The 57,233-nt window shown below is 41.4% G+C and carries 56 protein-coding genes (1 of these 56 cut by a window edge); 25 read left to right on the forward strand and 31 right to left on the reverse strand.

The window, feature by feature from the left end:
• The 9 genes from H6G08_RS07805 to H6G08_RS07845 all read right to left on the reverse strand — a co-directional run.
• A protein-coding gene (locus tag H6G08_RS07805; RefSeq protein ID WP_190540206.1) for a TrbI/VirB10 family protein crosses the window boundary here: on the reverse strand, positions 1-1,493 show its 5' portion. 337 nt of this gene lie to the left of the window's left edge; the window shows 1,493 of its 1,830 coding nt (coding positions 1-1,493); it begins with the start codon at positions 1,491-1,493; its stop codon lies off the left edge, out of view.
• A gap of 24 nt (positions 1,494-1,517) precedes the next feature.
• On the reverse strand, positions 1,518-2,294 hold the full coding sequence (locus H6G08_RS07810; protein ID WP_190540208.1) for a hypothetical protein: 777 nt from the start codon (positions 2,292-2,294) through the stop codon (positions 1,518-1,520).
• 13 nt (positions 2,295-2,307) lie between these two features.
• Entirely contained in the window at positions 2,308-3,459 is a 1,152-nt protein-coding gene (locus H6G08_RS07815; RefSeq protein ID WP_010993862.1) for a hypothetical protein, read from the reverse strand.
• A 70-nt stretch (positions 3,460-3,529) separates the two neighbouring features.
• On the reverse strand, positions 3,530-4,261 hold the full coding sequence (locus H6G08_RS07820; protein WP_190540210.1) for a hypothetical protein: 732 nt from the start codon (positions 4,259-4,261) through the stop codon (positions 3,530-3,532).
• A 112-nt stretch (positions 4,262-4,373) separates the two neighbouring features.
• Positions 4,374-7,202, reverse strand: coding sequence for a putative type IV secretion/conjugal transfer ATPase (locus tag H6G08_RS07825; RefSeq protein WP_190540212.1), 2,829 nt, complete (start codon positions 7,200-7,202; stop codon positions 4,374-4,376).
• A gap of 42 nt (positions 7,203-7,244) precedes the next feature.
• Complete coding sequence (locus H6G08_RS07830; RefSeq protein ID WP_190540313.1) at positions 7,245-7,580, reverse strand: hypothetical protein; 336 nt, start codon at positions 7,578-7,580, stop codon at positions 7,245-7,247.
• A 93-nt stretch (positions 7,581-7,673) separates the two neighbouring features.
• Complete coding sequence (locus tag H6G08_RS07835; protein WP_190540215.1) at positions 7,674-8,273, reverse strand: hypothetical protein; 600 nt, start codon at positions 8,271-8,273, stop codon at positions 7,674-7,676.
• A gap of 371 nt (positions 8,274-8,644) precedes the next feature.
• Positions 8,645-9,211 (reverse strand): DUF192 domain-containing protein, encoded by a 567-nt coding sequence (locus tag H6G08_RS07840; protein WP_190540217.1) that lies wholly within the window; start codon positions 9,209-9,211, stop codon positions 8,645-8,647.
• Between the two features lie 124 nt (positions 9,212-9,335).
• The gene (locus H6G08_RS07845; protein ID WP_190540219.1) at positions 9,336-10,973 is read right to left on the reverse strand and encodes an ATP-binding protein; all 1,638 of its coding nucleotides are present in this window, start codon (positions 10,971-10,973) and stop codon (positions 9,336-9,338) included.
• 199 nt (positions 10,974-11,172) lie between these two features.
• Here H6G08_RS07845 and H6G08_RS07850 point away from each other — a divergent pair, with 199 nt between their 5' ends.
• Positions 11,173-11,751 (forward strand): hypothetical protein, encoded by a 579-nt coding sequence (locus H6G08_RS07850; protein ID WP_190540221.1) that lies wholly within the window; start codon positions 11,173-11,175, stop codon positions 11,749-11,751.
• Positions 11,752-11,934: 183 nt separating this feature from the next.
• On the opposite strand, the gene H6G08_RS07855 is transcribed toward H6G08_RS07850, so the two are convergent.
• The gene (locus H6G08_RS07855; protein ID WP_190540223.1) at positions 11,935-12,528 is read right to left on the reverse strand and encodes a TetR/AcrR family transcriptional regulator; all 594 of its coding nucleotides are present in this window, start codon (positions 12,526-12,528) and stop codon (positions 11,935-11,937) included.
• Positions 12,529-12,600: 72 nt separating this feature from the next.
• Between H6G08_RS07855 and H6G08_RS07860 the strand changes: the two genes are divergently transcribed.
• Positions 12,601-14,082 carry an amidase gene (locus H6G08_RS07860; protein ID WP_190540226.1) on the forward strand — a complete coding sequence of 494 codons (1,482 nt, stop codon included), beginning with the start codon at positions 12,601-12,603 and terminating at the stop codon, positions 14,080-14,082.
• Between the two features lie 211 nt (positions 14,083-14,293).
• Here H6G08_RS07860 and H6G08_RS07865 read toward each other — a convergent pair whose 3' ends face one another.
• A complete protein-coding gene (locus H6G08_RS07865; RefSeq protein ID WP_190540228.1) occupies positions 14,294-14,854 on the reverse strand; it encodes a carboxymuconolactone decarboxylase family protein in 561 nt (186 codons plus the stop codon).
• A gap of 99 nt (positions 14,855-14,953) precedes the next feature.
• Between H6G08_RS07865 and H6G08_RS07870 the strand changes: the two genes are divergently transcribed.
• Entirely contained in the window at positions 14,954-15,526 is a 573-nt protein-coding gene (locus H6G08_RS07870) for a TetR/AcrR family transcriptional regulator (protein ID WP_190540230.1), read from the forward strand.
• Positions 15,527-15,665: 139 nt separating this feature from the next.
• Here H6G08_RS07870 and H6G08_RS07875 read toward each other — a convergent pair whose 3' ends face one another.
• Positions 15,666-16,388 carry a LuxR C-terminal-related transcriptional regulator gene (locus H6G08_RS07875; RefSeq protein ID WP_190540232.1) on the reverse strand — a complete coding sequence of 241 codons (723 nt, stop codon included), beginning with the start codon at positions 16,386-16,388 and terminating at the stop codon, positions 15,666-15,668.
• 88 nt (positions 16,389-16,476) lie between these two features.
• Here H6G08_RS07875 and H6G08_RS07880 point away from each other — a divergent pair, with 88 nt between their 5' ends.
• Positions 16,477-17,157 carry a DJ-1/PfpI family protein gene (locus tag H6G08_RS07880; protein ID WP_190540234.1) on the forward strand — a complete coding sequence of 227 codons (681 nt, stop codon included), beginning with the start codon at positions 16,477-16,479 and terminating at the stop codon, positions 17,155-17,157.
• An 80-nt stretch (positions 17,158-17,237) separates the two neighbouring features.
• Here H6G08_RS07880 and H6G08_RS07885 read toward each other — a convergent pair whose 3' ends face one another.
• The 10 genes from H6G08_RS07885 to H6G08_RS07930 form a co-directional block, all read right to left on the reverse strand.
• Positions 17,238-17,498 carry an A1S_2505 family phage non-structural protein gene (locus H6G08_RS07885; RefSeq protein ID WP_190540236.1) on the reverse strand — a complete coding sequence of 87 codons (261 nt, stop codon included), beginning with the start codon at positions 17,496-17,498 and terminating at the stop codon, positions 17,238-17,240.
• The gene (locus H6G08_RS07890; RefSeq protein ID WP_190540238.1) at positions 17,488-17,709 is read right to left on the reverse strand and encodes a hypothetical protein; all 222 of its coding nucleotides are present in this window, start codon (positions 17,707-17,709) and stop codon (positions 17,488-17,490) included. The genes H6G08_RS07885 and H6G08_RS07890 overlap by 11 nt, the downstream gene beginning before the upstream one ends.
• 48 nt (positions 17,710-17,757) lie before the next feature.
• Positions 17,758-18,126: a hypothetical protein gene (locus H6G08_RS07895; protein ID WP_190540239.1), complete on the reverse strand. Its 369-nt coding sequence runs from the start codon at positions 18,124-18,126 to the stop codon at positions 17,758-17,760.
• Positions 18,127-18,309: 183 nt separating this feature from the next.
• A complete protein-coding gene (locus H6G08_RS07900; RefSeq protein ID WP_190540241.1) occupies positions 18,310-18,759 on the reverse strand; it encodes a hypothetical protein in 450 nt (149 codons plus the stop codon).
• 424 nt (positions 18,760-19,183) lie between these two features.
• Positions 19,184-19,786 (reverse strand): siphovirus Gp157 family protein, encoded by a 603-nt coding sequence (locus H6G08_RS07905; RefSeq protein ID WP_190540243.1) that lies wholly within the window; start codon positions 19,784-19,786, stop codon positions 19,184-19,186.
• A 398-nt stretch (positions 19,787-20,184) separates the two neighbouring features.
• On the reverse strand, positions 20,185-20,484 hold the full coding sequence (locus H6G08_RS07910) for an HNH endonuclease (RefSeq protein WP_190540245.1): 300 nt from the start codon (positions 20,482-20,484) through the stop codon (positions 20,185-20,187).
• 321 nt (positions 20,485-20,805) lie between these two features.
• Entirely contained in the window at positions 20,806-21,345 is a 540-nt protein-coding gene (locus tag H6G08_RS07915) for a TrbG/VirB9 family P-type conjugative transfer protein (protein WP_190540247.1), read from the reverse strand.
• An 11-nt stretch (positions 21,346-21,356) separates the two neighbouring features.
• Positions 21,357-21,905 (reverse strand): GNAT family protein, encoded by a 549-nt coding sequence (locus H6G08_RS07920; protein ID WP_096585098.1) that lies wholly within the window; start codon positions 21,903-21,905, stop codon positions 21,357-21,359.
• A 27-nt stretch (positions 21,906-21,932) separates the two neighbouring features.
• Entirely contained in the window at positions 21,933-22,454 is a 522-nt protein-coding gene (locus tag H6G08_RS07925; RefSeq protein ID WP_190540249.1) for a hypothetical protein, read from the reverse strand.
• 45 nt (positions 22,455-22,499) lie between these two features.
• Positions 22,500-22,676, reverse strand: coding sequence for a hypothetical protein (locus H6G08_RS07930; protein WP_190540251.1), 177 nt, complete (start codon positions 22,674-22,676; stop codon positions 22,500-22,502).
• 283 nt (positions 22,677-22,959) lie between these two features.
• Here H6G08_RS07930 and H6G08_RS07935 point away from each other — a divergent pair, with 283 nt between their 5' ends.
• The 4 genes from H6G08_RS07935 to H6G08_RS07950 all read left to right on the forward strand — a co-directional run bounded on the left by H6G08_RS07935 (position 22,960) and on the right by H6G08_RS07950 (position 29,625).
• A complete protein-coding gene (locus H6G08_RS07935; protein WP_277877804.1) occupies positions 22,960-23,166 on the forward strand; it encodes an HNH endonuclease in 207 nt (68 codons plus the stop codon).
• 113 nt (positions 23,167-23,279) lie between these two features.
• Positions 23,280-23,975: a hypothetical protein gene (locus H6G08_RS07940; protein WP_190540253.1), complete on the forward strand. Its 696-nt coding sequence runs from the start codon at positions 23,280-23,282 to the stop codon at positions 23,973-23,975.
• Complete coding sequence (locus H6G08_RS07945) at positions 23,972-24,730, forward strand: DUF1822 family protein (protein ID WP_190540255.1); 759 nt, start codon at positions 23,972-23,974, stop codon at positions 24,728-24,730. Before H6G08_RS07940 ends, H6G08_RS07945 begins: the two co-directional genes overlap by 4 nt.
• A gap of 50 nt (positions 24,731-24,780) precedes the next feature.
• Positions 24,781-29,625 (forward strand): CHAT domain-containing protein, encoded by a 4,845-nt coding sequence (locus H6G08_RS07950; RefSeq protein ID WP_190540257.1) that lies wholly within the window; start codon positions 24,781-24,783, stop codon positions 29,623-29,625.
• Positions 29,626-29,685: 60 nt separating this feature from the next.
• On the opposite strand, the gene H6G08_RS07955 is transcribed toward H6G08_RS07950, so the two are convergent.
• On the reverse strand, positions 29,686-30,156 hold the full coding sequence (locus H6G08_RS07955) for a hypothetical protein (RefSeq protein ID WP_096585079.1): 471 nt from the start codon (positions 30,154-30,156) through the stop codon (positions 29,686-29,688).
• 225 nt (positions 30,157-30,381) lie between these two features.
• Complete coding sequence (locus tag H6G08_RS07960) at positions 30,382-31,464, reverse strand: tyrosine-type recombinase/integrase (RefSeq protein ID WP_190540261.1); 1,083 nt, start codon at positions 31,462-31,464, stop codon at positions 30,382-30,384.
• A 279-nt stretch (positions 31,465-31,743) separates the two neighbouring features.
• Here H6G08_RS07960 and H6G08_RS07965 point away from each other — a divergent pair, with 279 nt between their 5' ends.
• Positions 31,744-32,238, forward strand: coding sequence for a hypothetical protein (locus H6G08_RS07965; protein ID WP_190540263.1), 495 nt, complete (start codon positions 31,744-31,746; stop codon positions 32,236-32,238).
• Positions 32,239-32,613: 375 nt separating this feature from the next.
• Here the strand turns inward: H6G08_RS07965 and cysC are convergent, their stop codons facing one another.
• The gene (cysC, locus tag H6G08_RS07970) at positions 32,614-33,144 is read right to left on the reverse strand and encodes an adenylyl-sulfate kinase (protein ID WP_190540315.1); all 531 of its coding nucleotides are present in this window, start codon (positions 33,142-33,144) and stop codon (positions 32,614-32,616) included.
• A 376-nt stretch (positions 33,145-33,520) separates the two neighbouring features.
• Between cysC and dmpG the strand changes: the two genes are divergently transcribed.
• Genes dmpG through H6G08_RS07990 form a run of 4 tightly spaced genes read left to right on the forward strand, consistent with a single transcriptional unit; the run spans position 33,521 to position 38,332 of the window.
• The gene (dmpG, locus tag H6G08_RS07975) at positions 33,521-34,561 is read left to right on the forward strand and encodes a 4-hydroxy-2-oxovalerate aldolase (RefSeq protein WP_190540265.1); all 1,041 of its coding nucleotides are present in this window, start codon (positions 33,521-33,523) and stop codon (positions 34,559-34,561) included.
• Entirely contained in the window at positions 34,539-36,581 is a 2,043-nt protein-coding gene (gene argS / locus H6G08_RS07980) for an arginine--tRNA ligase domain-containing protein (RefSeq protein WP_190540268.1), read from the forward strand. Before dmpG ends, argS begins: the two co-directional genes overlap by 23 nt.
• Positions 36,582-36,590: 9 nt before the next feature.
• The gene (locus H6G08_RS07985) at positions 36,591-37,355 is read left to right on the forward strand and encodes an SDR family NAD(P)-dependent oxidoreductase (protein WP_190540270.1); all 765 of its coding nucleotides are present in this window, start codon (positions 36,591-36,593) and stop codon (positions 37,353-37,355) included.
• 5 nt (positions 37,356-37,360) lie between these two features.
• Positions 37,361-38,332, forward strand: a complete 972-nt coding sequence (locus tag H6G08_RS07990; RefSeq protein WP_242046098.1) for an ornithine cyclodeaminase family protein — start codon at positions 37,361-37,363, stop codon at positions 38,330-38,332.
• Positions 38,333-38,377: 45 nt separating this feature from the next.
• Here the strand turns inward: H6G08_RS07990 and H6G08_RS07995 are convergent, their stop codons facing one another.
• From H6G08_RS07995 to H6G08_RS08010, 4 genes are all read right to left on the reverse strand, one after another.
• Positions 38,378-38,746, reverse strand: coding sequence for a hypothetical protein (locus H6G08_RS07995; RefSeq protein WP_190540274.1), 369 nt, complete (start codon positions 38,744-38,746; stop codon positions 38,378-38,380).
• Between the two features lie 166 nt (positions 38,747-38,912).
• Entirely contained in the window at positions 38,913-39,797 is an 885-nt protein-coding gene (locus H6G08_RS08000; RefSeq protein ID WP_190540276.1) for an acetaldehyde dehydrogenase (acetylating), read from the reverse strand.
• A 12-nt stretch (positions 39,798-39,809) separates the two neighbouring features.
• Entirely contained in the window at positions 39,810-41,819 is a 2,010-nt protein-coding gene (locus H6G08_RS08005; RefSeq protein ID WP_190540277.1) for a carbamoyltransferase family protein, read from the reverse strand.
• 322 nt (positions 41,820-42,141) lie between these two features.
• Positions 42,142-42,543: a hypothetical protein gene (locus tag H6G08_RS08010; RefSeq protein WP_190540278.1), complete on the reverse strand. Its 402-nt coding sequence runs from the start codon at positions 42,541-42,543 to the stop codon at positions 42,142-42,144.
• Positions 42,544-43,101: 558 nt separating this feature from the next.
• Here H6G08_RS08010 and H6G08_RS08015 point away from each other — a divergent pair.
• The 7 genes from H6G08_RS08015 to H6G08_RS08045 all read left to right on the forward strand — a co-directional run bounded on the left by H6G08_RS08015 (position 43,102) and on the right by H6G08_RS08045 (position 49,765).
• Complete coding sequence (locus H6G08_RS08015; protein ID WP_190540280.1) at positions 43,102-43,872, forward strand: phytanoyl-CoA dioxygenase family protein; 771 nt, start codon at positions 43,102-43,104, stop codon at positions 43,870-43,872.
• Between the two features lie 42 nt (positions 43,873-43,914).
• A complete protein-coding gene (locus H6G08_RS08020) occupies positions 43,915-44,958 on the forward strand; it encodes a hypothetical protein (RefSeq protein ID WP_206758294.1) in 1,044 nt (347 codons plus the stop codon).
• A 5-nt stretch (positions 44,959-44,963) separates the two neighbouring features.
• Positions 44,964-46,178 carry a glycosyltransferase family 4 protein gene (locus tag H6G08_RS08025; RefSeq protein WP_190540284.1) on the forward strand — a complete coding sequence of 405 codons (1,215 nt, stop codon included), beginning with the start codon at positions 44,964-44,966 and terminating at the stop codon, positions 46,176-46,178.
• Positions 46,179-46,244: 66 nt separating this feature from the next.
• Positions 46,245-47,162 carry a cupin-like domain-containing protein gene (locus H6G08_RS38505; protein ID WP_190540286.1) on the forward strand — a complete coding sequence of 306 codons (918 nt, stop codon included), beginning with the start codon at positions 46,245-46,247 and terminating at the stop codon, positions 47,160-47,162.
• Positions 47,140-48,375 (forward strand): 8-amino-7-oxononanoate synthase family protein, encoded by a 1,236-nt coding sequence (locus H6G08_RS08035; protein ID WP_190540288.1) that lies wholly within the window; start codon positions 47,140-47,142, stop codon positions 48,373-48,375. The genes H6G08_RS38505 and H6G08_RS08035 overlap by 23 nt, the downstream gene beginning before the upstream one ends.
• Positions 48,372-49,256 (forward strand): HpcH/HpaI aldolase/citrate lyase family protein, encoded by an 885-nt coding sequence (locus H6G08_RS08040; RefSeq protein ID WP_199322425.1) that lies wholly within the window; start codon positions 48,372-48,374, stop codon positions 49,254-49,256. Before H6G08_RS08035 ends, H6G08_RS08040 begins: the two co-directional genes overlap by 4 nt.
• Entirely contained in the window at positions 49,253-49,765 is a 513-nt protein-coding gene (locus H6G08_RS08045; protein ID WP_190540290.1) for a MaoC family dehydratase, read from the forward strand. The genes H6G08_RS08040 and H6G08_RS08045 overlap by 4 nt, the downstream gene beginning before the upstream one ends.
• A 234-nt stretch (positions 49,766-49,999) precedes the next feature.
• Here the strand turns inward: H6G08_RS08045 and H6G08_RS08050 are convergent, their stop codons facing one another.
• Positions 50,000-50,590 (reverse strand): hypothetical protein, encoded by a 591-nt coding sequence (locus tag H6G08_RS08050; protein WP_190540292.1) that lies wholly within the window; start codon positions 50,588-50,590, stop codon positions 50,000-50,002.
• A 305-nt stretch (positions 50,591-50,895) separates the two neighbouring features.
• Here H6G08_RS08050 and H6G08_RS08055 point away from each other — a divergent pair, with 305 nt between their 5' ends.
• From H6G08_RS08055 to H6G08_RS08075, 5 genes are all read left to right on the forward strand, one after another.
• Positions 50,896-51,837, forward strand: a complete 942-nt coding sequence (locus H6G08_RS08055) for a hypothetical protein (protein ID WP_190540293.1) — start codon at positions 50,896-50,898, stop codon at positions 51,835-51,837.
• Positions 51,838-51,857: 20 nt separating this feature from the next.
• A complete protein-coding gene (locus H6G08_RS08060; protein ID WP_190540295.1) occupies positions 51,858-52,658 on the forward strand; it encodes a hypothetical protein in 801 nt (266 codons plus the stop codon).
• Positions 52,659-52,672: 14 nt separating this feature from the next.
• Positions 52,673-53,524 carry a hypothetical protein gene (locus H6G08_RS08065; protein WP_190540297.1) on the forward strand — a complete coding sequence of 284 codons (852 nt, stop codon included), beginning with the start codon at positions 52,673-52,675 and terminating at the stop codon, positions 53,522-53,524.
• A 399-nt stretch (positions 53,525-53,923) separates the two neighbouring features.
• Positions 53,924-54,898: a hypothetical protein gene (locus tag H6G08_RS08070; RefSeq protein ID WP_190540299.1), complete on the forward strand. Its 975-nt coding sequence runs from the start codon at positions 53,924-53,926 to the stop codon at positions 54,896-54,898.
• On the forward strand, positions 54,888-56,876 hold the full coding sequence (locus tag H6G08_RS08075) for a RecQ family ATP-dependent DNA helicase (protein WP_190540301.1): 1,989 nt from the start codon (positions 54,888-54,890) through the stop codon (positions 56,874-56,876). The genes H6G08_RS08070 and H6G08_RS08075 overlap by 11 nt, the downstream gene beginning before the upstream one ends.
• Before the next feature lie 107 nt (positions 56,877-56,983).
• Here the strand turns inward: H6G08_RS08075 and H6G08_RS08080 are convergent.
• A partial coding sequence (locus tag H6G08_RS08080; RefSeq protein ID WP_190540303.1) for a Zn-binding domain-containing protein occupies positions 56,984-57,233 on the reverse strand: 250 nt, incomplete at its 5' end.

Raw genomic sequence — 57,233 nt, forward strand, 5'->3', positions numbered from 1 at the left:
AGGGGCGAACCCGCCTCTCCCAAAACTGATATTGTTCCAGGTGATAGAGGATATTCTGTGCCGTCTTTGAGAATGGCCGTGACTTCGGCACGCACGCCTGATGTGCTATCAACCGAAATCATAGCGATAGTTACCTGCGTTCCTGCGGGAATGGCTATTTCACCAGTATTGCTATAAAGCGGCTCGTCCAACCGGGCGACAAACCGTAATGTATTTGTCTGCTCCTGGGAACGAGCGTTATTACTGGTTTGGGGCATAACGAGCGGAGTTACCAGGGTTGCACTTGCAAACGAACCGACAACTAAATACTGCGGTTGTGTTTCTTGGAGTATCTGCGCTTCTTCTGGCAGGTAGTTATTTGCAACTTGTTCGATTTGCTGACGAGAGTTGTTTTCTTTATTACTAGCAAAACTGGATTCTACGGTCTTTTCTTTGTCAAGTTCTAAGCTAATTTGTGGCTCTTTCACCGAGAAACTATAAATAACTGGCACGGCTTGATTGTTATCTTTGTCATCAGTATTGCTATATTCAGGAGTACTATCATTTGTGGTTACCGGTTGCCAACGCGGGCGCAGTTCTTCAACTTGATTAGGAGTATTGGTAACTGTTTCCGTATTCTCGCTGCGTCGGCTACGGCGACGACGGGAGCGATCGCTATTTTGTTCTGCTGGGCGTAATGTTTCTTCAGTTTTACCTGTAACTTCTTGTACTGTTGTGTTTGTAGGTTCACTGACAGTGGTACTGGCTAGCATATACTCAACTCGACCAACCGAACCCAGGTTACGCAGGCGTTCGAGTTCGGCTATTGGATCTTTGGCGACACTCTGGTTGGTGGCAACTAATTGTTTGGCAAATTTTGGTAGAGGAGTGCTAGGACGCAGAGGTGGTATTGGCTGTGAAGCCACTACTCTACGTGTTGGTCTAACAGGTTCGGGTGTTTCTTCCCGGTATACACGTCTTCTGGAAGTAGGGGTAGTTCCTTGAGCAACTACCCTTCGTTGTCGAATAGAACGGGTTTTCTCTTGGTTTTTGGCTTGTTCTTCTTCAGTAGCTTCTTTTTTCTCCTCTTTGTCTCCCGTGTTAGCTTGACCATTTAGGGCATCAAGTTCTTCCTGTTGCTTGGCGAGAGCAAGCTTGGCATAAACATCGCCTTCTTTTTTCTCAGATGCGGCAACCGTGGGAGTTGGAGTAGCAGTTAATTCTGGTTTTTTGGCATTTTTACCACTCCCATTCATCATGCCGTTGAGGACAACAAATATAACTAGAAACCCAGCACCAAATGCACCACCAATAATTCCTAATCTTGACCAGGGAGATGTAACAAAGTCGTGTTTAGTTTGGATTAACGCGGGGTCTTCTACTTCAGTTTCATCTTCTTCAACCACCTCAAATTGTGAATTTTCAACTTCATCTTCTTCTGACCTATCGATTGGTAAAAGACTATTTACGGAAGATATATGTTTATTGGAAGCCTCATTCTCTAGCTGTAACATAGTTCTATGCTTGATTAATGATTTTTATTTCTTGCCGAGAGTATAATCAACAATTTGAGTAATTTCTAAACCTGGTTGTCGTACTAAATAAATTTTTTTATCGAGTTCAGTTGGCTTATTTGGTAACTTGGGAGTATCGACAGCTTCGACAGTAATTGTTTTGTTAAAGGCGATTCCTTTGCCTTGGTTTTCGTTCCTATTAAAGCTGACGAGCGTAGCGATATAATCGACTTCCCACTGTCCATCCTTGATTTTTCTGGGTTCAGAGATATGGCGGGTGACAAGTGAAACTTGAACTTCACCGTTAAATACACCACTTGGAACGATTTCTGCTAATTTCTTGAGAAAATTTGCCCGAAAATCTTGATTTTCAGATAGTGCAAATGCAGCTTCCCAGGCTCTAGTCGGAATTTTTTTCCTACTATTTTTTGTTGTTTGAATATCTATTCCCCTATCAGGTTTAGTGACGTTTTCGCCATTCTCTGTTGCTTCGATTATTCCGTTCCAGCCGAACATTTTAATCATGCTATCTGAGATAAAGCGTTTGATAGTTTCGGCTTCGCGTTCATTAGGAGCAGCAAATTTACCAGGTGAAATAGACCCATCTTGGAGTTGAACAATCGTCATGCCTTTGACATGATGATTTGTGCTAGCACTCATGCCAATATTTATTATTTGCAATAGGGTAGATAAGATAGTTCCTCCTGCTGTTACGGCGATCGCCATTGCAATAGGTGTGGAGGTAGATTGACCATAACTGAGGAGCCGAGCCGGTTGAGATTTAGACTTAGGTTTAAGCATAATTATTTGTTAATTACTTTTTAACTTTGATTTTGGAACTAACAAATTTGGTGGCATTGACAGCAACCGTAGCAGTTGTACTTGCTCCACCTGTAGCGATTCCTGCTGCAATTTCAGAGCCAAATGCTACTGTTTTACCTAATCCTGTCCAAACAGCTATTCCACCACCTGCGGCTAATGCAGATGCCAGGATAGGAGAAACTAACCCAACAAAAAGCAGAAATATCATCGGTTGATTTTGTTCGGAATTAGCGATAAGTTGTCCGCACAAACCAATAATCATGTTGAAACAAAGTTTCGCCATTCCAACGGTGAAATAACCAGTTAGCCAAGCGAAAATAGGTTTTGCGCCAAAGGGGAGTAGCGAACCGCCTATTGCCAACGGGCCAAGTAGGGCAGTTAAAAGCATCGTGAATTCGATACCCCACTGGTAAGCGTTATTGAGGGCGAGGAGGATGACTGCGACAAATCCGGTAATCATCGAACCGATTGTACTGGTGATAGTATTACCAATCTTTTCGGCGATTTGACCAGGGGAGAGATTTTCGAGCGCGTCTTTAGCATCAGATAAAGCCTGAAGTGGATTAAATTCCCAACTACCGCTATCGGGGGCTTCTCCTTTAAATAGATCGGGCGCAGAGGTTTTAAGTTCTGCTTCTGCTTGTTGCAAGCAGGTGATTGAATCTTGCGTGTTACCAGGGATGGAACGGCATCTTTCCATTGCCGCTCCTACTTGCTGCTGGAGGGCAATATTGCCGACTGCGCGGTTGAATGCTACTTCTAGGTTGGCTCCGGCAGCAGTAAATTCCAGGATGTCATTATTAACAGTATTAATGTATCCCCGGATGGCGAGTGTTCCACTTCTGAGTAAAGTGCCATTGTTAGCTAGTAGTCCGATAACCAGAATGGGCCATATCCAACTGGAGAGAGCTTTCATATCTTCTTGATTTATCCAGTTTTTGCCTAACTCAACCATAAACAGGGTGAGTGTAGCGATCGCAAAAAACTGACCAACTTTGCACATCGAGCCGTACAAGTTACCGTTGAGGGTTTCTTGCCAAAGTTCATTGAAACCTTCTGCTACTAGTTGCGCTCCAGCTGACGCATTTTCTAAAATGTCTTGCCCGAAGAATGGGTCGGTTGCAATTACAAGATGTTCTAACATGGTCTGTATTATGTACCTGATAGAGAGTTGGTCATCTCTGCAATTGAGATGACCAACTAATTAGGGTGAATTATTCACCTGCGGTAGTTTTGAGACTGCTAAACCCACTGATTTCGACATACTGGGCACTGATACCGTCCATCATCAGGTTTTGACGGCGGCGATCGCTTGCCCCTTGTTCGGCAAGTTGAGATAGCATCAGGTTAGTTTGCTGGGCATCGTGCCGTGTTTGCAGTCCGTCAATGCGAGATTGACCTAACATTGAGACAATTTGCGAGTTTTGGGCAGCAATGACCTTGAGGATGTTTTGTGAAGCATCCATTGGTTGTGCAGATTCTGCGAGTTCTTTGGCATCAGCTACAGTTTGTTCAGTTGCTTCTATCTCATTTTTGGTACGTTCCTGACCGACTTCCCCTAAGACGCTGGCGATTGTGGCGCGGGTGGTTTCTCTCTCCAGTTCGTTAGCTGCACTGACCGCAGCTTCAACTGTGTTGCTTTCATTCCAGTTACCCTTGCTCTTGAGTTGCTCTTTGAGTTTTTCGGCTGAGTTGACTGGATCTGGCATATCCATACTGCCAGTCTGAATAGCAGTTTTAGCTTCGCCTTTCATCCCACCCCATTTATTAGTTCCTGAAGTGAGTTCCTTTTTGGTTTCCTCAAAATAGTTATTGAATTTCCCTAAAACCTTGAAGAAATCGTCAATTGAAAAGGCATAACTAGGTGCTGTACCGAGCAAAGTAACCAGACCAATTATTGACCCGATTATTACTCCTTTCTTAGTAAACTTGAATTTTGGTTTCATACTTTTGGTGGATAAAATAATCAATGTGGCAATTAAATTTAAGCCACTTGTTTATGAGTTATTGATTCTTATTTTTATAAATCCAGACTATTCTTAGGTTTTCTTCTATAATTTATGCTGACTTTAATTGCTGATTGTTATTGTTATCCAGTAATTGTTGTGCTTCTTGACTTAACTCATCTCCCCGAAGCATTTGTATGTAGCTTTCTGTAAATCTCACCATACCCAGCATTGGATTATCCGCATATTTATTGAGAAATAGAGTGCGTAATTCTTGCTCATTCGGGTTATTTGCTACTGCTGCAAGTAAGCAATAAGCAGGATAATACCTACAGAAAGTAAGTTTGCCATTATCGTCAAGTAACCACTGTGAATAAATACTTTCACGTTTTGGAAAGAATGCTTCGGTACTATTGCGTGAGATAATTTCATAAGGATATTTAAATCTATTCACAAATGGGTCAACTGCCGATGTTTGAATCCGACCGATCAGGCGGGTTGTGATGTTAGCGAATATCTTGGCAGCAGACTTACTTTGGAAAATACTTTCTGGTTCTTGGGCAGATAAAATTACACGTATACCTGCTTTTGCACCGTTAGCGCAAAGTCTACCAATTAGCTCGGCTATGCTCTCAAAATTGAATAAAATTGGTGCTTCATCTAAGAAAAATATTGATACTTTAGATGATAAAGCTCTACGTAAGGCTGCGGAATAGGCACTAAGGGCAAGGACTGCGGCATCGGCTTCACTCCCAAGCGATCGCAGTGCGAATACAAGCAATCGAGCATCAGTTCTAAAGCTAGATGGATTGGCGATTGATTGCCCAACTCGTGAATTTAACCAGAACTTTAATCGCAATCTGATTTGGTCAAGGGCATCGAGAATTTCTTTACTATTATTGGTGATGGAATCGAGCTTGATAAATCCAGGCGAACAATAATTATAGAAATCTTTAAGTGTGGGAATATCTGCCCATTCAGGTGTTCCCAGTCCATTTTCTAATGCTAGTTTATATCGAAGTTTGATATCTTCATCGTTGTAAAAAGTTTCAATTGTGATTGTAATGATACTTTCAATATTTGATACCGTTGTCGGACTTACCCCTACAGGATTTGTCCCTAACACCATTATCATTAATGTGGATTTCAAGAATTCCTTGAAATCGGTCATTCTCTCTTTAATAACTTCAGGTTCATATCCCCTTAAATCAGGTAATTCAAATAGATTGTTTGATTCTTTACTAATATCGAAATACGCCCCTTCCTCTCCCATAAATTTGGTGTAGTCAGTAAACGTGCTAGTACCATCGGGTTTGGGATAATCAAGTGCAATTACAGGAATATTTTGAGCTAAGGCAGGTGTTAATAGACCTGCTACTAAGACAGATTTACCCGCACGAGTAGTACCAAAAATGGCAAGATTTTTGTGCTGCTTGTACAAGTCAAGATGTACTGGAGTTCCTCCCTCTTCAGCAATTAGCTCAAACCCAGATTTATCTCCTGTAGCTGTTCTGACTATCGGCATGAGTCCGGGAACTTCTGATGAGAAATAAGGCAGGCGACGGTTAAAGGGTCTTGTAAGTAGGTTTTCCCAAACAACAGGTACACATTGTAACCATGTTTTCCAGGCATACTCGATTTCTCGATCAACTACAGCAGGGCGTAAGAAGCAGCTAGAAAGGTATTGACAAGCTTCATCAAGTTTTTGACGACTGTGACTATGGACACAAAAAACAACAGCAGTATGAATTGGGAGACTGCCTCTGAGGATAGTTTCTTGTGCCTTAACTGCTTCCTCAATGTTCATATTGGCTTTTACGTCAATTGACCCCTTCTCTGAAGACATGGCACTGGAGGTAATTGACTGTTTGGTAATCCGTTGCAGAGCAGTTTTGGCAAGTCCCTGGTTGGCTTTAGATAGCTGGCAGATAATCTCGGTGTCGGAGATTTTTTCTTTAGATATTACCTCCCAGAGATATCGAAGCTGGGCATATTCGTCTACCCAGCCTTGGGGCTTTTCGCTAAACTGAAGAACACCGATATATTTGTCTTGCAGTCTTACCCAGCTGCGATCAAGAAACGGGACAGATTTTTCATTCTCCAGCATCAGGTGGCGAATGTGGAAATCGCTAGTTTGAACTTCTCGAAGTCCCTCTTCATCTAATATGAGGGGATTGGGAATTTTAGGCGCATCGCTACGGTTAAATTGACTCCAAAGAATTGACCATATTTCCTCACTCGTGATTGCTCGTACTGAAAGCCCCATCGAGTTTGTCAAAAGTTGTTCCCACCGTTGAAATCCAGAGGTAAAACTATCCCGTAAAATTGTTTCGATTCTTTCTTGCCGAACACCGTGAATTTGTCCAGTAAATTGGAACCAGGCATTTTGCAATTGTTTGATAGTTTTTTCAATTGCATCATTTGAGCGACTGTCTTCAGAAGCTAGGACACTATAGGTACACCAGAAACGTAAAAACTTATTTTTACGAGTTCCCGCTTTAGTGAGTTCTCTTGTTCGCAGACGTTCCGATCGCACTAATAAAGTTAGTTGCTCTAGGTCGCATTGATCCTCTATCTTTTTTAGTTCCTGCTGCCGGAGAAAATCATCAGTGAACGAACCAAGATGAATTGTTAAGGTTTCGCGTTCGGGAAGTTCTTTGAGTCCGCCCTCAATATTTTCAAAAATCGGGAGAATCTGTTCTTCTGGTAAAGATGAGTGAATTCCCTGTACGTCGAAGCAGAACTTAATTTGAATATCTTCTTTTTTCTGGAGGATGAGTGCGCCGATATCTCTACGACCAGCAAGCGAGATACTTGCAATCCCGGCTAAATGAGTAATATCCTCGAACGGTGTCAGATTTTTGACAACACCTAATTGTTCGATATCGAGGGATTTTTTACCAATTTTGTCCTTTGTTTTCGTGAAGACGGTCGAACTCATAGCCTGTAGTTTCGTTCGGTGATATTTTTTACTTGAGTAGCTTTATCTGTGTTTTTTCAGCTGGTGCTTTTTCTGGGATTGAGGTTGTAGAGGATTAACGAGAGAAACAAAAGGTTTATAGCCACGGGTGATGCGCGGCGTGCCGACAAACTTACCCAAAAAAGCTTTGTTGGAACTTACCGTCCACCAGGTTGCCCATCCCCAAGCAGTTACAATTCCAGTTGCCAGCCAGGAAGCTTGCATAAAACCCTTGACTACCATGTAGGAGATGAGAGCGATCGCACTCCAAGGAACAATTTGGTCGGCGGGGAATGGCCCAAGGCGTGGTTGTTCTCCTAATACGCGGTTGACAGTACGAAATTCCCGTTCTCTGGCCATTATTACGAAAGACAAAAGTCAGTTTTTGAAATCTTGATGAGTGGCACTTGTGGAAGTGTGCCACTCGTGGTGGCTTTTTTGACGAGTGAAGTATCAGCCTGTTACCAGTCCTGCAAGCAAGTCTCCGACTACAACTGTGAGGGCAACGATAATTGGTGTACGGGCGATCGTTTGCCAATCTTCGTCGTTTCTGGCTGCTTGAACAACCCTAATAAGACCAATACCCAGGTAAATTAGGAACAAACCGCGCAGTACCGCAAATACGTACCTAATAATATCTTCATTGACACCAGTAAAGTATTCTGTGAAGAAGTCCTCTGCGTTTTGCATGAACTGGGCATTTGCGGGTGCAGTGGCGATATCCAACATAAATACTACACCTACCAAGCAGAACAGAACAGTATAAATATTGATGCCATACTTGCGCTGCCATTTTTCAAAGTTGGAAAGTAGCAAGTTTGCTTCCTTGGGTAGTAACGCTACGATGCCAGTTCCAAACGCGAGTGATGCCATCACCATGTGGTGGAGTGAGATATCTGCAATCATCAAACCAGTACCAACTGCCATTAGTCCGGCGATGCTAGCGTTCTCTTTCCAGTTGCGCTTTTTGCGACGGGTGGAAGCGGGGTATCCGTATTCTTCGTGGGAAGGAACGCGATCGCTACCAAAATCAGATTCGTAGTCTGTTCTCATAAAAAGATTATTTCAGAAATTAGTGGATGAAACTTTGTAGAGTAACTAAGGTCGAAACACTGCTTTTTACCAAAGTTTTGATTGGAGTAAATATCTGCTCCAACTTCTCACTTGTGGAATTATTTTATGGGATTAATAACCGTAAAATCATCTAAAAATTTTCTATTTTTAGACACTATGTTTTTCAGTAAATCATTCAGTAAAAACTCAGACAAATTTGCTTGACAACTTCCAATAATTAAATCAGTGATTGATTTCATAATGTTTGACCCCCGATATAAGCTATATCGGGGGTCAAAGATTGATATATGAGGTAGCGTAATTACGGTTGTTTACCGCTAGGTTGCTGTGATTGATCAACTCTCTGTCAACTAATTCTGCGTTTTATTTGTATTGAAATCGAGTTGTATTTTCTTACCTACTTTGAGATTGAGGGTTTTAGTACTGTTAGCAGGTAATTCAATAACCTGGTTAACAGGATAGACTGAATCGTACTTAGGACAGGTTTTGGTTTTGCAAGGGGGAGCTGCTTCTACGATTGATTTGATAACTCCATCTTGGAGGAATATCATATCTAAAGGAATATACGTATCCTTCATCCAAAGTTTAACTTTTTCAGGTTTGTTGAGGACAAATAACATTCCGTGATTTTCAGGAATCGAATTACGAAATTTGAGTCCGTGGGCATATTCCTTTCTATCGTCTGCTAATTCGAGTTGAACTGTTTGATTGTTACTGGTAAAGGTTGCGCCAATAGGTAAATACTGGGGCTGGCGAGTCCAAAAGTATAGCGGTAGGGGTGAGAGGGCAGCAGTAAAACCAGCAATCGGCCCAACAAATTTGATAAATTTGATGAATTTGTAAAATAGGCTTTTTTCTGGATTTTGTGCTTGTTTAGTTTGAATGTTGGTTTGAGCAGTTTGTCTTGTGACTTCCATAGTTTTAGATAAATAAAGTAATAGAGTGGTTAAAAATGGCAAGCATTATGAACAGTTGAAATGTTTTGGTTACATTTGCTTTCGTCCAAACATGATGAAACTTTGAATTGATTTATGAAGTGTGCTAGCTAAAAATATCAATGTTGCCAACAGCAAATTTGCTTTCGTCTAGGGGACTACTAGGTAAAGCTTGTTGGTCAGCTTTGTTACGCATCGATTCGACTCTATCGGCTTCGCGGATGGCAAGCGGGTTAATCTGCCGGCGTTCTTCTAGTAATGCCTCGATTGTTAGTTCGAGTGTGGGGAGTTGGCTTTCTGAGTAAGTATCTTCTGTTATGGTTTCGCAGAATATCGTACTAGCGGCGCGTTCTACAATTGTTTGGATTTCTGCACCTACACAGCGATTAGTGGCTTTAAGAATTCTCCGCCACTGTTCTTCACTCCAGGGGTCGCCGCCATTGCGAAAGCGTTCGTCAAACCGGGCAGCGTGCAGTTTGAAGATACTATATCTTTCCCCATTATTGGGCAAGTCTACTTTAAATAAATAGTCAAACCGTCCAGCACGGGTGAGTTCGGGTGGCAGCCATTCCATGCGGTTAACTGACGCAATGACCAGTACATCTGACGTGCGTTCTTGCATCCACGTCAACAGCTGACCAGCCAGTCGTTTGGCGAGGTCATCATCCCCGGCGAAGCCTTTATCAAAGTCGTCGAAATACAAAATTACTTGATTGAGCCTATCTGCCAGTCGCAACAAGCGTTTGAGTTTCATTTCTGCTTGGTTGCCAAAACTTCTAAAGTTGCCCCAATCGACCATGATGAGGGGAATACCCATGTTCTGGGAACAGGCTTTTGCTGAGTGTGATTTTCCCGTCCCCGGTGGCCCCACAAGCATAATCCCCTTGGGTACGCGCAGATTGTATTGTTTGGCACGCGGAGTAAGCAATCGCTTGAACTTTTTGAATGACTGCTGCATGAGTTCTAACCCCCCAAGTTGTACTTTTGGTGGAGGTAAGAATTCGATGTCATACAAGCGGTTGAGCAGTTGAATTTTTTTTGCTAGTAGAAGCTTTGCTATCTCACTGGAATTTCCTAAGTCATGATTTTTCCTAATATCGGTTAGGCAAGAAATAATATCAGAAATATACAGACCACCACTAGCTTTAGCAATTTCTAAATAGTCTTGTTCAGTATAAATTAAAGGAAATAAATTACTGCTAATTAAACTAGCAATAATTTCTTTTGTATCTGGTAATTCTTGACTCCAAAGGGGGATTTCTGCTGCTATTTCGCTTGCTAACTCGGCATTGGCTCCTAGTAATATGGTATTCTTATCACTATTGTTTGTATGAAATTTTAGATTAATTAGCGATGACTTAATCCATTCTGATAGAAGAACAAATTCAGTATCTTTAGTTATGCTTTCTTGTAAACAAGGAAAAATATTCTCAACTATTAATACTCCAGTGCCAGAATAAACCCTCCAAAAATTGAGTACTTGAAAATAGTCTTCTGTATTTTGTTTGATAGAAGGTTTATAGTCATTACACTCTTGAAAAATAAGATTATTTTCGGTGCTGACGACCAATTCTTTAATACTGTCCTCGCTTAAATTCCATATATAGACTTTTTTACCTACTTGCTGACAGGAAGTAGTAATACGAATGAGGAAGCGGTGGCGTTCTTGGAGGGGGGATTCACAGGCGATGATTGGATAATTGTCCGCAAGCAGGTCTTCTAGATACTCAAAGCTAGACTTCATCTTAATTGCTTGTAGCGTAATCAGAAGCAATCTTATCTAGAAGGGATGCTGTACGATAACTGATAATTTTCTAATTTCTAAATCCAAAAAATTAGAAAAAAGTTGGTTTCTTTTCAGTATTTTGTTGATTGTGTAATGGTGTTGTGAATTTAGATAATTGCCAAGAGTTCTGATTTTCCAAGTTTTTCGATTTTCAGTTATGGCCAAAACACCGGAATATCCAATCGTTGTTATTCCAGAGTTAGTTAAAGACAAAAAACAGTTTACCCCTTTAGTTTTTCCGTCTGGGCAGGGAGATGCACCAATTGGGGCAAGTGAGGGGCTGTTTGAAAATGTTCTCAAACATTATTTTGGTGAAATTGTTTCTCCTCAGCAGGTGATGTTTCCACCAGGGCATCAACTACCATTTACGGCTGATTTTCTGTTGATTGAACCAAATACTGGCTTACACATAGACTTGGAGGTTGATGAACCTATCTCATTTGCGACTGGGAAGCCCACTCACTGTATCGGCGATGATGACTATAGAAACAAGTGTTTTGTCGATGCAAACTGGCTGGTTATCCGCTTTGCAGAAGAACAAGTCTCATCTCAGCCAGAACGCTGCGCTCGATTTATCGCTGGTGCGATCGCCCAACTAACAGATAATAATACTTATCGCCAGAAGCTACTTCATGTAGAGAAAGTTACTCCTATGCGTCAGTGGTCTGCGCGTCAAGCTTCCAGATTAAAGAAAAGTGATTACCGCCAAGGCTATCTTGGCCAGAGAAGAAACTAAAGATATAAAAAAATATTCAATAGACAATTTGCTGAAAGCGATTAGCGTTCATCAGTTTTGAAATTTATCGGTTAGGGTTTTGTTTTAAGATTTTTGGTGGGCCGATCGCAAAGATCATCAAGTTGAGTTGTTAAGCTAAGCAGCAAAAACAATTTAATATCAGTTCAACTTGGTAGTTATATATCATGAATCAACTTTTTGAATATGTTGGATTGCAACTACTAATGCGTCTATCATCACCTCATAGCTAGCATCAGTAGAACGTTCTAATGTCATTAATCCAGCCTGTTCGATGGCGATAAAACCAGTAATTGCTGCGTTAACCATTCGCATTGCATCAATTAATTTTGTTTCGCTGAGATTGTAGGATTGCAGCACACGTTTAAGGAAGCGGAAGACTTCCTGAATCAGTGGGGAAGTTTCTGGATCTTGGAGATTGAGTTGAAATTGGGTCATAACTCGATAGCGGTTGGGGTAAGAGCGCGCAAAGTCACGCGTTGCACGTCCTCCTGCCCGTAGTAATGCTTGGGGATCTTCCAGTCCGTTGGTTTGTTGACGAGACCATTCAATATATTGCTGCCAAATGGTGAGTGCAACTGCCCGTCGCAAAGCTAAATTGCCATCTAGATGCTTGTAAATCGCAGGAGGCTTAATACCCAATTCCCTTGCAACCCGATTCACACCTAAAGCAGCTTCCCCTTCTTGATCGAGACAGGCGATCGCAGCATTAATTACATCCTGCTGCGTCAAGGACTTTTCTTTGACTGGACGACCCATAAAGAATTTAGTTAATGCAATTAACTAAAAGTGAATATAATTAACTTTATCAAGAACTACCTGTCTACGCCTATGAGTAGCCTGACGTTTGCTCCTGCCCATCAGCTTGCGCGAATGATTCGTGAGCGTGAAGTTTCTGCCGTTGAAGTTCTCAATGCTTACTTGGCTCAAATCGCCAAACACAACTCGAAGTTGAATGCCATTTGCACGCTGGATGAGGAAAATGCTTATCTTAGGGCTAGGCTGGCTGATGAGGCTTTAGCTCAAGGCGAAAATTGGGGTGCTTTACATGGCGTTCCCATCACGATTAAAGACATTTTTGAAACCGCAGGGTTGCTCACCACCGCAGGCTACATTCCTCTCAAAGACTACGTACCTCAACAAGATGCCACTGTCGTTGCCAGACTTCGGACAGCAGGAGCAGTCATCCTGGGAAAAACAAACATGGCGGAACTGGCTGGCGATTACCAAAGTACAAATTCCCTGTTTCCACGAGTCAATAATCCTTGGAATCTTGACTACACTGCTGGCGGGAGTTCTGGGGGGAGTGCTGCGGCTGTTGCAGCAGGGCTATCGTCATTGGATTTAGGCAACGATATTGCGGGTTCAGTGCGTCAGCCTGCTCACTTCTGTGGCGTGTACGGTTTAAAGCCTACGGATCGCCGCATTTCTACAGCAGGGCAAATTCCAGAAGTGCCTGGAATGCCAGTGTGTCTTCGGCAAATGATGACAGTGGGTTGTTTTGCGCGCTCGCTCGAAGATATCCGGCTGTGCTTCTCATTAATTGCAGGCTCTGATATTCGCCGTCCTGATGTGCCGCCAATTCCTCTTGATAACCCTTCTGGTAGGTCTTTGCAGAATCTCAAAATTGCTTGGCTCGATGAATGGGTAGAGGTTCCTGTTGCGTCTGAAATTCGAGTGGCGATGAGTGCGATCGCACAAATCCTGACTCATGCAGGTGTCCAAATTGAACGCTGGTTTCCTCAAAATTTTGACCTATCAAAAATACTGAACCTCTACGGGCGGATGGCTGCATACATCAACATTTACGCTCAACCCGTAGATCGATATAACTTGCGTCGCAGTTGGCAGCAGATTTTTCGCACCGCTACCCAAGGGGAAAAAGAACTCCGCAAATTGGGGGATTTTAGCCGCCTTCTACCAGACCTGTTGAACCCGCGTCTGAAAGGATATTTTGAGGTGCTTACCGAGCGCGATCGCTTCACTGCCCAAATGGATGAGGCACTCCAAGCGTGGGATGCGTGGCTCACTCCTGTTGCTGCCACCCCTGCCTTTACACATCGTCCCGCTTGGAGTGCTATTGAGATTGATGGCCGAACCTATCCTCATGCCGTGGCAAATGGAGCTTACACTATGCCATTTAATCTGAGTGGACATCCTGCGGTAGTGATTCCGATTGGACAGACTCAAAATGGTCTACCGATGGGAATGCAAGTTGTTGGCAAACGGTGGCGTGAGATGGAGTTATTAGCGATCGCTCAGGAACTTGATAAAGTAATCAATGCTTTCCGAAGCCCGTCTGAAATTATTTAACTAAAAAGCGCAATCACATCTACGCACCAAATGTACACGGCATTGGCTGCTGAAACCCTTGTCAATCAAGCTTTTGAGCAAGTAACTTCAAAATTAAAAAAAGATTTTGTTGAGCAGCTGCCAATCATCTCAAACTCAGGACTCAGGACTCAGGACTCAGGACTCAGGACTAGAGAAATTTGACAGTCCGCACTCTCAAAATCTGCTCTGATTAAGAAACTGGCGCAGGTTTTGACCAAACGTAAGGTTGAAAAGCCTTATCTAAAGGAGTTTTAGCAATGTGGTTAGTGTAGTTGTGAATAATTTTTACAGCAATTCCTAAAATGACTTCCAAAACCTGCTGCTTCGTGTAACCTGCTGCTAGGAACTCTTCAATTTCTGGCTCACTCACCCAACCTCGCGTCTCAATCATCTGCTTAGTAAACAGCCGCAACGCCTGTAACTTCTGATCTGCTAAAGGTTGCCCGTGACGCAGAGCCTCAATGTCTTCCTGAGTCATCCCGATCATTTTTGCTAAACCTGAATGAGCTGCCATGCAGTAGCGACAGTCATGTTCGTAATTAGCAGTCAGATAGATGACCTGTTGTTCGATAGGCGTAAAACTAGTTGTTTCAAATAAATCCCACAATGCCATGCCTCCGTTCAAGGTGGCGGGAGATTCCGCAAGAATCCCCTCTAGATTTGGAATCAAACCAAAAGTCTCTTTGGCATGGAGCAGAGCTTCCTTCGAGGCTTCTTTTGCAGTTTCAATGGTATAAATCGTAAAATCCATTACTTTACTCCTCTTAATCACCTCCCAAGTAGACAACATTGTCTACTGAGAACAGGTGCTAGTATATCTCTATGGAGACAAAGTTGTCTACCTAAATTTATGACTACTGAATCAAGTGCTGCACGTCAACAAATTTTAGAAACTGCTTCTCTCCTGTTTTATCAGAAGGGAATTCAACACGTAGGAATAAATGAAGTCATTGCCGCGTCTGGTGTAGCAAAAAGAACTCTTTACCGATGGTTTTCTTCCAAAGACCAACTAATTGAAGAAGTGATGAAATATCGTGCCGCTCAATGGTTACGTTGGTTTGAAAATGCAGTTGCAGATCAAGGAAACACTCCTAAAGAGCGTTTACTGGCAACCTTTGATGTTCTCCAGGGTTGGTACGCTTTGCCTGACTTTCGCGGTTGTCCATTTATCAATGCGGTCTTAGAAATTGCTGATGCTTCTCATCCAGCTCATCAAGTTTCAGTTCAGTTGAGAGAATCTATCCGCACTTATATCATGCAGATAGCATCCCAAGCAGGTGTGCGCGACCCGGAATCGTTTTCACAGCAGTATTTGCTTTTAATTGGGGGAGCTAGTTTAATGGCAACGATTGAGGGCAATCCCATTGGAGCGCAATATGCCAGAAATGCTTTGTCTGTATTGATTGATGCTAGTGGTACTTAGACACAAAATCTAGAAAAATACTCTCACACTCAATATTTTTCCTAAATCGCTCATGCAAGTAGGAAATTTCTCAAGGATGCGATTGCCCTTCCAGGTGCGCGGAAGCGCAAGTGCTCTATTTTAGTCTAAAGTCCAGTTGTTAATTGCACACCCTACTTAATTGCAACCGTGCAACCATTTCCGCTCTTGCAGATACATCCAGCTTCCGAAAAATACGTTTTAAAGTCTGCTTAACAGTATTTTGACTAATCCATAACTCGGCTGCAATTTCTGCATTTGTCAGACCTTTGGCTACCAAAGCAGCTATTTGCAATTCTCGTGCTGTTAAAGAAATTTCATGTTTGGGCAGAAATAACTCGTGTTGCGAGCGTAAAAGTGCTAATTTTGCAGAAATATGGGCGCAGATGGCACTCAATTGCAACAAGTCTTGCGTATTATAAGCTGGATTTCCACTGGTGCGGGCAAATTGAACTGTACCAACTAACTTTCCGTCTCCTACAATCGGTCCAGTCATAATATGTTCGTGGTCATATATTTTGCCACAACCAATTTGATACAGTTCACTTTGCTTCCAAGTGGCTTCGGTGAAAATAATTTGTTCGTGGGCGGGTGCATGATGGCAAACAACATACTCCATCACTTTATCTAAAGCTGCACCAAGCGTAGAGTAGTAATCAATAAAACTATCTGGTAAGCCTTTGAGATAAATACTGCTTTTTTGTCCAGCCCAGCTATGTATATAAATACCCCAATGTTGACTACCAAACAACTCTCCTGCTGCATCCATATAATATCCACATAGTTGGTTCACTGATGAAGCATTTGTGACTTTTTGAATCAACGTTGGTAAAGTATGAAACATGAGCAAAAATGTACTCAACTGGGTAATTGGCAGCTAACATATTCAATTCTAGGATAACTGTAATCATTACAGCGACTGGAATTGAAGTATGGAAACGATGCCTCAACATACAATTGGTTTAGTCATTTATCCTGATATGACCCAACTAGACATTACTGGGCCACATCAAGTGTTTACATCCATACCCAATACTCAAGTTTTGCTATTGTGGAAAACCCTCGAACCAGTTGTTAGTAACGGCGGACTAACGATTTTACCGACTACTACCTTTGATGAATGTCCGCAACTCGATGTATTGTGTGTTCCTGGCGGTGTTTTTGGGGCTGTAGAAATGATGCAGGATGCCCAAATGTTAGCTTTTTTACAAAAGCAAGCACAGTCCGCTAAGTATGTGACTGCTGTGTGTACTGGTTCTTTAATCTTGGCAGCTGCGGGATTACTCAAAGGATACCGTGCAGCTTGTCATTGGGCGTTTCGAGAGCAGCTGACATTAATGGGTGTAGAAGTAAGTAACGAAAGAGTAGTAGTAGATAGTAACCGGATCACAGGTGGTGGCGTAACAGCAGGAATTGATTTTGCTTTAACTATTGCGGCTATGTTGTGTGGAGAATATACAGCCAAATTTATTGAATTGATGTTAGAGTATAATCCAGCACCTCCTTTTGGCGTTGGTTCACCAGAAAAAGCCCCTTCTAGTTTGGTACAAGCTGTGTTAAAGGTTGCCAAACCTTTGATTGAAGCATCACATACAGCTAGCCATGTGACTTGAATGAAAAAATGGGCTTTTAGCTCACGTTATGGGGTAGCCACTGAGATACCCGAATGAGATGAGATACCTGCGGCGTATTGCTAAAGCGAAAGCTCCGCTAACGCGCAGTGTCTCGAAGAGAAGAGAGCGAAGCTATCGCTAAACCTGGGCGTAGCCATCGCCCAGGATTGTCCTTGTCGTCCTTGAGGATTACCGTATTCTGCATTGCAGTACTGTCGCGCAAATAAAGCACTTCCAGCACCATGTCTTCCTTCTGTGTTGCTGCCAAATACAAAAATCTGATTTTCTGCTAGTTTGGTAATTCTGTCAGGAATAATTTTGTAGGGATGATTATTTGACATTTGGTTCTTTTACCCAAAAGAAAAGATTGGGATATCTGTGATTAAATTTTTTTACTTCTGATTGAGCAGCAGTTAGGTTATCCCATAATTCCATCTCTCCATAATCACCTTTCATCATTGCTTCTTGTCTAGAATTTGGATGATTGAAAATTAGGGGTGATGCGTCTTTACTAGAATTTTTTCTTCGCCAACAAATACAATACTTGTCCATTTTATATAAACTGATAATAAAAGTAATTACTATCAGTTTATATTTTTATTATGCTGACTGTTTCATTTGGCTTAGAGCTATTAACATTTCTTCTCGATTCAGATGTCGTTTCTTGCCTGTTTTAGGTACTTGGATAGCGTAACTCCATTTTATTCCAGCTTGTGAGCATCTTTTTCTTAACTGTTGAACAGTGATATGTTTGTTTGTAGATACTTGATTTTTGTTGGATATCTGAAGTTTGGATTTATCAGTTAAGTTTTCAATTTTACTTACAGTGGGTTTTATCGATGTAGTGCAATTGCAGTGCTTTTCAAAAGCGATAGATATCTCTAGCAAGAATTGGAAAATGAAGAGAGTAGAAAATCCGTAAATAAGAATGTAGAGAAGCCCTGTTAGCATATACTGTGCAAATTCCATTGTTTTAACTCCTGTTGATATAATTAGTAACTGGTTCTTGAATGAAGCGGTATACCAGCTTTCTATTTATATCAAAGCGTTAGCTTGTGTAAATTTACTCTAAAGTAAAGACTCAATAATAAATTAATGATGTAACAGTGATGAAATATCTTGAGCTTGGTTTACTTAAATAAAGATGTCGCTCTACATATATCTAACAACTGTTCTAATATTATCAACTAACTGTAGTATCATTCCCAAAATAGCTTTCCATCCAAGTATCATTCCCCAAAATCCGCTAACAAATAGACCAAGTACTGATTTCAGGAAGATAACTCCCCTGTAATTTATCTCGACATTTGATTCGACTTTGGCATAGATAACACCATCCTCAATTTTATTTTTCAAATTTTTCATTTTTTGTTCTTCTTCTCTAATCCTTCTTTCTTCTTGCACTTTCCAGCCCCAAGGAACAAATCCCAAAATAATCGAAATTGGAAGGTAGAATGGCCAGTTATATATGTAGCCAAGAGAAGCATATATGATGAAAAAGGTTAGCCCCAAACCAGTACGCCAAATTAAACACCAAATAATAAACAAACTGTTGATAATAGCGTTACGGATAACTATACTTCGATTTTGATGATATGACATTTGAAGGTTGCTCCCGATAGCTAATATTTAATTTTTATTTATGGTGATTGCATACCTTAAGATTAAACTTAAGGCTAGTTTGAATTATCATCTTGATAGTTGGAAATTAGAAAATACATAATAAATTGCAATTACTTATTGAACCACACCAAATAAGGTTAAATCTACCAACCTATCGTAACAATGTTTGTACTTAGCCCGGTATAGTTACTGTTGCTAAAATTAACATTTACTGTTTTACCGATTATATCTTCACTGACTTTAAATCTAAGCAAAGTTTTGATGATTTTTTTAATAAGTTTAAAATGGTATAGTTTTTAAAAAAATAAAAATGATTAAGATTTGACTCTTAACCATTTGATGATATATTTGTAAAATGATGGGATATACCTATGTTTGATTTACATGGTTGAGGCGTATGCCATTAGTTGTGGTTTTTCTTGTTGCGCCCCTTAGTAGCTGATTGCACCTTAAACCGTACCTGTTTCCCAATAGTTATCTCAGCAACATCGCTAATATCTTTACCAGATTTATAGGCTTCAAGAATCGCCTTATTATTAGCTTGGTACTTAATAACTCTAAATTCATCAGGAAATTCTTGATCATCTACCTCTACTAGTAAGTTAGCGACTTTGGGTGGGTTATCCCTGATTTCAATTACTCTTTCTTTACCAATATTTTTGTCACTGATTAATCCAATCTCGTGCAGATGGATCAGGGTACGCTTGATTTGTTCAAGTTGAGTTTTACGACGTGAGATTACCTGGTCGTGGAGTTCGGCTACTCGCACTTTTCTTTCTTCCCAGGTTTCAAGGTCAAGATTTAACTGGTCAACTACCCAGGCGATCGCATCAATTTTGGTTTCGATACCATCTTGAACACCCATAAGTTCTTGTACGAGTTGTTTTACTTTACCTTCTTCGCCTAACTCGCTTGCTTCCTCTATCTGTGACCAGAGTTTAGCAGCATCTAAGCTTAACTCTTTGAGCGTGAGTTGATTGATTTCGCGTTCAATTGCTTGAGTCATGATTTACTTTTTGATATGAAAAGCCAGTAGCAGTTACCTAGTTACCTGCTACTGCTTGTTGACTAGGAAGAGTTGATGCTTGAAGGGAGATTGAATCTAGTACCCGTACCGCAAGTGATAGTAATCTGACTTTTCTTGTGCTAATCCCGCTTCGTAGTCATAGTAATCCGCCTCGCTTAGTAAGGTGCTTATTTGTTGAATTTGCTGGGCAGAGGTTACTAATTTTTTGTTAGCTTTTAGATTAGAATTAGTAGTAGTTTTCATGTCTATACAACTTCAATTTTTCAATGAAGTTATTGCGTCAGCAAATGTTGTGATCTTGACTTAGAAAGATAATATTTCTCTTTTACCTTTCTTATAACTATCTACTATTGATTTTTCTTTAACTACTGGCTTTTTTACCACAAAGATAGTTGTCCTGGTGATATGTTTCCCCGTCGTCGCGTATGGAACAGCAGATGACAAGCTGTGCATAAAGCCGCGAGATTCTCGACTCGATTATCTTCTGGCAGATAATTCCAGTGGTGAACCACTAAAGTTTTAATACTGCGTTCTCTACGATTTAACCCATCTCTATTATCAGTTGGGCGTAAGCATTGTATACCACAGCGCGTGCATTTCCAGTCGGATTTTGATTTGACCTCAAGTGCGATAGTATCCCAGTTTGAAGAATAGCGACTGCGGGTTTTGCTAGTCATTAATCAGTCCTTTTGGGTTACACAAAAATAATTTTGATTATATCGTTAATGTTTATCATAAAATACTTAATTTTTTATATTCAGTTTGGTTTTTAAATTTATTTACGTATTTAAGGAACTCTTGACTTTTAAAAAAGGATAGATATGCACTGATTATTGTAATTAAATAACGCAGTTTACGCCAAAAAATAAAATATAAGTCTTTGATATCGATATGGATTTCTAGCGGAGCAAGCTAATTATTGACGCAGAGGATCTACTACTCTTGCGGTTGCTCCTTTGATGAATTTGATGCAATATTGTTGTTTTTATATTGAGTATTTAAGCAGAAAGTTTTTCGGAAAAATTCACCTGCGACATAACTTGTGCGCGTATTGAATTAGCAGCCGTCTCTGCAATTTCTGCTCTATCAGAATCAGTAAGCAGTACTGCAAGTAGCGATTTGAGAGCTTCGCGGTTAGATATAAACTCTTCACCGTATAAATCATCTTGCAGCAGGGTGGCTTCTAAGTAAGGTAATAGCTCAGGCGCAGGAGATAACAACCGTTCTTTAATGCGTCTCCTTGCAGTCTCTGTTGCCGAAGAAGTACCTACACCTAAATCCCATGTTTCAATTATTAGCCTGATTTCACGGTTAAGTGATACACGCAGCGTTGATAGGCGACCAAATAAAGGAAGGTTAAGCATTAAAGGTGGTAGTGCATTACCCCAATCCAAACCAGCACCAATAGTGCAATTGGCTTCATCTTCGATACGAACAGCTTCATCGAGCCATCCTTCCCCAAAAAGTAAATCTATAGCTTCTTGGGTTGTTACTGGCTCATTCACCTGAGAATTATTATTTTGCTGTTGATGATTCATAAATTGTTACTTTATCTCCGTCTCAATGCCCCATACTCAAAGTAAACCAAATTATCGTATTCTTCTTCAGGCCCGCAGTTAAACATATTTTGTTTTTCGTAAAATCCTACAGACCTTGGTAAAGAATGCAACCCAACTCTACCTTCATACCCTAGCTCAACACTTCTAATTCTTGCAAAATTTAAAAGTGCTTGACCAACACCTTTGAATTGAGGCGGACGCTGAATTTCAATTCGGTTAGTGGGGGCAGTTGCAATACCATCAACATAAACTAGTCTCTTACCAATATTCAACCGTGAACCGTGCATTTGTGTTTCTATTATCATTAAACCTTGAGTCGTGTTTCCGCACTCAACTGCATAACCTTCAAGATTTTCTTGATTGGCAATATATCTTAATTTAAATATCCAGTCCCAGTATTTATCTTCTTGAGTAAATAACCTTAAATTTTCGACCCAATCATTGACATAATCATCAATATGTTTTTGTCCTAAATCTATTAGATAGGCTTCAACAGGTGTATTATCAACACCCCTTTTTAACTCGATTTTTCGCTGCACCTAAAGCTCCTAATTGTCAACTGATTGTTAAAGCTTGTGACTGCTATTTGACTGGTAGATAAAAGAGTAAATGTGAATGCGTATATCAATAGCTTTATGCCAACCAGCAAGCACAGCATCATCTGAAATGTCTCCAAGAACTACCAAACTATCTTCTTTATCCACATAGTAAGGTAAAGGTTCAGCCTCTAACCAACCATAAGCGATCGCTTGGGAGTTTTGCTCGTCAAAAACTGAAACTTTTAAGCACTGCTCGTACCTGAAGTAGTAATAGGGTAAATAGCAAGCTGGATATTCTCTTAAAGATTCGCGATTAACTGTGTATGATTGCCAACGTAGTCGCTCACCCTTAATTTCTTTTGGATTAGCTTCTAGCCAATCATAAAGTTTTTTAGCTTGCCGCAATGCGTGGTCTTTGCCTTCAAAAACAACGCTGGGAAGAAAAATATCGCCGTCAAAATGTACCGCAACTTCAAATAAATCTTCATCCTCATCTTCGGCTTCTGCTTCTGTTACCTCAATGATTCCAGCCTTATATAGTTCGCTCATTTCCTAGCATTGCTTCGTCAGATATACCCCTACATTATTAAAATTTTAGCTTTCAGTTACAAAATAATCAGAACGCTCTGTTGCTTCTAATACCTTATCTGGAAGGAAATTTTGTTTGTGTACACGAGCTAGTGCTGTGGTGTTAGCGCGGTTCGGCAGTCCGGTTTTGGAGGTTTTCTCCTGGAGGAACTGCCGTGCATGGTTTCCTACTCCAGTCCCCACAATGGAGCTTCCCCCGGCAAGCGATTGGCTCGACTTGAGGCGACTGGCGTGCGGTTTATAACCACACTTTTAAGGTTAATTTGGCACTAATAAGCTACCGTTGCATCCAAACAAGAACTGCTATAGTTTCTGCTTTTTACAACGCCCTTAAAAATTTTGCGTCATTTTTTAATACTGCCCTGTTAAGCAAGTGAACACCCTCAAACCTTGAAACTCAGGCAGCTGAATTATGGCTAATATGTCTCCAGCCTCTAAGCGTCGCAAGAGACACCAACTACTACAAATGTATGGAAACCATTGTTGCTGGTGTGGTAAGCAAATGACCAAATCGGAAAGAACCATTGAACACTTGCTTCCCAAGAGCCTGGGTGGATCTAATAGTCTCTCGAATTTGCGTTTGGCTTGTTTCAGTTGCAATAATTCCCGTGGTAACAGTCTGTTACCTCCACGGTTAAGAAATGTTTTTGATCTGGCAAATAAAACTTCCTAAGAACAAGCATCCAGTTGAATTTTATGAAAAGATGCCCCCGAAAATTATTAGATATCGCTATCTAGCCAAATGCCATAATAGCGATCGCAAAAACCGCCTGTTAAAAAAGTGGCATGGATGACCTAGAGCAACAGTTGATCGGTTTAATTACGCAGATACGTCAACACGTACCTAAGAGCCTACAATGGCGATTAGCCATGAATCGATTACTACTTGAAATCCAGCAATTTCCAGGATTACGCAAATCCTCTCATCCTGATTATCCAGAAGCCCTAAATCGTACATTCGAGTGGGTTAGCAATAATATTTCTGAATTTGAGCCTTATTCTGACTCGGTTGCAGAAAGTTTGGTGAGATGGGTTAACGGTTACCTTCGCTGGCGAATTCAAGATTTATACTCTCCTGATAAAAATGCTCCACTCAGCTTAGATGTGAACATTGCTTCAGACTTTGGAGAAATAACTCTGTTAGATAAATTACCCAATTCTACTTTGAGTGGTTTGGATGCTCTAATTGAAAATTCTCAGAGAGAAAGTAAGCAACGAATTGGTCTAGAATTAAAGCTTTATATTGAGCAAGATCCCGAAGAAAAGCTCAAAAATAGTTATCTTCGTTCTTCTGTTGAGTGTAATTGCCAATTTCTCAGCCAAAGATTAGTACTCAAAGAACCACCTGACAAAGTTACAGATATAGCGCGAGACTTGAGCATTCCTAGAACAACTGTCAATTCGCATTGGAACAGAAATTGCAAACCGATGTTGCAAAAAATTGCTGAAGATTTGGGATATAAACAGGAGCAATCGTTATGAGTAGCACAACTTCCCCTTTATTAATGGTTCCGCTAGATTTAGAAATTCATTCTAGAGCCAGACATTTAGCGGCTCAACAAAGCACAGTAGAAAAAGGTAAGCGAGTTTATTTGAATGCGTTAGCAGTTTACGCAGTTCATAGCTATTTAAAATGGTTGCAAATACCAACCAATTTTCAGGAATCAGATTGTTGGAATTCAGTAAAAGCAGTTTTATCGAATGCAGCCGATTTGGTAATTCCAAATGTGGGGATAGTAGAATGCTGTCCAGTTTTACCCCAAGAAACTGTCATATTATTACCAAGCACTAACGAAAATCGGATTGGCTATGTAGCTATACAGTTTCAGGAAAGCCTAGATTCAGTGCAACTATTGGGATTTGCACCTGCCTTTGATGAAGTAAATCTGCCAGCACAGCTAGAAGTGTCACAACTCCAACCTATTGACGCTCTCCTACAGCAAATCACCCGTCTTGAAGAAGCGATCGCTTTTCTACAAACTGATGACTCAGTGGCAGTACAAGTACGTTCTGTTTTAGACAATAAACCTTTATCAGAGATTGTGGCAAAATTTGAGCTTCTTTACCGAACTGGCGATGAATTTGAGTGGCGGTACGCCGGAGGAGAAATATTAGCTGGAGATACTCTTGCTGTTGGTGCTACCCGTGAAACAATTCAGCAAGATGATAGCGAATTACAAGATTTAGCCGAAATGCTATTGGAGAAGTTAGCCCAAATTTGGGGAAATGTTGCGTAGTTTTTGGGGCAGGGAATGATGTATATAATCACCCAAAACATTTAATTGTCATGGCGAAAGGCTTCGGTTCTCAGAAATCACCAGATTTTACTCAACGCCAAAAAGCTTATTTCAGATTGATTAAACAGCTACTCAACTGTCCTCATGGCAGAGAAATGAAGATTTTCAGGAAACATGCACACTTGGTTGATGCTGGGTTCGTAGAAACTTTGGAAATGGTAGCTCAAATCCGGTTTAATCAAGGAGATATTCGTTCTGCTTACTTTTTGAGAAATTTAGCTCATTGGCTAGTTGAAGAACTGGAATTATATAGAGATGAGCCTTCAGCAACAGCCAATTTTATCAGACCTCCAGCTTTTTTGGGTGAAATCTTGTCGGCGATTGCACAAAATAAAAGCAACCCACAAGCCGTTTACAGCCTACTTCAAGCTAACTTAGATCAACTCAATGATAATTTTTATGAACAGTTTTGTAGTTGGATAAACTTAACGTTTATTAGTAGCGAGTCAAAAAAAGAACAATTATCACTAGGATTACTCCTGATAGATTTCTGTACGTTGCTTTGGCAGTTTCCCTTGGGGAAGAGGGCAATTAACCTAGAAATTGTAATTACAGGTTTAGAAGCAGTTGCCAAGATTTTTATTCCTGATGTTGTCCCAGAAATTTGGGCTAATATTCAATTAAATTTAGCACCAGCCTACCGTAATCGAATACGAGGAAATCGCGCCGATAATCAAGAAAAGGCAATTGCTGCTTGTAATAATGCACTACTTATCTACACCCGTGACAGTTTTCTCCAACAATGGGCAACACTACAAAATAATCTCGGCCTTGTCTATACAGACAGAATTACAGGAGACAAAGCTGAAAATATAGAAAAGTCAATTGCCTGCTATGAAACTGCTTTAAAAGTTGTTAACCGCGCTCAATTTTCTGAACTTTGGGGTAGCCTTCAAAATAATTTGGGGAATGCCTACCTTGTTAGAATTCAAGGCGACGAAGCACAGAATTTAGAAAAGGCGATCGCTTGCTATCAAGTAGCACTACAAGTACGTACCCGTTCCACATCACCCTATTATTGGGCTAGTAGTCAATTTACTCTTGGCACTGCCTATACTCGAAGGATTCTAGGCAATAAACAACAGAATTTAGAAAGGGCAATTTCAGCATATATTAATGCTTTAGAAGTTTACACAATTTCTGATTATCCTGAACGATGGGCAAGAGCAAAAAGCAATCTGGGAAATGCCTATTATGAAGCCAGTCAAATTACTGAGGCACTTGACTGTCTCCGCGCTGCTTTGCAAGTGTTCACTCCTACCGATTACCCCAGAGATTGCATACAAACCGGATTAATTTTAGGTAAAACAGCCTTGGCTGCTGGCATGAAAACAGAAGCTTTTGCAGGTTATGTCGTTGCCATTGAAGCTGTTGATCAAAGCCGAATTTGGGCAGGTATTTCTCATCAACAAGAGATTCCAGAAGAGATACTTGCCTATACAAATATGGTGGTATTTTGCATTACTAATGGGCAACGAGATAAAGCCAGGGAGTATGCCGAACGTTCTGGTTATCAACACCTTTTAAATCTTTTAGATAGTAATGAAATTCAACAAATTTCCTTAAATTCGCAATTTCTTGAGCAGGTATTACAAGCAACGAGCGAAAGCAATGGTGACTCACAAGCTGTATATCAAATACTAGAAAATAACCTGAATCAATTAGACGAACAATTTGTTCATTACTTGCAAAGGCTTGAGGATGTTTGCAAAGAGATGACATCAGGGCAAGCCATTCAACTTGCTGCAACTACTTTAAGTTTTAGCAATTTAATTCGGGAGTTTCCCCAAGGCGATACAGCAATTAACTTAAGAATTGCTGCTACAGGTTATGAGGTAGCGGCTAGTGTTTTTACTAAGAAAGATTTTCCTGAACAATGGGAACAGATTGAAGATGCGAGCCGCGAACTATTTCAGATTCAGCTATTTGAAGCAGTTTTCAAGAACCTAGACAATCCTAAAGCTGTTGTATATCCATTACTGGAAGCAAATAAACACAAACTTGATGAACGCTTTGCGACTGTATTGCGTTTGAAGACAGAAGCTATGCTGTCTGAAGCACCGCCAGAATATGCACAAGACCTTGCTGCAAGCCTTGTAGGTTTGAGCCTTCTGATTAAAGAATTTCGACAGGGTAGTGAGGCGAATAATTTAGAGATTGCCATTACAGGGTATGAACTTGCCTCTAAAGTATTGACTTACGAAGATTCACCAGAAGTATGGTGTCTGTGTCAAAGTATGCTGGGCAATGCTTACCACCGTCGAATAAAGGGTGAGCAAGCAGAAAACCTGGAACAATCACTGTCTTACTTACACAATGCTTTGCAAGTGTGTAACTGTGAACAGTTTCCTGAACTCTGGGCAACAATTCAAAATAGTTTGGTCATTACTTATGGTTATAGAATTCGTGGCGATCAAGTAGAGAATGCAGAACTAGCAATTCAGGCTGGTGAAGCTGCGATGCAGGTTTTCACATACGATCAAGATCCTGAACAATGGGCGCAAATACAAAACAATCTAGGTCTTGTTTACCGCGATCGCCTTGCAGGTGACAAGGCTGAGAATTTAGAAAAAGCGATCGCTTGTTATCAAAATGCTCTTTCCATTCGTACTCGTGAAGACTTCCCGGAACTTTGGGCGCAAACTCAATTCAACATTGGCTCTGCTTATCGTCAGAGACTCAGAGGTGATGCAGCAGAAAATGTGGAAATGGCGATCGCGGCCAATCAAAGAGCTTTACAAGTCTACACAAAAACAGCCTTTCCCCAAGATTGGGCGCAAGTACATATAAATTTGGCTAATGCCTATCTTCACCGAATTTATGGAGATAGAAGCCAGAACTTAAAAAAGGCGATCGCTGCTCATCAAGGAGCTTTACAAGTCTTAACCAAAGAAGAATTTCCGCGACAGTGGGCTATGGCTCAGATGAATTTAGGAAATGTCTTCTTAGAACAAGAGCTTCTAGAAGAAGCGATTAGCTGTTATCGTTCAGCTTTAAAGATATTCACTCCCACAGCTTTTCCCCCAGATTGCCTAAAAGCAGGACAAATGCTGGGAAACACTGCTTTTAACATTGGTGATTGGGCTGAAGCGATTAGGGGCTATAGTGTGGCAATTGAAGCTGTAGAAACCAGTCGCACTTGGGCAAGTTCAGAATCACGCCGTCAAGAAATCTTAGCTGATTCTCTCCATGTTTATGAAAATATGGTGCAAGCTTGTATTAATAATAAACAACTGAATAAAGCTATTGAATATGTCGAACGTTCTCGCTCAAAACGACTCGTAGATTTAATAGTCAGTAATGACCTTTATTCAGATGGTGAAATTCCTGATGAAATTCAACAGTATTTACAAGATTTTGAAGCTATACAGCGGCAAATTGATAATGAACTAAGACAGCATAATAATAGCAGTAACTTTGATGGTAGTAAGCTCGGTAAAAGCCCACAGAACCGTGCTGCTATCGAAGCTCATAACAAAATAATTGCAGATTTGGAAGCTGACAAACAGCAAATTTGGGAACAAATGCGCCGTCTAGATCCTGTCCTGGCTGGTCAAATTCAAGTAAGCCCTATGAATTTATCATCCATACAGCAGTTAATTGACCTACCCACCACAGCTATTCTGAGCTTTTTTACTACCTCGCATGACACTCATATCTTTATCATCCGGCAGAGTCAAATTACTTTGCACACTTGTACTGACTTGGGATTTGAAACTTTACAAGAATCGATTTTAACTCACTGGTTAGGGCAATATCTTAATAATCAAGATACTTGGAAAGAGCAATTTAGTTTTTTAATAGCAGAACTAGCTGAAGTCTTAAAGTTAAATGATTTAATTGCACAACATCTGAAAAATATTGATGAATTGATTCTTGTTCCTCATCTGGCATTACATCAAATTCCTTTTGCTGCTTTACCAACTGGAGAAAATCAATATTTGGGAGATAAATTTCTCATTCGTTATGTTCCTAACTGCCAAATTTTAGAATTTTGTCACAACCGCCCCACAGTAAGTAGTCTTATGAATTACGGTATTGTTGAAGATGCTACTGAAGATTTACCCTACGCTAGTTGGGAAGGAGAACAACTAGCAAATTTATATAATATTCCCAATAATCAACGTTTAAAAGGTAGTCAAGAAGCTAGTGTCAGCAACTATCGTCAACTGATACAAAAAGTCCAAATAATTCATTCTAGTCATCATGCGCGCTCGCGGCTCGATAATCCTCTAGAATCCGCATTATTTTTAGGAGATGGCTGTATTACATTAAGTCAGTTATTAACTCCCAGTTGGCGCAATCCCCAGTTAGAAGATGTATTTCTATCTTGCTGTGAAACTGGTTTAAGTGTGACTGAAATAACTGACGATATTCTCACTTTTTCAACAGCTTTCCTTTGTGCTGGTGCTAAAAGTGTTATCAGTACACTCTGGGCAGTAAATGACTTGGCAACAGCACTCTTTTCAGTATTTTACTATCAATCCCGACATCAGGGAAACAAGCGACTGCAATCAATCAGACAAGCTCAATTTGAACTGCGTATCCTTACAGGTGAAACTCTTACCACAATTTACAAACCTAAGTTAAGTTCTTTTTTGACACAGAAAGGCAAGGAAACCGACACGCTGCGTAAAAAAATTCAAAAAGAACGGGATAGTCATCCCCATAGTTCCCTATTATATGAACAATGCAATGAAGAATACAAAAAATACGACAAAATCGGAAAATTGATTTATCAAGCAAAAAAAGATTTAGAACTTTTTTGTCGAGAATCTAAACCTTTCTCTCACCCTTATTATTGGGCAGCTTTCACCTGTTCCGGGTTAAATTGATAACTGCAATCTCTGAAGTATTCAGTCTAAATTCAGAAATTATTAAAATTAATAAAAATTCTAACTTGCCGGATGATATAATCCCGTATCCTGATTAAATTCCCATCCTAACCCTGCTCTATCCTTGCCTTTGCACCATCCCACAAAAAGCGGTGGTGGCAGATTAATTCGCTGCTCGCGTATAGTTTCTACACTTACACCAAGTCTTGAAGCTAAACCTTCTTCCGTTAGCGGTTGGATTCGAGGAGTTTGCCCTTGATAATATGAATTATTGTTGTACGATTTCTTCTGCCGTTTCGGTTGGTTGTTGAGATAATTTTGAATTTTAATAATCGCCTCAGCAAATTGTTTCATTTGGGCTGTTATCTCTTCAGTTTTTTGTTCTAAAGAGTCCAGGCGTTTATCTTCATTACCAGCAATTGCATCAAGGTCATCTAGAGAACCATCTAGGTATAGCTCAATAAAACGGGTGAGCGTTGCTGTTGCCGTCGTGCCTTTCGAGTTGCAACGGGCGATAAACTGCTCCCACATTTTTTGATCACAGTTGAAAGATGCCAGCTTCTTTGTTCTCCCTGTATTGCTCATATCTAGGTAATGTCTAGGTAATATCTAGGTAAACTAGTCCGCGGACAGGAACAACTGAGCGTGTTTCCATCTTGATAACTACCTTGACACTATCATGATGAGCGTATGAGTGCGATGGCCTAACCGCCCGGCGGAGGCGATACCTTCTGGAGGGAGACGCTTTTTTATTTTTTACCGATGTTTGCTTTTTCTACGCAGTGCGTGAGAAGTCCCAACACGCCCGACATGGTGAATGTACTTTGCAGTTGTCGCCGGGGAAGCGTGGCCCAAATCTGCTTGCAAGTCAAAATCAGAAGCTCCATTTTTTTTAGCCAGCGTTGCGTGGGTGTGGCGCAGAAAGTGGGCGCTGAACTTAATTCCCGCACAAGTAGAAATTTCCTCCATCATCAGTCGCAACCCGCGATCGCTTAAAGGTTTACCCCTATCCCGCCGACTGGGACTAGGAAACACCGGCCGATCATTGCTGGCATCCCCACGATAATCCAGTAACACCTCACTCGTCTCCGGATCGAGACTAATAGTTCTAGTTTTATTTCGTTTCCCCGTCACAGTTAACAACAGACAATCTCCATCCTCCCGAAACTGCCGCCAAAATAACCCCGGCGTAATTACGCGCTTACCATAATCAGAAGTTTGCCGGGCAATTTCTCCCGCCCTCACCCCACTGTAAAAGATGAGAGTAAACAGCAGCCAATGCATCTTATTAGTATTGTGTTGCAAGTCTACTTCAATCGCCGCTTTTTCCAACTTAGCAATCTCGCGTTCCGAGAGAATCCGCTCTGCGAGCTTATCATCCCACTGGATGCTTAAGTCCTTGCCCAAGTCGATAGCAAAATAACCAATAGAAGCTCTAGTACCCCACTCCCACAAACTTTTAATCGCCGCCGTGTATTTAGCCGCAGTATTTTTACTAATTCCATAAGTATTTTTCTTTCCCCGTACTGGCTTTTCATCCTTGAGCCAAGCCAGATAAGCGTGTAGATGGAATAACGTTACCATCCTTAAATCAGATATCCCAAACCGCGACTGCATATAATCGACAAGCTCATAACCAATTTGCCGATATGCCCGTCGCGTTTGGTCGCTTTTGATAGTGACAGAATGTACCCATAGCTCAATTAGCTGTTGTGTCGAATTAATTTTCTGGCGGTTGGGAAAATAATAATCCACAAGCGCGACACGAGCTTCATCAAGCGGTAGAGTCACCACCTCCACAGCAAGTGATTCCACGCTTAGTACGGGTAAATTTTCCATAATCTAAATCCCCAACCCCCACTGATAATTATGATGCCGAGAACTGTAATTCCCGGTATCTTTATGATAATTCTTTCCCAGACACCACAAAATTACTCATTGAAAATAATCTATATCGTATATACGCGGATATCCCTTATGCGATGATGGAAGTGAGAAGAGTAAAGGAAGTAGAGGTAGATGGGGAGGTAGGGGGAGTAAGTAAATATTAGAACTCGAAGCAAATGGTTAAAGAACTGGTTAAAAATCACTTCTCCACAACAAAAGCGCGAGGGACTGGTGGAATATTCGCAGATAAATATAAAACTTCTGTCTGAAGAAGACCGGGAGTTGGTGAAGCAGGCCAAGCAGCGTGCTGAGGAGTTGCGCCTCACTTTTAAGGAGTTTGTGCTCTCTTGTATTAGAAATGCACTTGTAGAAGAGAGTCCGGATGATGCAGATAGTGCAACTGCTGCTGAAATTGAAGCTTTGAAAGCTCAAATCGCCGCCCTGGAAGAGAAGGTGAATATTCCTTCTGCGACCAAAACGGAAGTACATACCCTCCAGGAGCGGTTAAATCAATTGCGGGTGGGGATTTCAAATGAAATTAAGAAGGATAGGGAGCAACTTGCTTCTTTAACGCTGGCGATCTCCCGACTTGAAAGCCAAATTGAACAGTTGATACCTTCCTTAAATCTTCAGGTGGATGGCGAAGGTAATGCCGACAGTGATAGCGACTGGCTTTTTGGGGAAGGCTCAGGCAGTTTGGGAGGAGAAGATGTTGAGGGTTTTTGAAATTCGCTATAAAACAATTGTCTTGACCCAAAATAAGCCCCAATAAATTGAGATGCGCTAGTTTTAGTTGTGGATTTTCCCGTGATTGTTTCTTCCCACTCAGCCACAGATTCCAGAAACACTTTAGTTTATATCGTTGGCAGCGGTTTCATCAGGTACGAGAGAGCAACTGTGAATGCCTTGTGATGAAGACTGTCTGACCGCCGTATTCGGGAAAACTGAACGTACGCTGGGATGGGAAGGGATCGAACCCTACTGAAATTATATACTTTTTTATTTATTTACGTTTGGTGGGTTGAGTCGATGGTGGGTTTTATCCAGTCATCGACTAGGGTAGCCCCGAACCCGGATAACTTTGTCATCAAAATATTTTGGCTATGGGAGATATCCCAAATCTGCCAGCTTGGCTAAAACCTTATTCGCACTTTCAACGATGCTTTCAGAATCAGTTTTGCATTCGACTTCAGGATTAAGGGGTGGTTCATAGGGATCATCTATACCTGTGAAGTTCTTGATTTCACCTGCACGTGCCTTTTTATATAAGCCCTTGACATCTCGTTGTTCACAAACGTTAAGCGGTGCATGAACATAAACTTCAATAAAGTTGCCTATCAGCTGCCGCACCTCTTGGCGAATGGCATAATATGGTGAGATAGCACAAACTATGACAATAACATCATTTTTAGTTAGTAGGTGAGCGACAAAGCCAATTCGGCGAATATTCTCATCTCTATCTTCTTTACTGAAGCCTAACTCCTTGCACAAGTTTTTACGCACTATATCGCCATCAAGCACTTGTACTTTATATCCTGAGCATCGCAATTGTTGTTCTAGAGAACGACTGATAGTGGTTTTACCTGCACCACTTAAACCAGTTAACCATACTGTTACACCGCGCTGTGGCAACTTCACTTAACTATCCGCAAATTTTTATAACCATCTATTTTAAGATGCAAGCACATAGAAAATCTACTATGACAAACACCTAATACTGTTTCACTTTAAGGTTAATACATTTGGGCAACTGGGATTATTACTATACTTGGTAGTTGATCTAGTTATAGTTAAAAAACTTCCTGAAATGCCAACTTCGAGTCGTGGGCTTCGTTTATAACCATAAACCGAAAGCATAAATGTATGTGATAAAGTATATTACAGTGGATGCTGGAAAAGCTTAATTTTGCGTTGATGTAGCTTGGTCATTGTAATTGCCCCAATCACCAAAAATGAGACAGTTGCTCTTAGCGACCAAAATTTCCCCACTCCTATACAAAGGCAAACCATGACTAAAACCCACCAGATTACTATCCATGATTCGACCCTGCGAGATGGACAGCACGCTGTTCACCATCAACTAACCCTAGAGCAGATGCGTCTCTATGCTGAAGCTGCTAATGCCGCGGGTGTACCCGTCATAGAGGTTGGGCATGGTAATGGTTTGGGTGCATCATCGCTACAGGTCGGACTAGCGGTTAGCAGCGATCTAGATATGATGAAAACTGTACGGCAGGCACTTAACCAGAGCCGCATGGCGGTATTTATGTTACCTGGATGGGGGACAACTCGTGACTTGGATCAAGCCATTGCAGAGGGAGCGGATGTGATCCGAATCGGCGCACATTGCACGGAGTATAGTGTTACTGAGCGATATCTAGAACACGCTCGAAAAGCTGGTGTAGAGGCACAAGGAATCCTTCTGATGAGCCACATGGCTTCACCTAAACAACTGGCAGATGCCTGTGTAAATATGCAGAATTATGGGGCACAAGCCGTCGGCATTTTTGACTCTTCTGGGCACTATCTTCCCGATGATGTAACAAAACGCATTGCCGCGATCCGAGAAGCAGTTGACGTTTCTATAATATACCACAGCCACAACAACCTTTGCATGGCTGTTGCTAATTCTATTGCTGCGTCTAAAGCAGGTGCAAATATTCTTGATGCCTGCGCCCGTGGCTTTGGTGCAGGTGCAGGCAATACTCAAATTGAGGTGTTAGTTCCTGTACTTCATCGGCTTGGCTTTGAAACAGGAATTGAGCTTTATGGATTGCTTGATGCTGCTGATATTGCAGAGTGCGAGCTAATGCCTACCCCATCGACTGTTACTTCGACAAGTATCGTCAGCGGGTTGGCAGGTGTATTCTCCGGATTTAAGTCAAAGGTCACGGCAGTTGCAACTGAGATGGGTATCGACCCACGTGATATATTTTTTGAGCTAGGGCGACTTCAAGTGATCGCAGGTCAAGAAGATTTGATTATTGATGTAGCACTAGCATTATCTAAACGCCAGAAAAATGCAGATGAACAAACTTGCCAAAATTAATGCAGTTCGTCGTCGGGAGGTTGAAGCTTTCCGGGATGAGCAAATTGCGATCCACAAGAAAAAATCGCTGCCCAATTTCGGAGATTACCCGTTAGTAAAGCTGAGAAAGCGGATTGCAGATGCTTTGTCAAAAAGGTGGGGACAGGGACACTTGGAACCTCAGTTTGAGCTGATTGAGCGAGAAAAGTTTGGTGGCGACGTTGCGCTGAAGCTTGAGCAGCTTCTGAAAAATGGTGGTCCTAAACGCTTCATTAAGGAGTATCAACCCTGGATTGTGGAAGTGCTGAAGGGAGAGGAATTCTCCGACTCCATAGCACAAGTTCAAACAAAGGGGATGTACATTAATCTCACGCTTTCGGATCACTGGTTCTTAAAGTCTGCTCAGACCATTTTTGACATGGGCAGCAGTTTTGGACTGAGCGATATCCAGGCAAACCGCACTATTATCGTCGATTATTCATCGCCGAATGTGGCAAAAGTTCTGCATGCAGGACATATTCGGTCAACAATTATTGGACATGTGCTGTCCAATTTGCACGAAGCTTGCGGAGCTTTAGTCTATCGGATCAACCATATCAATGATTTTGGTGGATTTGGCTTTAACTTAGAAGGTTATCGCAGGTTCAAGGATCAATTTCCATCCACGATGGGAAATAATGATCGCCTCTTGGAGATCTATCGGATTCGCCGGACAACAGAGCGGATTGTCGCAGAGGATCTATCCCTGAATACTCTCAGCGAGGAAGAGCAAGCTCTTTTAGGTCGCTATTTTCCGAACATTCAGGACGAACAAGGTTTAAAGACAGCATTTGCGGAATTTGTAGCTGCCTCTGATCGCCGCTTTGCTGCACTAGAAGCAGGAGTCGAAGAGGAAGTCGATCTCTGGGCAGCAATGGTAAAGTGGAGCCTTGAGGATTTTGATCGTTTTTACAATGCTCTCGGCATCCACATCGACTTCGTTCTTGGTGAAAGTTTCTATTTCTATGCGGGCGATGCGCTGATCGATGAATGCCTCGCGTCTGGCCAGGCTGTCGTCTACACTCAGACTTTAGCAGCGCAGGACATCCAGGAATTAGACTTGCTTCTGGCTCTGGAGAAAATGACTCAGTCTGAGCATGACAGCCGTGTTGAATTAATCCGAAAGGATATTGGCGCGGTCGTTGTGCCTCTGGAAGATGGCGAACGGTATGTCGTGCGCCGCGCTGATGGTCGGAGCATTTATGCCACCCGCGATATTGGAGCGATCGCTCTGCGCTGTGAGCTATTCTCTCCAACCAATATCACCTACGTTGTTGGACAGGAACAGAAGGTTCATTTTTCTCGCCTGTTCAAGGCAGCCTACAAAATTGGTATTGCCCCCCCTGACCTGCGGCTCAAGCACTTGTACTTTGGTTTCTACATTGATGCTCAAACAGGCAAGAAGTTATCAAGTCGTGACACGGTGTCAGGTGTTAATCAATTGCTGACCGAGTCGTTTAAATATTTCAGATCTCGTCTGAGCGATCGCGCAAATCAAACCGAAGCGGAATTAAATCACGCTGCCCGCCAGCTCGCTGTGGGCTCGCTGGTGTTCAACGACCTAAAGCAGGACATGAAAGGATCGGTCGATATTGATTCGACCACTCTGGAAAATACGATCACGGGCTTTGAGAAATCTGGCGGCGCATATATGGTATACTCTGCTTGTCGTGCAAGGAGCATTATGCGAAAATATGGCAAGGAGCCAATTCCTGCAGACCAGATAGAGCAGTTTGAGATTAATGAACAGGAGGCGATGCTTCTTCTCAAGCTTCAACAGATTCCTGAAAAAATCGCAGCCTCTGCGGATCAAGCCAACCCTTCTCTCTTGATTCGCCATTTGCTTGAGACGGCAATGCTTTACAATTCCTACTACACTCGTGCGCCCGTAATCACAGATGGGGTTGCTAATCCAGCACGGCTACTTATTACCGTGGCAGTTCAGCAATCGCTGATCAATAGTCTCAAGCTTTGCCATGTTGACTGTCCACCAACAATATAGAATGGGAAAATGGTAGAGAGGCTGAGGGGTAAGAGATCAATCATTACGGGTGGTGCAAATGGTATTGGGAAGGCGATTGCAGAAGCATTTGCATCTGAAGGATCAGATATTTTCCTGACAGCTCAAACAGACGAAGCAGCAGCTCATAACCTTTGTGAGCATCTTTCATCATTCGGTGTTAGAACGTCTTATACTCTGCTTGATGCCCAAGAACCCGATGCAGTATCCCACCTTTTTGCTGCAAGCCATAAACTTTTTGGCTGTGCAGATATTCTTGTCAACAATGCGGCGACAGCCACTCGAACAGCATTCGTTAATTTCTCACTAGAGGAGTATAATCGTACACTTGAAGTCAATCTACGCTTTCCCTTCTTCACCACTCAATATTTCGCTCGTGCCTGTATTGCAGACAGCCGCCAAGGTAGCATAATCAACATCTCATCGATCAGTGCAACGAAAGCTATTAGCAAAATGAGCGCATATCAGTGTAGTAAAGCTGGCTTGCTGATGCTGAGTAAGGGTGCTGCATACGAACTAGCATCTCACGGTATTCGAGTAAATACTATTTCTCCTGGGCTGACTGCAACGAAGGCAAATTCGGATCAGTGGCTGCACAACCCATCAGTTTGGGATGAACGGGGCAAAGACATCCCTCTTGGTCGTACCGGGCAACCAGAAGACATTGCCGGAGCAGCCATATTTCTGGCATCTGAAGAGTCCAATTGGATAACTGGTGCCAATATTGTTGTTGATGGAGGAGACAGCGTGATTTGACTACAATGCAAACTCCCTTTTTATCTGCTTCAGATCTTAATGATCCTGCTCTGGTTCCTTATGCGATTGATGCTTTACGGGAAATATTTCCTGCTTTATTAAATTCTAAATTAGAAATGCCGGAGCGAACGTTGTTGACCACAGCGGATGGTCTTCAGCAGCGGCAAATGCTAGTAAGCCCTATTGCTTGGCCCGACGCAAATATCGCGTCTGTAAAGATCACGACTTTGACACCAACGAATCGAGATCGTGGGCTGCAGTTGATTCAAGGATTAGTAATTTTGATGGATTTGGTAAATGGTCGTCCACAGATCATTATTGATGGTGGAGCATTAACAGCACTGAGAACTGGTGCAGTAGTAGGGCTAGCAGCGGATTTACTCTCCCCACCTTTTGCTCATCGTCTTTCGGTAATAGGAACGGGCATTCAGGCTCGATCTGTCATCGATGCGATTCTGACAGTTCGTCCAATTGAGCAGATCAATCTTGCATCTAGGACTAGAACGGGAGCTGAAGTCTTGGCGGCATGGATATATGAGCGATGGGGAAAGAATATTACTGTGCATGTGCAAGATTCTGTGGAATTAGCTGTCACAAACACAGATATTATCTGCACGGCTACATCAACTGATTCTACCATCCCGATAGTAAAGGCGGATTGGGGGGGCAATGCAGCTTTTTATGCCGTTATTGGTGGTATAAACGAGGATGCTTGTGAGGTTGAGCCAGTGTTATTTGAATCAGCCATAGCAGTTGTTGAGACACGCGAAGGGGCATTAGCTGAAGCAGGTGAAATTCGTGCTGCTATAAAAGCAAATCATTTGAATCCGGATGATCTTATTGAACTCGGTACTGTAGTTGATAACCCATCAGCATTCAATAAGGCACATCAAAAGGTTATCTTTCGGTCAGTTGGTAATGCTGCAGAGGATCTTGCTGTAGCATATTCTCTCCTTCATAAGATTGAAATTACTTAGGCGTTGCATAAATGCGAGAGCGAAAAATTTTAAGGGAGATGGGCATTAATCATCCCAAAGCCCTTTAAATCTGACAGATGCAAGTTGGGGGAGATATAGCAGTGCGATGTAGAAGTTGAGTGTTAAAGGATTAAACTGAACTTCCCTGTTTGACAAAATTAGTATGCGATGCATAGCAAGGGTTTTAAGGATTTTGAGTTGGACGACAAAAGTGCATTGGTCTTTTTGCTCCACAGGACGAGCCAAACCCACTCTCACTTCACGCCACTCCGTTGGTCGCTGACATCTTTTAATTCGGCGAATGGGAGTTAATTCTTCTTTTTCGCTTGGGACACAGATGCCAGTACGAATCTGACAACTATCTAGTTCTACTAAAATGCGGTTCCAACCATCTCTTTTAGACGCTGGAAACAAAAACCTATCCTACTAATAATATTTGCGCTATGAAGCTTAAGCTGATTGAGAATTAAAAACCAAAAATCAAGGTTCTCAGACACATTTTACGACAAGAATTAGGGATTTTTAGAATAGTGGGATAGGTTAATTTTTCAAAAATTGGGATGCTCCCTTCGAAATAGTGTTATTGACATGATGCAGCCGCCCTGGTCGCGTAACGTTCAGCAACCATGATGGCAGCAGCATTGATAATGTCCAAATTGCCTGCATAAGATGGCAGATAGTCACCTCGTCCCTGAACCTCGACTGCAACAAAAACCTGTCCGCTTTTAAACACCTCACAAGCGGTTATATGGTAGCCCGGAACAAAGGTAACAACTTGTGCTGCGGCTTTTCTAACGGCTGCCTTCACAGTAGTTGGGTCGGCTTCGTCTGTCATCATAGAAATAGCAACTCGAAATATCGGTGGCGGCTTTGCTGGACTAAGATTAACAATTGCCTTAACCTGCGATGCTTTTGAAAAAGTAGAGATCGCTATCTCTGTGATCTCAATATACTCATCTAAGTTGAGTCGGGTGCCACGACCAACACTTGGACTCGCTGCGGTGGTTACTACCTCAATATAAGGAATGGATGGAAATAAACCCGAAAGTGCGTTAACTATAGGTACACTAGCCTGACCTCCACAGCTGATTAGACTGATGTTAGCATGATTCAATATTTCATCGCCATTTATGCTTGGCGCAATCATGTGGCCGCTCCGACTAGGAGTCAGATTAATCATCACCTTACCCAATGGCTTAAGCTGGTTCCAGTGTTCCTGGTGGGAATGGGCATCTGTAGCATCAAAAACCAGGTCAAAGGTATGAGACTGATCAACCAGTGCAGCAATACCACCATCGGTAATTGAATATCCCATTTTAAGGGCTCGTCTAAGTCCAGCTGAGACTTGATTGCGACCCACAACCAGAACGCATTGGAGATGGAGCGATCGCTGGATTTTTATCAGAAGGTCAGTACCAATATAACCAGCGCCAAGAATCGCTACCCTGAGAGGCTGAGATTTCATAATTGTTCCTCTTTAGGATTTTGCTGCATCAGAAACAATCAGTACTAGCCGCTGCTGCACGAGCTCCTGAAAGCGCGAGATTGCATCCATTCGTGCTTGCCCAACGAGTCCATGCTGATTCAGTAAAAGGTGAAGGGGTTGGTGTCCGTCTGCATCAGCAAGCAACTTGAAGAGAGATTGTGAAATTTCTACTGCTTGACTACCCTGAGCTTGGCAAATTAAGAAGAAGCTTAATTTAGAACTGTTACCGCTTGCCTGTAGGTGTACCTGCGGACCCAGAGTAAAATGCATTGTTTCAAAACGTTGTTTAGTAATTGAAAGGGGACAGAGCAATTGATCGCCCAGAACCAAAGCATCCATTTTGGTTGAGAGGAGCATGATAATGGCTTGTTCTGGTGTTTCAACAATTGGTTCACCACGTACATTCATACTGGTATTAACTAGAACAGGAACTCCAGTTATCTGAGCAAAGACTGTCAGAAGAGTATGCAGGTCTGGGGTCCGTTTGCGATCCACAGTTTGTACCCGCGCTGTTCCATCTTCATGAGTCACCGCCTGCAACCGATTTCTCCATTCATCTCGTACCTTGACGACGCGCAGCATATAGGGGCTTTCAGGATCGGAACCCATCTGAAAATAAGTTTCAGCTGCTTCAGCAAGCACAAGAGGAGCGTAGGGTCGAAACTCTTCCCTGTACTTAATTGCATGATTTAGGTGACGCCAAGTCTCCCGTTCAAAGGGCGAAGCAAGAATCGAGCGATGCCCTAGAGCACGAGGTCCAAATTCAGATCCGCCATAGAACCAACCCACAACCTGACCAGCAACAAGACGTTTAGCAACCTCCACGAAGTCTGCTGATGCAACATCTAGACGAGTGCAATAAGCATTAATAGCGACTGAAATTTCTGCTGGGCTATACGAACGACCAAGAAAGTCGTGTTCCAGTAAGGCACCTTTTGTACACCCGGATGAGAAGTAGTGAGCTGCTGCTGCTGCTCCAATACAAATACCAGCATCATTACTGGCAGGCATAATGTAAAAAGCTTCTACTCCAGACTGCTCAAGAATCTTTTGATTAGCAACGCTATTTAGAGCGACCCCACCTGAGTAAGCAAGCTGCCGATTACCAGTCGAATTAATTGCTTGGCGGGCACGCTCTACAAGAGCGATTTCTAAATCACGCTGAATCCGGGCAGCAAGATTACTATAAACTATCGGTGTCTGACGGGAGTTTGCCTTGCATAAGCCAACCTTCCAAGATACTCCAAATTGGAGTCGTCCTGTGTCATCACGTGTTAAGAGAGAAGGACTAAACAGAGCGGCTTTACCATAAGGCGCAAGACCCATGAGTTTCCCACCTTCCTGCCAATCTCCAAAGATATATTGGGAAACAGCGGCATAGGTCTCGCCTAATGAAGAACTGCCGCACATGGGATGAAAAGAACGTGCAACATTCCGTGACACGAGCCGATAGCTATGTTTGTTGAACTCATAGACTGACTCAGCGTGATAAGGAGGACGTGGAACCGGAACTGGTCGTTCAATGTAATAGGCTAGCTCCATCCCATCCAAAATCAGGTCGTCTGCACCAATCACAGTGCCACCAGAGCCGTCAATCACCATCACCGTAGCACTATCAAACGGTGAGCAGTAAAATGCTGCAAATGCATGGGCGAGATGATGTGATACGTAGACTGACTTAGGTCCTAGCGGATCGAACAAATCAAACTCTTCGTCGGCAAGAGGAAATCCAAGACCAACCTGACCAGGTAGCAAATTCTGAATGTTGAATGCAAACAGGTTAACGTCATCGGCTGAAATACCTACTGCGTCGAGACAGTAGTCTACTGCCTGCCGTGTACTGAGATAGGGACGTCCATCGTGCTTAATCCGTGTTAATCTTTCGAGTTGCACCGCGACTTCGATACGCCCGTTTATAAATACACAAGCTGATGCATCGTGACTGCAAGAGATGCCAACAATGATCTGGGAATCTTCTTTCGTAGACTGAGTGAGCGACATAAGAAGAATTAAAGGGCGATTGAAGAACTTAAACAGGCAAGTTATTGAAGAATCGATAACATTTAGTCTTTAGAAACTAACTGTAAACGTTATTCAATCAAAAGTTGCACATCGCATGATCGTTGTAAAAAGTTGGCATTGCACATTAGCGGGATTACTTCAGGCGTTGCATCATCAAAGGATGAACTGCCTTGCTGAGAGGTGAGCGAGACGGATTGCTTCGCGAATCTAAAGAACACACGAGCCGATGAATTCCAGGCTTGGGAACTGGAGTGGGATGCTCACGTTCTGAAATATCCCTTGATTGTGCAACGCCAAAAATTTAACTAAAAACTAAGCGTACTCCAAGGAGTGAAAATAACCCTGCAAGCCTTGCTTCTACTTGATCGTCTGTATAGTTAGCGTAAGATGCCCTACGTTCATTAATTCGGGATATTTCTCTTTCAAGGGGTATAATGTCTCCCTTGTCAGACGCAACATCTATCAACAAGTCATCTACTCCAATATCACTTAGATATTTAACATCAATGAGTTTTTCTATTGGAATACCCTTTATTTCATGCCCATAGAAGCCCATAGCGCATAAAAGACTTTCACTAACAGCCAAAAAAATTGATTCCTGCGCTTCTTGACCAGATTTCATGGAAAAAGATTCTGCACCATTCCTAGAGATACGAAGCCACTTATCACGTGAAATATTGAGCGACTGTAGCTCTTTTGGCATAGGACAACTCCATTTATATTATTGATGAAAATTTTTTCAGAGGTCATTTATAAAGTAAAAATAAAATTCTTGTAGGGTGTGTTATGGCTAAAATAGTGCAGAAATATAACTCTTGTGGGACGGGCATCTTGCCCATCCCACAAGAAAGTGATAATGCAACATTTTAGCCTTGCCACGCCACTACTTAAGATTTACTTTATAAATAGTCTCTCAAAGACTATATCAAAACTATGCTTCTATGCTTTTAGTTTAAATTATTTTTTAGGTTTTATGTTAAAAAACTAATATAAATTTTAAGATATTGTAAATAATGAAAATTTTGTTTGTCATAGTATCACAAACTCCGATTGATTACCTATATTTTATAGGGTAATAAAATATGTATTTAATGGAAGTTTTGCATATTGCGTGATAGAGAAGAAATTGCCCTGAAACCTACTATCCTATATACCACAACATATATACTGCCGCACTTATAGCCAATTTCTCACTCTGTATTTCTAAAATATTCCTACAGAATCAATGTTCTTGTTCCACTAATTAATTAAGTAGATTGCCATGTCCTTGTATTCACTTACATCAAGTGAGTTAGAAGCTTACGAAAAAGATGGCTTTTGCGTAGTTGCTGGTCTTTTGTCAGTAGATGAGCTTGAAGTAGTCTACTCTCTACTTGATGAAGCCAAATCTTTAGTTGCCAGAGGTGAGGTTTCTAAAAGTTGGCAAACAGACATAACAGCTTGGGAGCGAGACTCGACTTCTGATTCCTTAATTGTAAGAAAAGTTCCAGCGCCCTTTGATCACTCGGAACGGTTTCGCAGTATTTTCAGTAGTCCAGTATTACTGGACCGGGTTGAGCAACTGATTGGTTCAGAAATTTTTCTACACTCATCGAAACTTATCTTTAAGCCACCTCAGATAGGACGACGTAAGCCTCTACACCAAGACCTAGCTTATTGGGAGGACATGCCAGCTCGGCAAGTCACTGTTTGGTGTGCAATTGATCCTGCAACACCAGAGAATGGTTGCTTGGAAGTGATACCTGGATCTCATAAGCAAGGTTTAATTCCACACGCTGAGTTAGAGGACTGGCAGATCGATGAGCATACTTTAGAGAACCGACCAGTTTGTATACCAATGAATGCAGGCGATGTCATGTTTTTAGATGTTCTAACAATTCACGCCAGTCTCGCGAATCGATCAAATTGTGGGCGCTTAGCAGCAATTGTAAATTACTACTCTGAACCGCGTCGTCCTGATCAGCGCTCTAAATATGGCTCAGAAATTCCTCTCAGGACATGTAGTTTATTGTCTGCAACTACTTCAAATTAACGATCAACAAGAAATCAAAGCTCAACGATTTGAAAAAAGGCTATGCGGTACAATATGCACTTCATATCTCAGCATCTCGATGACGACCTTGAACGTCTAATTCATACGGTTGCGATGACACAGCCAGCCCAAGTGCTTGACTCTCTTCTTACAGCCATTGAAGGATGTGATCCTGGGCTACGGTACAAGGGTGTTCTTACAGCAGCTCTCTCCTTTCAGACATGCGTCTTAGATACAATGCGTCGTGGTCAGCTAACCCGCGAGGCTCTGAATCAAATTCTACAGGAAGGGATAGGTACTAATACAGACTCCAGTACAAATTTAAACTGCATTTTTGATCGTGCAATCCTTCTTTTTGGAATCCGTAGGTCAGGAAACCATGCGCTCATTGAGTGGTTGAAAGGACATTTTGATCCAAATGCAGTTCTTTTTCTAAATAGTGCTGAACCATCACTCTTTCGCACAACAGCAAGCGAACTGAGTGTTGATGCTTGTACCTATGGAGCAGTTCCAATCCGAGAACACCAAACTTGCCTCATTGTGTCCTATGAGAACTGTGACCCACGCCTTTATCCGCTGGTATATAATTCCGGTATTGCAAGTAGAACTGACGCACTGCTTCTGCTGAGGGACTTTCCAAACACTGCGGCTTCGATTGCGCGAGCAGCACATGACCAACCTGCATTTGGCTATCGCTATCGCATCCGCGACTTTCCCGCTCTATGGTGTATCTATGCCAAATTTATTTTGGATGGGGCACCGAATTTTCATCCAGTTCTCTATAACGATTGGTTTAAGAGCATCGACAAACGATTTCAGTTAGAAACCACCTTGAAACTTCGGCGATCAGATGCAGGACTTAACCGAGTTAGTCATTTTGGGCAAGGCAGCTCTTTTGATGCAGTTACTTACGACGGAAACGCCCAAGATATGGACGTCTTGAATCGGTGGGCAACAATGCTTGAAGACCCGCTGTTTCAATTTCTACTACTAGCAGAAGAGGAAGCTTTACCCTTGAACGATATATTGTTTGGCGGTTTTGACCGAAGTTATTCAGATATCTTGGCTATTTGGCAAAAGCGTTAACAACTATGAATGTTCTTCATGTTATTCGCCGAGTTACGAATGGTGGAGCTAGTCTTGGTATGCTTCGCCAATGTATTGATGGTCCTGAAGGGGTTTGCCAGAAAGTTGTTTCGCTTTGCGAACCAGATTTAAAAGCACTGTCTCGATTTGTTTCAGCAAACGTAGAGGTGATTTGGAAACGGGAAGACATTCCATCAGCCGTGCTTGCATCCGATATCGTACAGGTTGAATGGTGGAACAATCCAGAAGTTAACGCATTCCTGGTGCAAACTGATCTTCCTCCCTGCCGCATTCAAATGCACGCACGCGGACATTTTAGTGCTCCTTGGATGTGCCCAACTGTGTCCCTGCTATCGCGAGTAGATCTTTGCAGTGTCACAACTCCAAGTGCAGCAAAAAACCCCACTTTTGCAAGAGCGTGCAAGCAGGCTGCTTTGCCTTATCCTCCCTGTATTTTCTCAGCAGCTCCGTTGTTATCACTACCACTTGAAACAAGTCAATCCAAAATGAAATTTGGTATTACGTTCGGGTATCTTGGTACAGTTGAGCCAATCAAAATGCATAGTGCTGCTATGAAAATGGCAGCCGAGATTCTAAAAGCAATTCCAACTGCACGCTTTCGTTTTGCTGGGGAAGGTTCTTTGGATTATTATCGTGAAGAGTGCCAAGCACTAGGCATAGCGAACCAAGTAGAATTCGATGGCTTCGTTGATAGTCCAGCTAGCTTTCTTTCTGAATTAGATATATTTTTTTACCCGCTCAATCCTTTTACTTATGCAACGAGCGAGAAAGCCTTACAAGAGGCAATGGGCATGGGCTTACCGTGCGTCGTGTTTCCGTATGGAGGTATCCAAGATCTTGTAACTCCGCACTGCGCTGCCATTGCCTCAATCGAGTCTGACTTTGTAGCTGCCTGCATAGCGTTAGGGTTAGATGCAGATCGACGTGCCAAAATTGCTGCGGCTGCAGTACAGCGCATTCACACTTTCGCTTATATCAGTGATTGGCGAACGCACCTGTACAACACCTGGACTGACCTTATGGGGCATAAAAAGTCTACACGGAATGCGTTGTCTGTTGCGGATTCCGATCTCTTTACCCATTGTACTAATACATCAGCTATCAATCGTGATGCACTTGAACCTGCACTGCAAGCTGACTTTGATAGAGTTGCTGCTTTTGTTGAGGAAGGCTATGCGGAATGGATTGAGACAAAGTAGGTGTCACTGACTATGACGAAGAAATAACAGAATTAATGATTATCAAGGAACAATAGGAATCAAGAGGTGGAATCGTTAGAAGTGCTTAATCTTGAAACTAAAGAGGTGCCACGAATATCTCGTACGGCTTTTCTTGAACTAACACCAGCTACGATAATGAAGTTTGATCGGCCCATCGTTGTGGACTTTCTTGAACCTCCTGAACCAGGTACTATTACTAATCTAATTCGTTCAGAGATTGGTGATCTTCCAGCAGCTCTGTTTAAGAAATCGCGTGATCCAGAGGCACCTGGGCGATCACAGGTTACAAAAATTCCACTTAACAGCTTCTTCAAAACACCTCTTTATAGTTCATCTTCTCACAAAACTATCTACCGGATTGTTACTAATATAAAGTACCAAACTGAATTGATTGATCGAATTATTGGTATGAAAGCAAATCAGTTATTTCCATATCAGCAAAGGGGTAACTCTGCTAATCTTTGGATCAATTACGAGGGGCAATTTGGTCGTGCACATTTTGATGAACTCGAGAATTTTAATTTGCAACTGGAAGGTACAAAGCGTTTTGTCTGCTTACCACCTGGGCGAAGCAACTTTTATATTCGTTCTTTCTGGCGTGGTTTTGGTCATCATTCCCAAGCGGTTAATTTCGATGCAGTTGATGAAGCTCGCTTTCCAAAACTTATGAAAGAACTAAGTGCCCGTCGAGAGATTATTCTTCGACCCGGACAGTTACTTTATATCCCTTTAGGCTGGTGGCATCAGGTTGAGCCTTTGGGAGAAATTAACATCAATTTAAATTTTTGGCTTCATAGTTGGAAAGCCCTGCGTCGTCCCTATGTTTTTATTGATGGAGTTTATAAGGTGGTGCTCCGGCAATTACTTGGTCTTTACGATTATCAGCCGGAGCAGAGGCATCAAGTTCCAACCTTCAAGACAACTTTAGAGGGCAATACTAATGATAGAGAAGCTCAAAGTTAAGCCCACCAATCGCTACCGCAATAACGCAAAAGCGATCGGTATCGGCAATACCTTTTGGGACAATTCTGAGCATCATGGACTTGCTGGTATTGTTGCGGATCTTCAGCGGGGTCGCCTGTATACTCAGGAAGGACACAGCTTTGTTAATTTCAGCTGCTGTTCCTATCTTGATCTCGACTCACATATTCAAGTTATTGAAGGCGCAATTACAGCATTACGTAAGTTTGGAGTGCTCGATCATTGTATTCCAAGAACTCGAGTTCAAATTCCGGCTCTCCTTGAATTAGAAGCATCTTTGAGTGAACTGTTCGAGGCACAAGTAGTCAGTGCAATCTCAGCTAGCGTTGCGACCAGTGGCATCCTTCCGTTAATTGCATCTGGGCATTTGACGGATGATGAGCGACCATTAATGATTTTTGACAAGAACTGCCATGTTTCAATGCAGCAGGTAAAACCAATTTGTGCCGATGAGACAGAGATTGTGACCTGTTCTCACCATGATCTGGATTTCATAGAAGATCAGTGCAAGCTTTATGAACGTGTTTGCTATATCTGTGATGGTAGCGACAGTTTAGGGGGGTATGCGCCAGTTAAGGAGTTAACGCAGCTTCAAGAGTGTTATGGTCTTTATATTTACTACGATGATTCTCATTCAATTTCAGCCTATGGTAAAAGAGGCGTTGGCTATGTCCGATCGCATATTGATTGCCTCAATGACCATACAATTATTACCGCCACCCTAAATAAGGCGTTTGGAGCCAGTGGCGCAGCCATTCTGCTTGGTGATCGTTCCCGCGAAACCTTGCGCATTATCGAGCGATTTGCTGGTGCAATCAGCTATTCACAGCCGATGAATATAGCTGCGATCGGTGCTTGCCTTGCTTCAGCCGACATTCACCGTACCAAAGAACTGCATACTTTGCAGTACAAGCTTCAGAGTAAGATCGCCTTGTTTGACAGTTTGGTGCCTACTGCACAGGCAGGGTCTACCTTTCCCATTCGGTTAGTTCCAGCTGCAGACAGCGAAGTGATTACGCTAGGGAAACTTCTCTTTGAAGCGGGCTATTATGTTTCCCCAGTATTCTTTCCGATTGTTGCTCGCGGTACTGCAGGTTTAAGGGTGATGATGCGAACCGGGCAAACAGATGACGATATTCGAGGTCTCGCGCAAGTCATCATTAACAATCGCCTCTTATCGGAGGTTGCAAAATGATGGCATTATCTGTGACTGGTCGCGCCATTCCCCGCAGCGTACTCTACACGCCTGCTCTCGATCCTCAGCGTCTAGCCAAGGCACTCCAATACGACAGCGATCTTCACCTGATCGATCTAGAAGACTCAGTGCCTCGAATGAAAAAAGAATACGCACGTAGTTTGTGTAGGAATGCGTTGATGGCTGCTCCTGTTCCACAACTGATGGCGGTGCGTATCAACCCCATACATAGTGCAGAGGTCTATCGGGATTTAGTCATGCTGCTGGATGCGCCAATACGTCCGGGCTTTCTCTTCATGACAATGGTTGAAACTGAGTCTGAGGTTGATTGTCTGCGGCGATCACTTGCAGAGGTCAATTGGCAACCGCAGATTTATGCTACTATTGAGACCGTAGCTGCGATTCAGAATATCGCTACGCTAGTCACAAAACTGGATGGTATAATTCTTGGCTCAGCTGATTTAGCAGCTACACTGGGTGTACCAATCTCTCAAAGTGCTCTAAGGTCAGCACGCCAAGCAATGGCTCTAGCAGCTGCTGGTGCTGGGATCGGCTGTTTAGACACAGGCAACTTTCACCTCGACAAGCCTGAGCTTCTCGAAGCTGAGATTACTGAGGCAAAAGCAATGGGTTTTCATGGAAAGGGTACTGTTCATCCAAAAGAGTTGCCAGCAATTAATGCAGCCTTTCGCCCAGATCAGGAAGAACTTTTTCAAGCAAGACGTATTATCGAAGCCTCTGAAGCCTCAGCAGAAGGTGTTTGTATACTCGATGGCTCCATGATTGGACCTCCTTTCATCCGCAAAGCAAAACAACTACTTGCTGATAACTTAGCTTGGCAGAGCTTCTTTAGAAGAACTACAACGGAGACGAGGAGATGACTCTGATTCGTACTGGCGAGAATGAATATACTGAACGTCACGGCGGAGACTACGAAGATTTTGAGCCGGGAATGGTAATTAACCATTGGCCGGGTCGAACATTAACAGAAAGTGATAATACTTGGTTAACTTTGCTGTTGATGAATCAACATCCACTGCACTTTGACCAGACATATGCGGCTCAAACTACTTATGGTCGAGTGTTGGTTAACAGTTCCATTACCTTAGCCTTAGTTGGCGGCATGACTGTACAGGCGCTATCTGCTCGCGCAATTGCTAATCTAGGTTGGGACAAAGTGCGACTTTCAGCACCAGTATTTGTTGGTGATACACTATATGCCCGCAGTCGTATCTTGTCGAAGCGCTTATCTCGGTCTCGTCCTGGTCAGGGAATTATCACTGTCGAGACAACTGGATTAAAAGCAGATGGGGATGTTGTTATAGTTTTTGAGAGAGCTTTTCTAGTACATTGTCGCGATAAATCTGTATCAGAGTGTAATAAAGAGTAAGGATTAACAGTCTACTCACTTCAGATCCTACTCATATCCTTGAATGACTTCATTACTGGCGTTGCTGAATCACAATTCATATTGTGATTCAGCAACGCCCTTTTGGAAGTAAGGGATTGATGTGATAGTTCCTGGTATGATAAAATTCTCTTTAAATTAATCTCGTTGGTCTTAAAAGGGTTTGCACTCAACAGTTAGATCCTTGACTTACCTATTTCAGTCAGCGCAAATAATTCAGGCTGCTTGTTTGTCCCAAGCTTTTGATGATTTGGAGATAGCAGCCAAAGCATAGCCCAAGGTGTGCTTGTGAATTTTGGGCATTTTGTGAAACGACATATCTTGACCCCAATCTTGGACTGACTTGGTGCCAATATGTAATACTTGCGTGAGAGTTTTGACACAAGTTGCGCGAAAATTGGCGTGGGAAACAGTTTGCAGTATTTGCTGTTCAGTTAACCCTTTAAGGAGTATTTTTTCTAGAAAGGTTTGAGCATTTACTTCCGGTGCGTTGTATTCTCCTGTCAAGATGCTCTTTAGCTGGTTTGGTATGATTTCGGCCGCGTGAATGTAAGCAAGTGAAATTTTGCAGTAGTTGGGTATTCCGTCAAAGTTGAGATCGCTTCCCCACTTACGGACTGTCGGTCTTTGCACACCTAAGACTGCACATAGTACAGTGATACATTTTTTGCGGTATTGCGAATCTGTTTCTTCTTCAAGAAGTTCTGGGGGGCTGAGTTCGGCTATACCGAAGCAGTAGCGTAGAAATTGTCTGGGTTCTAATCCTTGCTTTGGTAGTATTTCTACCACTTTGTAGTTCTTTTGCATCTTTATTAGCTCTTACAGGATTTTTACCGAGTTAGCTTGATTTATCTCAAGCCCTTGTTTTGTGCTTTTTAGGTAAAGTTTACCGATTCGCAAAGTTAGTGATGTATTAACTTAATATTATTTAATATTTAGTGATGCACTAATTTAACCTAGTGCATCACTAAATTCAAAGGGTTTATTGAGGGCAAGTCATTTAGTTGTTGTAGTGATATGGGTTTTGATATAAAAGTTAATATTTGTAACTAAACACCCTGTTGTTTCTATAAACTGAAGAGAAACCTAAATAAACCAAGTTCAAAAAACGTGTGTCAAATCAGCGCGAACGCTTTTCTGGAGGGGATACTGACCGGGTATCCTTTACCCTTGCACCCGGTGTGCGGCAAAAGGTAGATGATGTACTGCCGATATTGGGTGGCACTTTAGCAAAAACTCTAAGGCGTTTAGTTGATTTGGGTTTGGATTTAGTTGACCTAGCTCAAAAAAGTGGTAAACCAGTTCCTCAACCGGGTAATTTGGAGCAGATGTTTTCGGGCTATACCTCTTTGGGTATAGAACTAATATTTGCGTGCGAATCCTTGGGTTTACCAGTACCTGAAGTGGGTCAGGTGGGAGTTTGGTTTGTAGATCATCTCTCCCTTGGTTTGGGTGATATTGAGGGGATTAAGAAAGATAATGATTTTCGGGCATCACGTATATTTCGTTTAAGTCGAGAAATTCAGAAGTTTTTTCAGCAGCAGCTTAATGTACTATCAGAAGATGAGTATGCTGCATTTTTGAGAAATCTGCATCGGGAAGCTATTATTGGGCAAGAGTTTGTAGCTGCTTGTCAGACGCTGGGTTTGCAGTTACCAGAGACAGGAAAACTACAGGAATGGTTACAAGATTTGGTGGAGCGATCGCGCAGCCTGTCTACAGTATCGCAATTATCAAATGAGTTATTAGAAGAATGTGAGCGATTGGGGATAGATCCGCCAAAACCTGGTGAGGTTGGAGCGTGGCTACAAAATACCCGCCCTGCGGTATTTGAGGAGCCACTGCACGAACATAGGTTACCTTTTACAGATGATGGTTTGCCTTTAGGGGGGTCACAACCGTTTTTGGAGCATTTACTGACACTAAATGCACCGCCAACTGAAGATGAGGAGTATGACATTGCTCATAGGTTTGGTGTAGACCCAGCGCATCTGAAGGAACTCATATCCCGTATGAGATTTGACAGGAACGGACAGACAAATAATTGTCATTAATAAGCTTCGGGGATAAATGCATGGATGCCATTGAAGATTCCTCAACATTGTGGACTTTATTATCTAGACCTGGATGGGAGATTAAGCCGAACCCAGTAAAGCATTTACTCAAAATTAAAGCTCCTGACTATCAGGAAGCATTAATACTTTATACTAACTATCGAAAATTTCTAGCGACGTGGGCAGCGTCTCTCAACTGTACCTGTGCTTTGATTGGAATTCAGGGGATGCGCGGATCTGCATTTAAAATTCTTGCAGCAACGCCAGCATCGCAGCAGAAGTTATACGAAGACTTAATTTTTGCGAGCTTACAAAAGTCAGTTCGTTTCAAATGTGATGGACTTGCCAGAAGCGATCACTACTTTGAGGATAATATCTACGAATCTCCAGGCTTTTACATTGCCGAAACTTTTTTGTACCCTGAACTCAGACCAATTGTTGATGAAGTATTTTCAAACCCAGACAAGAAACTTGCTCTAACACGAATGTCTGACAATTTTCAATTGATCGTGTCTGCATCAGCAGCACGGGCAATGAGTTCTGACTCACAAGATGTGGTGCGTCGTCGAACCACAGATTTTTGGCACGCTAGAGACTACCAGATTTTCATACAGAAGTTTAAGCAAGATGGTAGCACAGGTTTTGAAATCACTTACCAGGCAACGACAAATCTGCCCAAGACTAATCCTTTAGCAGCGTGGGCACAGTTTACTACGAGCTATAGGTTTTTTGAGATTGATATAGGCGGGTACAGGGAAGTGTACCGTTTGGGCGAAGGTAAGGATATTACACCCATCAGTCGTCCCAAGGTTGTTTCATAATATAGTGAGGTTTTATGGCAGTAAGATTCCTAGAAAATAAGGGCAGTGGCAACATCCTAGAGATTAGTAAAGCTAGGCTTTTAGAACTTACTCCTAATGTTTATCCCCTCACCTGGGAAGCCATTCTTTCAGGTCAAGGTGATAGTGTAGCTATCTTGGGTGCAGGTTTTGCCGAGCGAGAAGTTTTTTTTGGTTTTGAAGGAGTTGACCTAACGCGCTACCAACTTCCGACAATTGACTGTTACGACATTGCTACTAATCCACCAGAAAAGTTTTTAGCTTTACGCAGCCAATACCCAAATTTACAGTTAAATTATTTTTGCGATCGCAATCTAGCAGAACTAGAACTGACAAAACTTTACGCTCCTAATGGCCTACGGCTAGTCTCAGTTCATGGAGTCTTAGATTACTTACAACCACATACAGTTACAAGAACATTACTTGATATTGTGAAAGTACAGCCAGAGGCAATATCGATACGCCTATTTTTAATAGGTAACCCGTGGTCGCGGAATTTTGCAAGTATAGAGCAACTGGCAATGGAATTAAATTCAATTGAAATGGCTATAAGTGGCTTAGTTAAGTCGATTGATTTTGATATATTGTGTCGTACAGGTATTGTGCAATTAAATATTTTAGACAAGGATAAAATTGAACATAATTTATTACCAAGTTACGGTGCATCTCATATAATGCCTGATAAATTAGTTGGTTATTTAATTAGTCAAGGTTATCAGCTTGTTGCGGCTGACGTGTACTCACTTTCAAATCAGGATTTACAAGGTGACGGCTCAAAAAATCATAGTAGTAATAAAAATGTATTTTTAGATAATCCACATGGAATGTTGTTATTCTTTAAAAGATAAAATGCTTATTTGAATCGAGCTAATTAATGAAGATAAACTTGTTGACAATAATAGTTAATAAAATAATGTTATTGCAAAAACTCTATATTGCTCAAAATAAAAGAATGTAACTACATTAACATTGCAGATAATGTAGTGACGAACTGAATCAAAAAATCAAAACTCCTACAAATATAGTATTGCTTTATTCCAAGAAGAGGCATAAAGCAAGACTTTTGCTTACCAACTTAATCTTTGCAGTGGGTGTTATATTTACTAAGTTTGTGGGAACACTAAGAATACGGGTTTTAATACCGTTATAAAAATATAAGCACAATTATTATACACAAACGATACGGCAAGTGCAAAAAATGACCCGTGTAATCAGAAGAAAATTAACTAAAAGGCAAGATATAGAATATGTATTATCCCAATGATATTGAAAAAATTTGTTATGAGCAAAATCATATTGAAAAGGTATGGGATGAAATGAAACAAGTTATCCCGACTTACTTTCAACAATATATTGATACAGAAAGTGGATACTCAATCCCAGAAAGCGAAATTGAAAAGCTCGCTGTTAAATTTGGTTCTACCTGCAAACCAAAAAGTGAGCCAAAAGATACAAAAAAAATTCTGGAAAGGCTTTTGAAAGAATCAATCAAGGATTATGAAAAAGACCGCCAACGTTATCAAGATATTCTTGATTTAGAATCATTGGCAGAATACAAAATCGATGTAAGTGCCTTCAAGAATACAATTTTAAGAAATCAAATTCCGATTATTAATAAAACACTGAAAAATATACATGCAAAGGAACTTGACAAGTTCCGTGCTGCATTTAATACTACACAACCGGGAGACTTGTTTAAAGTAATTTATAACATTGTTCAATTAGCAAATGAATGGCATAATGAGTGGTATAAAGAAAAAGAATTTGAAGAAATTGATACCTGCGATGGCTTGGAATATTATGAGTTAGATAAAGAAGCCTACATAGCATATGGAGTAATTGGCGGGGGAATTAAAAGTCATTTCATTTACAAGCTTTTTCCTGAAATGTATCCAAATAGAAGCAGAGAAGCTGTTTGGGCATTATATTATTTAAGCAGTAAGAAAAAGTTTGGTTGTAAAGAAGACTCTCAGTTTCTTATGATCAATGCGAGAGAAGGAACAACTCAGCAAAATTATTTTTATCCATATGCCTTGTTTTCATTTTACGCTATTAGAATTTATCGGCAACTAAAAGAGCTTTATGCAAAGCATGGAGTAAGCTTACCTATTGAATATAGATTTGTTCTAGTGGATAGCTTTCTCTCATTTGTCGCAAGAACTCATCAGTCTGAAATTGACGATTTAAAGAAGAAAGCAGAAAGCTATCATTATGAATACTAAAGCAAAAGAAGTTTTTGAAAAAGAGTTTCCTGCTTTAGCAGGTGTGTTTTCTTTAAAACCATTTCAAGAGAAAGTAATTAACCATCTTATAGAGAATGGTTCAACATTAGCAGTAATGCCGACAGGTGGTGGAAAATCCCTCATTTATTGGGTTACTGCAAAAGCACTAAAAGGAACTTGTTTAGTTATTTCACCATTGATAGCACTTATTGACGAACAGGCAGAAAAACTTGAAAAAGAAGGTTTTGAAGTCTTAGCTATTCACAGTGGTATGGGAGCTTCAGAACAAATGAAGCAATTAAAAAAATTTGCTCAAGGTGAATCTAAACCTGATTTCATTTTTGCTAGTCCAGAAAGGATGGCGACAGACGGATTTTTTGAATACTGTATTTCATTGCAGATAAATAAAATCAAATTAGTCGTTATTGATGAAGTCCATTGTATAAGCCAATGGGGATTTGATTTCCGACCATTTTACAAGCATATACCAACTTTTCTTAATTCAGTCTTTTCAGATAAATGGCCAACAATTTTAGGTTTGACAGCCACAATAAATCCAAAAGAGCTTATCGATATTACTACTGATTTTAAAATTAAAAAAAGTTCTATCATCAAAGATGATGTATTGTTAAGATTTGATATTGATTTGAAAGTTGAGAAGCTATCAAACGAAGAAGAAAAGAAAGCTCGTCTTTGGCAAATAATAGATAACCACACCAACGAGAAAGTATTGGTTTATTTATATCGTAAATACCACAAAGGTGGTGTGGAAGATTTGTGTGAAACTGCAAATCAAAAGGGACTAAAGGCATTATCATTTCATGGAGATATGAGTAGCTCCGAACGGCAAAGTGTTCTAAACGAATTTAGAGATGGTTCAATTAATTTAGTTTTTGCAACAAATGCCTTTGGAATGGGTATTGATATTCCCAATATTCGAGTTGTAATTCATTTTATGATACCCGAATCTATTGAGCAATATTATCAAGAAATTGGACGCTCAGGAAGAGACAAAAATGGTGCTATTTCCTATATGCTTTATTCTAATAAAAATGTTCAGGTAAGAAAAACACACTTTATCGACAAATCATTTCCTCAAGGGGATCAAATCAAAGAATTGTTCAAAAAGGCAACTAACAATGAAGTTGGTAAAAAGACTTTGCAATATTTTGCAGAAGAAGAATTACAATCGGCTCTACCTTATTTTTTGAATTGCGGTGCAATTACGATAGAAGGCAAAGGCTTTACAGGCTTAAAAGTTTTCAAAACTAACTCAAACCCTATGTTGAAGTCAATAATTGAATCTTCAAGAACGGGAATGGTTGTTCCTGTATTGTTAAAACCCGAATTTTCAAAACTTACTTGTCGAGAATTTTTTAACATAACCTATAAAGCATTAGTTGATAATGAGGCAAAATTAGCTAAAAATCTTGACAAATGCTTAATTATTGAAGCAACAGAAGAATATCTTACTGATGAGCAAATTGAAACAATTAGTAATGAAACTGCAAGTAAAAGAGAGTATAAACATAATCTATTAGATTATCTCGTTTATCTCCTTGATAACTTTGACAGTTCAATTTCAATGCACCAAGATATTGGAAGATATTTAGGTGTAAGTAAACATTCACTAAATAAGATACATCAAACTGAAAATGGGATTTGGGTTCGTTCAAAATCAGAAGTGATAATTGCAAATATTCTTTATCGTTCAAATATTGATTTTCAATATGAAGAAAAACTTTTTTATAATGAAACTCAATGGAAAGAACCTGACTTTACAATAAGACATAATAACAATGTTTGGTATTGGGAACACCTTGGGCTTTTGGGTAACGAGCAATATAACGAAAATTGGCAGGAGAAAAAGCAAATTTACAAAAAACTTGGAGTACTTGACAAAGTATTAACGACAAAAGAAAGTACGGTTTTGAGCAATCAAGTGAATGAGTTAATTAAAAAAATTAAAATGTCATAATAACAAAACCTAGAATTATATTTGGTAAATTTCTATATTTAGAAATGGTGGATTATGTGGTAAAACTAAATTTGTTTTTTGTCAAATCATATTAGTGGAATAGCTCTTTAGGTGTTCTGCGTTGCTTGGCTTATCGCATCCAACAAAAACAAACCTAAATCTTTATGCAGTGCTTCATTATGCTGCGGACAACCAGTTGAATGTAGACACCTTGGACAACCAGCTTCACAATCACATTCAGCTGCTAGCGCATATGCTTTAGCAGCGAAATTGGTCAAGTCAGAAAAGATAGCTTCTGCTGCTCCATTACCACCTTCACAAGTGTCAAAAAAGTAGCCAATTGTTCTAGTTTCTTTT

The organism is Calothrix anomala FACHB-343 (genome assembly GCF_014696435.1).
GTDB lineage: Bacteria > Cyanobacteriota > Cyanobacteriia > Cyanobacteriales > Nostocaceae > Aulosira > Aulosira anomala_A.

Bases quoted from the DNA above. Each gene is read 5' to 3' on its own strand.
- H6G08_RS08035 (WP_190540288.1), top strand. From the start codon at position 47,140: ATGATAGAGAAGCTCAAAGTTAAGCCCACCAATCGCTACCGCAATAAC.
- H6G08_RS08005 (WP_190540277.1), bottom strand. From the start codon at position 41,819: ATGTCGCTCACTCAGTCTACGAAAGAAGATTCCCAGATCATTGTTGGC.
- H6G08_RS08020 (WP_206758294.1), top strand. From the start codon at position 43,915: ATGCGGTACAATATGCACTTCATATCTCAGCATCTCGATGACGACCTT.
- H6G08_RS07850 (WP_190540221.1), top strand. From the start codon at position 11,173: ATGGCCAAAACACCGGAATATCCAATCGTTGTTATTCCAGAGTTAGTT.
- H6G08_RS07835 (WP_190540215.1), bottom strand. From the start codon at position 8,273: ATGAGAACAGACTACGAATCTGATTTTGGTAGCGATCGCGTTCCTTCC.
- H6G08_RS07870 (WP_190540230.1), top strand. From the start codon at position 14,954: ATGACTACTGAATCAAGTGCTGCACGTCAACAAATTTTAGAAACTGCT.
- H6G08_RS07955 (WP_096585079.1), bottom strand. From the start codon at position 30,156: ATGTGGGAGCAGTTTATCGCCCGTTGCAACTCGAAAGGCACGACGGCA.
- H6G08_RS07855 (WP_190540223.1), bottom strand. From the start codon at position 12,528: ATGGGTCGTCCAGTCAAAGAAAAGTCCTTGACGCAGCAGGATGTAATT.
- H6G08_RS07910 (WP_190540245.1), bottom strand. From the start codon at position 20,484: ATGACTAGCAAAACCCGCAGTCGCTATTCTTCAAACTGGGATACTATC.
- H6G08_RS07990 (WP_242046098.1), top strand. From the start codon at position 37,361: ATGCAAACTCCCTTTTTATCTGCTTCAGATCTTAATGATCCTGCTCTG.
- H6G08_RS07945 (WP_190540255.1), top strand. From the start codon at position 23,972: ATGAGTAGCACAACTTCCCCTTTATTAATGGTTCCGCTAGATTTAGAA.
- H6G08_RS07820 (WP_190540210.1), bottom strand. From the start codon at position 4,261: ATGAAACCAAAATTCAAGTTTACTAAGAAAGGAGTAATAATCGGGTCA.
- H6G08_RS07860 (WP_190540226.1), top strand. From the start codon at position 12,601: ATGAGTAGCCTGACGTTTGCTCCTGCCCATCAGCTTGCGCGAATGATT.
- H6G08_RS07905 (WP_190540243.1), bottom strand. From the start codon at position 19,786: ATGACTCAAGCAATTGAACGCGAAATCAATCAACTCACGCTCAAAGAG.
- H6G08_RS07880 (WP_190540234.1), top strand. From the start codon at position 16,477: ATGGAAACGATGCCTCAACATACAATTGGTTTAGTCATTTATCCTGAT.
- H6G08_RS07865 (WP_190540228.1), bottom strand. From the start codon at position 14,854: ATGGATTTTACGATTTATACCATTGAAACTGCAAAAGAAGCCTCGAAG.
- H6G08_RS07935 (WP_277877804.1), top strand. From the start codon at position 22,960: ATGTATGGAAACCATTGTTGCTGGTGTGGTAAGCAAATGACCAAATCG.
- dmpG (WP_190540265.1), top strand. From the start codon at position 33,521: ATGACTAAAACCCACCAGATTACTATCCATGATTCGACCCTGCGAGAT.
- H6G08_RS08060 (WP_190540295.1), top strand. From the start codon at position 51,858: ATGGATGCCATTGAAGATTCCTCAACATTGTGGACTTTATTATCTAGA.
- H6G08_RS07985 (WP_190540270.1), top strand. From the start codon at position 36,591: ATGGTAGAGAGGCTGAGGGGTAAGAGATCAATCATTACGGGTGGTGCA.
- H6G08_RS08000 (WP_190540276.1), bottom strand. From the start codon at position 39,797: ATGAAATCTCAGCCTCTCAGGGTAGCGATTCTTGGCGCTGGTTATATT.
- H6G08_RS07900 (WP_190540241.1), bottom strand. From the start codon at position 18,759: ATGTCATATCATCAAAATCGAAGTATAGTTATCCGTAACGCTATTATC.
- H6G08_RS07815 (WP_010993862.1), bottom strand. From the start codon at position 3,459: ATGTTAGAACATCTTGTAATTGCAACCGACCCATTCTTCGGGCAAGAC.
- H6G08_RS08040 (WP_199322425.1), top strand. From the start codon at position 48,372: ATGATGGCATTATCTGTGACTGGTCGCGCCATTCCCCGCAGCGTACTC.
- H6G08_RS07960 (WP_190540261.1), bottom strand. From the start codon at position 31,464: ATGGAAAATTTACCCGTACTAAGCGTGGAATCACTTGCTGTGGAGGTG.
- H6G08_RS08070 (WP_190540299.1), top strand. From the start codon at position 53,924: ATGTATTATCCCAATGATATTGAAAAAATTTGTTATGAGCAAAATCAT.
- H6G08_RS07915 (WP_190540247.1), bottom strand. From the start codon at position 21,345: ATGAATCATCAACAGCAAAATAATAATTCTCAGGTGAATGAGCCAGTA.
- H6G08_RS07845 (WP_190540219.1), bottom strand. From the start codon at position 10,973: ATGAAGTCTAGCTTTGAGTATCTAGAAGACCTGCTTGCGGACAATTAT.
- H6G08_RS08010 (WP_190540278.1), bottom strand. From the start codon at position 42,543: ATGCCAAAAGAGCTACAGTCGCTCAATATTTCACGTGATAAGTGGCTT.
- H6G08_RS08065 (WP_190540297.1), top strand. From the start codon at position 52,673: ATGGCAGTAAGATTCCTAGAAAATAAGGGCAGTGGCAACATCCTAGAG.
- H6G08_RS08075 (WP_190540301.1), top strand. From the start codon at position 54,888: ATGAATACTAAAGCAAAAGAAGTTTTTGAAAAAGAGTTTCCTGCTTTA.
- H6G08_RS08015 (WP_190540280.1), top strand. From the start codon at position 43,102: ATGTCCTTGTATTCACTTACATCAAGTGAGTTAGAAGCTTACGAAAAA.
- H6G08_RS07810 (WP_190540208.1), bottom strand. From the start codon at position 2,294: ATGCTTAAACCTAAGTCTAAATCTCAACCGGCTCGGCTCCTCAGTTAT.
- H6G08_RS08045 (WP_190540290.1), top strand. From the start codon at position 49,253: ATGACTCTGATTCGTACTGGCGAGAATGAATATACTGAACGTCACGGC.
- H6G08_RS08050 (WP_190540292.1), bottom strand. From the start codon at position 50,590: ATGCAAAAGAACTACAAAGTGGTAGAAATACTACCAAAGCAAGGATTA.
- H6G08_RS07840 (WP_190540217.1), bottom strand. From the start codon at position 9,211: ATGGAAGTCACAAGACAAACTGCTCAAACCAACATTCAAACTAAACAA.
- H6G08_RS08025 (WP_190540284.1), top strand. From the start codon at position 44,964: ATGAATGTTCTTCATGTTATTCGCCGAGTTACGAATGGTGGAGCTAGT.
- H6G08_RS07925 (WP_190540249.1), bottom strand. From the start codon at position 22,454: ATGAGCGAACTATATAAGGCTGGAATCATTGAGGTAACAGAAGCAGAA.
- H6G08_RS07890 (WP_190540238.1), bottom strand. From the start codon at position 17,709: ATGGACAAGTATTGTATTTGTTGGCGAAGAAAAAATTCTAGTAAAGAC.
- H6G08_RS07940 (WP_190540253.1), top strand. From the start codon at position 23,280: ATGGATGACCTAGAGCAACAGTTGATCGGTTTAATTACGCAGATACGT.
- H6G08_RS07885 (WP_190540236.1), bottom strand. From the start codon at position 17,498: ATGTCAAATAATCATCCCTACAAAATTATTCCTGACAGAATTACCAAA.
- H6G08_RS07875 (WP_190540232.1), bottom strand. From the start codon at position 16,388: ATGTTTCATACTTTACCAACGTTGATTCAAAAAGTCACAAATGCTTCA.
- H6G08_RS07825 (WP_190540212.1), bottom strand. From the start codon at position 7,202: ATGAGTTCGACCGTCTTCACGAAAACAAAGGACAAAATTGGTAAAAAA.
- H6G08_RS07895 (WP_190540239.1), bottom strand. From the start codon at position 18,126: ATGGAATTTGCACAGTATATGCTAACAGGGCTTCTCTACATTCTTATT.
- H6G08_RS07830 (WP_190540313.1), bottom strand. From the start codon at position 7,580: ATGGCCAGAGAACGGGAATTTCGTACTGTCAACCGCGTATTAGGAGAA.
- argS (WP_190540268.1), top strand. From the start codon at position 34,539: ATGAACAAACTTGCCAAAATTAATGCAGTTCGTCGTCGGGAGGTTGAA.
- H6G08_RS07950 (WP_190540257.1), top strand. From the start codon at position 24,781: ATGGCGAAAGGCTTCGGTTCTCAGAAATCACCAGATTTTACTCAACGC.